Here is a 55,291-nt window from a genome sequence, read left to right as displayed (position 1 = left end):
TGGCCGGGCCGGGCACCTGCTGGGCGGTGAGCACGCCGCGGCGCTTGACGATGCGGCTGTGCACGGTGCGGGGCAGCGCCAGCGCGGGGTCGTGCGTGGCCACCGCCTCGTAGGTCTTGCTCACCTCGCGGCGGTCGAACAACCCTTGGTAGGCCCCGCGCACCTCGCGCCGAGTGGTCAGCACCAGCACCCCGGCGGTGAGCCGGTCCAGGCGGTGCACCGGGCTCAGCTCCGGCAGGTCCAGCTCGCGCCGCAGCCGCACCAGCGCCGACTCCACCACGTGCACCCCACGCGGGGTGCTGGCCAGGAAGTGCGGCTTGTCCACCACCAGCAGGTTCTCGTCCCGGTGCAGCACCTCGATCTCGAAGGGCACCCGCACCTCGGTGGTGGGCGGGTCCCGGTAGAGGTAGACGAACCCACCGGGCTGCAGCGGCGACGTCGCGGTCACCGGGGTGCCGGCGGCGTCGAGCACCTCGGCCCCGGCCACCTTCTCCCGCAGCCGCACCGCGTCGTCGGGGAAGCGGTGCAGCAGGTAGTCGAGCACGGTGGCCCAGGCCCCGTCGTCGGGCAGGCGCAGCCGGGTGGGGTTGAGCCCGGCGCGCACCGGCAGCGGCGCGGTGGCGCGACCGCGGGCGCTGCGGCTCACGTCGGCCCGATGCCGAGCACGCCGGCCAGCAGGTCCACCAGCGCGGCGAAGAGGACCTCGGGCTGGGCGAAGGTGTCCTTGCCGTACTGGCCGAACACCTCGAAGCTGACCGCCCCGAACAGGGCGACCCAGACCAGCACGGTGGCGGTGAGCATCGCGTCGGACACGTCCACCTCCAGCTCGGCCCGGACGCGCTCGGCATCGGCGTGCAGCGACGGCTCGACCGGTCCCGCCGAGCTGGCGGGACGGCAGCCGGCGGCCTCCGCGTCCGCGGCCAGCTGCAGCAGCAGCGCGACCACCCGGGTGCCCGGCACGGTGGTCTGCTCGGCCGGTGCGTGGTAGCCGGGCACCGGGGTGCCGAACACCAGTCCGTACCGGCTCGGCTCGGCCAGCGCCCAGCCCCGGACGGCCCCGGCGAGCGCCCGCCAGCGGGCCTGGAGGTCGGTGCGCGGTGCGTCCGACTCGGCGCGGGTGACGGCCTCGCCCAGCTCGGCGTAGGCGTCCACCACCAGCAGGGTGAGCAGGTCGTCGCGGCTGGGCACGTAGCGGTAGACGGCTGAGGACACCACGCCCAGGTCGCGAGCGATCGCGCGCAGGCTCAGCCCGGCGGCACCGTGCTCGGCCAGGTGCTCGCGGCCCAGCCGGGTGATGTCGGCGATGGTCCGGGTGCGGGCCTGTTCTCGCGGGGTGGGCACGGCGGCCAGTCTGCCAGACCCGAGAGCACCGTCAACTTTCGAGAGCACTGCTCTTGACCATGAGGTCGACGCAGACCACACTCGAGGGAGTTCAGAGAGCACTGCTCTCTCACCCTGGAAGGGAGCGCCTCATGAGCGCACTGCACGTGATCACCGGCGCCGGCCCGGTCGGCCGCACCGTCGCCACCCAGCTGGCCCACGCCGGCCACCACGTCCGCCTGCTCACCCGCTCCGGCTCCGGTCCGCGGCACGAGAACATCGAGCGGCGCGCGGTGGACGTCCACGAGGAGTCGGCGCTGCGCGCGGCCGTCGACGGAGCCACCGCCGTGTACCACTGCGCGCACGCCGCCTACTCCGCCGCAGCGTGGGCCACCGCGCTGCCTGCGATGGAGCAGGCGGTGCTGCGCGCGGCGGCCGACAGCGTGGTGGTGTTCCCGGAGAGCCTGTACTCCTACTCCGAGCCCTCCCGGCCGATGACCGAGGACAGCCCGCGGGCGGCCACCGGCGGCAAGCGCGGCATGCGCACCGAGCTCCTGCGCGCCCGGCAGGCCTCCGCCACGCCGACGGTGAGCGTGGTGGCCTCGGACTTCTTCGGCCCGCACGTGCACACCGCGCACGCGGGCGACCGGATGGTCGGGGCGGTGCTGGCCGGTCGCACGGTCCGGGTGATGGGCAGCGCCGACCAGCCGCACTCCTTCACCTACGTGCCCGACTACGCCGGCGCCATGGTGGCCGCGGCGGCCCGGCCGCAGGTGTGGGGCTCGGTGCTGCACGCCCCGACCGGTCCCGCGCTCACCCAGCGCCAGCTGGTGCATGCCCTGGCTGAGGCCGCCGGCGTGCCCGCCACGGTCAGGACGTTGCCGTCGTGGGTGCTGCGAGCGGGCGCCCTGGTGCCGGGCAGCCTGCGCGAGCTGGCCGAGATGCTCTACCAGTTCGAGCAGCCGTTCGTGCTCGACTCCCGCCGCAGCGAGGAGCTGCTCGGGCTGGCACCCACCCCGCTGACGCAGGCGGTGCGCGAGACGGTGGCGTGGTGGCGCACCGAGCAGCCGAACGCCACGGGCCGGCGCTGAACCAGCGGCCGGCCGGTCAGGGAGCGCCGCTCTGCCCGGTGCCTCCGGGCACGGAGCTGCCCGTCCCGGTCGAGGTCAGCGGGGCCACGCCGCCGGTACCGGGCTCCCCCTCGGTGGGCGGCGGGGTGACGGTCTCGACGGGCGTGGTGGGGGCGGGCGGCGGTGGTGTCGTCTGCACCGGCGGGGTGGTCTGCACCGGTGGTGTCGTCTGCACCGGCGGCGGGGTGGTCTGCACCGGCGGCGGCGTGGTCTGCACCGGCGGCGGCGTCGTGCGCGGCGGCGTCGTGCGCGGCGGGACGGTCGGGGCCGGCGGCGGCTGGGTGGGCTGCGCAGGCACGGTCGGCCGACCAGGTCCGGTCTGGCTGGACGTCGGCGGACGCGACGGCGCCGGGGGGACGACCGCCGGAGGCTGGGGAGCGGCGGACGGCGGCTGCACACCGGGAAGCTGCGGCACGGGCGCCGGCGTGCCCGGCCGGGACCCGGAGGACGAGGGCGCCCCGGTCGAGCCTACGGGGGGCGCGGGCGGTCCGGCGGTGGGCTGCTCGGGGGCGAGGACGGGGTTCACCGGCGGCGAGGTGGTGGTCTCCGTGGGTTGTGCGCCGGGGGCCGGGGCGCCGGGGGCCGGACTGGTGGTACCGGCGGGCTCGAGGTTGGGCGAGAGCGCGATGCCGGAGCCGAAGAGCAGCACACCCACTGCCACCAGCACGCCCGGCGTGCCAGGGTTGGCCCGCAACCAGGTGAAGCGGCCGGGAATGAGCGCCGCCGCGCCGACGCAGACGACGACCAGCCCGAGCACGCAGATCACTACAGTCACACCAGACCCCCTTGGTGCTGGTCGTCCTGACGAGCCCGCCACCCGTTTCCCGAGTGTGCGCTGGCGCGAGGCGCGCACGCCACTGCTGGCCTGTGCGTCCCCCGCTCCCCCCGTCATCGCGCGACCGAGCCGCTCGGCCACAGATGACCGGGGATTGTCGGGGCAAACCGCACAACTGTTACCGGCATGTTCTGCGGGTAGAGCTGCGCTCACGCGCCGTCACAACGCGCACCGTCACAACGCCAGGGCCACCCGCTCACCCTCGAGCACCGCGGCGTGCAACCGGCGCGGGGTGAGGCAGTCACCCACCCGGTGCACCGGCAGCCCGGAGCCCGCCAGCGCGCGCCACAGCTCGTCCTCCGGCTCCTGGTGCACCGCGCACACCACCCAGTCGACGACGCACACGGACTCCGCACCGGTGGGGTGGTGCAGCAGGGTGACCGCGAGCCGGCCGTCCCGCTCGGCGACCCCCCGCGGCACCAGGTCGGTGCGCTGGTCGATGCCGGCGGCGTGCGCGCGGCGCTGCCAGCCCTCGGTGTCCAGGGTGAGCCCGAGGTCCTGCGCCACCACCATGGCGCTGGTGCTCACCGTCACCGCGCAGCCGCGGGCCGCCAGCACCTCGGCCGCCGAGGTCGCCTGGTGAAAGCCCAGCTCGTCGTGCACCAGCACGGTGCCGGTGGGCCGCACCCGCCCCGCGAGCACGTCGCGCACGTGCACCACCCGGGGGCAGTCCCCCGCCCACGCCGGGCGCACCGGGCGGGCTCCGGTGGCCAGCACCACCACGTCAGGCGCCTCGGCGATCAGCTGCGCGGCGCTCACCGGCGAACCGGTGTGCACCTGCACCCCTCGCCGCGCGCACTCCGCGGCGAGGTCGGCGGTCACCGCGCCCAGCTGGGCCCGGCCCGGGGCGCTCGCCGCCAGCAGCACCTGGCCGCCGAGGCGGTCGGCGCGCTCGTGCAGCGTCACCCGGTGGCCGCGCTCGGCTGCGGTGGCCGCGGTCCGCAGACCACCCGGCCCACCCCCGACCACCACCACGCGGCGGGCTCGGCGCACCGGCGCGGGCAGCGGGACCGACTCCCGGCCCGCGTGCGGGTTGACCACGCAGCCCAGCCACCGGTTGAGCCCCACCCGGCCCACGCACTCCTGGTTGCAGGACAGGCAGCTGCGGATCTCCGCAGCCCGCCCGGTGCGGGCCTTGGTGGCGAAGTCCGGGTCGGCCACCTGCGCCCGGACCACGCCCACCAGGTCGCAGACCCCGTCGGCCAGCGCCTGCTCGGCCTGCTCGGGGCGGGTGAACCGGCCGACCCCGATCACCGGCAGGGCAACGGCGGCCTTGATGGCCCGCGCCACGGGGTGGGCGTGGTCGGCGGGGGTGCGCATGCTCGAGGTGATCAGGTGCTGGGTGGCGGTGGCCACCCCCAGGGTGGTGTTCAGGTAGTCCACCGACCCGGACGCCTCCACCAGCCGCGCCACCGCGACGGCGTCGGCCAGCGTCACGCCGTGCTCGATGCCGTCGTGCCCGCTCAGCCGCACCCCCAGCGCCTTGTCCGGGCCGAGCACCTCGCGCACCGCGTCGACCACCTCCAGCAACAACCGGGCCCGCGCGGGCAGGTCACCGCCGTAGCCGTCGGTGCGGGTGTTGGTGGCCGGGGCCAGGAAGCAGCGCAGCAGCGAGGACTGGCTGGCCTGCAGCTCCACCCCGTCGAAGCCGCCGGCCACGCAGCGGGCGGCTACGTCGGCGTAGCCGGCCACGAGCGCGGCGATCTGCCGGTGGGTCAGCGCGGTGGGCACCTCGCGGAACAGCGGGTCGGGCACCGGGCTGGGGGCGAGCACCGGGGTGCGGGTGTACAGCGACGACGCCTGGCCGCCGTTGTGGTTGAGCTGGGCCAGCACCGGCACCCCGTGGGCGTGCACCGCGTCGGTGATCAGCCGGTACCCGGGCAGCACCGCCGGGTCGTGGCCGCGGATCAGCTTCTCGTAGGCCCCGTCGGAGGGGTGCACCGAGTGCTCCTCGGTGATCACCAGCCCGGCGCCACCGGCAGCACGGGCGGCGTAGTACGCGGCGTGCTGGGCGGTGGGCAGCCCGTCCACGGCGGCGTTGGTGAGGTGCGCGGTGAACACCACCCGGTTGGCCAGCGCCAGTGGCCCTACCCGCAGCGGGGTGAACAGCCTCATGCCGCGACCACCGCCTGCGCGGCCCGGCGGCCCTCTCGCACGGCCTCGGCCACGGTGCGCGGCGCCACGCAGTCGCCCACCCGCACCGCGCCGGGCACGTCCAGGGTGTGGTCGGGCAGCCGGTGCCCGCAGTCCACCACCGCAGCGCACGCCACCTCACGGCGCTGCCCGGTGTAGCGGTTCTCCAGCACCGCCACCCCGCCACCGGCCAAGCGCAGCAGGGTGCTCAGCTCACGGCGCACCCAGGCCTGCTGCAGCCGGGTGTTGGCGGCGGCGAGGTCGCCGGTGCGGCCCAGCTGGGCACCCACCACCGGGTCCGCGGTCACCACCGCCACCGGACGGCCGGCGGCGGCGAGGTGCTCGGCCACCGCCACGCCCACCGGCCCGCCCACCGGGTCGTGCACCAGCACCGGCCCGGCCACGGGCGCCCCCGCGAGCACCTCGGCGGCGGTGAACCACGGTGCGTCGCCGGCCACCCGCCGCGGGGCGGGCACGCTGCCGGTGGCCAGCACCACCGGCGCCCCGACCAGCTCCCCCGGCCCCACCTCGCAGCCGGTCACCAGCTCCACCCCGAGCCGGCGGCACTGCTGCTCCAGCCAGTCCACCAGCGGGGCGAAGCCCACGGCCACCCGGGCGAGACCCCCGAGCTGCGGTGCGCGCTCCAGCAGCCGCACCTGCACGCCGCCGTCGGCGAGCACCCGTGCGGCCTCCAGCCCGGCCGGGCCACCGCCCACCACCACGGCGTTGCGGGCCCTGGTCGCCCTTGTCGGGTCCGAGAACGGGCGACGAGGGACCTGAACGCCGGAGAGGGGGGCAGCCACCGGGTCGCCCACGCAGCTCACCACCGGGTTGCGCGGGTCCCGCACCCGGCACTCCTGGTTGCACAGCACGCACGGCCGCGGCGCCCCGCCCGCCCGCAGCGTGGCCACCAGCTCGGCGTCGGCGATCAGCGCCCGGGTCATCTCCACCGCGTCGCACACCCCGTCGGCCAGCGCGGCTTCGGCCATCACCGGGTCCACCACGCTGCCCTGCAGCACCACCGGCGCCACGCTCACCGCCCGCACCGCCGCGCACAGCTCCCGGTTGAACCCGGGCGTGGTGTGCCGGTCGGGCCGGTAGGCGTCCACGGAGTACGGGCCGCCGCGCACCACCACCAGCAGGTCCACCAGCGGCGACAGCTCCGCCACCTGCTCCAGCGCCTCCTCCGGGGTGATCCCGCCCCACGGGGCCAGCTCGTCGCAGCTCAGCCGCAGGCCCAGCACCCGGCCCGGCCCCAGCTCGTCGCGCACGGCCGCCAGCACCTGCCGGGTGAGCAGCAACCGGTCGTCGCCGTAGGTGTCGTCGCGCAGGTTGGTCAGCCCGGAGTGCGCCTGCCGCAGCAGGCTGATCGCACCGGCGTCGACCTCCACCCCGTCCACGTCGGACTGCACGGCCAGCGCGGCGGCGGCCCGGAAGCCCGCCACCACCGCATCCAGCTCGGCCTGCTCCATCGCCATGGGCAGCTCGCGGGAGACCACGTCGGCCACCCGGGACGGCGCCCAGAGCACGGTCTGGCTGTGGGCGCTGCAACCCTGCGCCCCGGCGTGGCCCAGCCCGGCCAGCACCAGGGTTCCGTGCGGTCGGCAGGCGGCGACCACGTCGGCCCAGCCCGGTCCGCACTCGGCGGCCAGCGGGGCCCGCTCGTAGGGCCAGTCGCCCGGGTGCACCGACGCGGTCTCGGTGACCACCACGCCGGCGCCGCCCGCGGCGCGCCGGGCGTAGTGGGCGACGTGCGCGGGCGAGAGCGCCCGGCCCGCGCCCAGGTTGGTCTCGTGCGGGCCGAAGAGCACCCGCGAGGACGCCGTCCGGCCCGCCAGCGTGACGGGCCGGAGCAGCCGTCCGGCCATCAGCTCCGGGTGGCGGCGGGCTCGTGCGCGCCGAGGTCCCGGACGAAGCCCGGCGGCACGTAGACGTCGTCACGGGTGAGGTCGTGGATGGAGGAGCGGCCCACGCCCAGCACGGCGGAGTCGATGCCGCCGCGCAGGATGTCCAGCACGTTCTCCACCCCGGCCTGCCCGTTGGCCGCGAGGCCCCACAGGTAGGCGCGGCCGATCATCACCGCGCGCGCCCCCAGGGCCACGGCCTTGACCACGTCGCTGCCGCGGCGGATGCCACCGTCGAGCACCACCTCGATGTCCTCGCCGACGGCGTCCACGATGGGCGCCAGCGCCCGGATGGGCGCCGGGGTGCCGTCCAGGTTGTTGCCCCCGTGGTTGGACACGGAGATGGCGGTGACGCCGGCCTGCACGGCCCGCTTGGCGTCGTCCACCCGCATCACACCCTTGAGCATGAACGGTCCGCCCCACTGCTCGCGCAGCCAGGCCACGTCCTCCCAGGTGGGCAGCGGGGTGTTCATCCACTCGCCGTAGGCGCCGAAGAAGGTGGGCGCCTCGCCGCCGGGCGGCGTGAGGTTGGGGGTGGTCAGGTCGGGGACCCGGCCGGTCTTGGCGAACTCGTAGAGCCACTTCGGGCGGGTGATGCCCTCCGGGGCGAAGCGGGCCATCGCCTTGAGGTCCATCTTCTCCGGGATGGTGGGGCTGCCCCAGTCGCGTCCGTTGGAGAACGACCAGTCCAGGGTCATGATGAGCCCGACGGCGCCGGCCGCGCGGGCCCGCTCCATCCGCTGCACCAGCACCTCGCGGCTGCCCACCCAGTACATCTGGAAGAACGTCTGCGGGTTGACCGCGGCGACCTCCTCGACGGACTTGCTGGCGAAGGACGACAGGCCGACCGCGACGCCGCGGTTGGCGGCGGCCCGGGCCACGGCCACCTCACCCTCGGGGTGCACCGCCTGCACCCCGGTCGGCGAGATGAGCACCGGCATGGAGATGGGCTGGCCCATGACCGTGGTGGCCAGCTCGCGCGAGCCCGACAGCCCGGCCACCCGGGGGGCGAAGCCGAGCTCAGCGAACGCCGCGGTGTTGTCCTCGACGGTGATGCCCTTCTCGGAGCCGGCGACCAGCGCGCCGTAGACCGACCTGGGCAGCCGCTTCTTGGCGCGGCGCTGCGCCTCGGCGACGGTCTCGAACCATGCGTTCTTGCTCATTCAGCTCATCCCTGCCAGTGGGTTCTCGTTGCAGAAGCTCACCGGTGGCTTGACCATCAGCGTGAGCGGGACAGGCTTGGGCGCCTGGCCTCGTACGGGTCCGGAGTGCGAGTGGTCGCCGGTGGGCTTGGGGACGTCGCCGGCCACGTCGGCCAGCGCCACCTCGCCGTAGCCCTGCACGCACTCCGGGTCCGGCCCGTCCAGCGGCAGGCCGGTGAAGAACTTGGCCGCCATGCAGCCGCCGCGGCAGGCGTCGAAGTGCTGGCACTTGCTGCACGCGCCGCCGGTCTGCGGGGAGCGCAGGTCGGTGAACAGCTCCGAGCGCTGCCACACCTCCTGGAAGCCACCGGGGTTGAGCAGGTTGCCAGCCAGGAAGGCGTCGTGGATGGCGAACGGGCAGGCGTAGACGTCGCCGATCGGGTCGATCAGGCAGACCACGCGCCCGGCGCCGCACAGGTTGAGCCCGGGCAGGGCGTCACCGAAGGCGGCCAGGTGGAAGAAGGAGTCGCCGGTGAGCACGCCCTCGCCGTTGCGCACCAGCCAGTCGTAGAGCTCGCGCTGCTGGGCCATGGTGGGGTGCAGCTCGTTCCACACGTCCGCGCCGCGGCCGGCCGGTCGCAGGCGGGTGATGCGCAGGGTGGCGCCGTAGCGGTCGGCCAGCGCCTTGAACTCGTCCAGCTGGCCGACGTTCTGCCGGGTGACCACGACGGAGATCTTGGCGTCGGCGAAGCCGGCGTCGGCCAGGTGCTGCAGCGCGCGGCAGGCCATGTCGAACGAGCCCGTGCCACGCACGGCGTCGTTGACCTCGGCGGTGGCCCCGTCCAGGGAGATCTGCACGTCCACGTAGTCGCTGGCGGCCAGGCGCTCGGCGACGGCGCGGTCGATGCGCACGCCGTTGGTGGAGAACTTCACGCCCACCTGGTGCGCGGTGGCGTAGTCCACCAGCTCCCAGAAGTCCGAGCGCACGGTGGGCTCGCCACCGCCGATGTTCACGTAGAACACCTGCATGCGCTGCAGCTCGTCGATGACGGCCTTGCACTGCTCGGTGCTGAGCTCGCGCGGGTCGCGCTTGCCCGAGGAGGACAGGCAGTGCACGCACGCCAGGTTGCAGGCGTAGGTGAGCTCCCAGGTGAGGCAGATGGGTGCGTCGAGGCCGAGCTCGAACTGGTCGATCAACCGTCCCACCTTGGGCGGTGCCGTGGTGGTGGGGGGCTCGAGCACGGCAGCTGGATCCAGCACTGCGGTCATGCGGCATCTCTCCTGATGATCATCGTGGACTCGACGAGCGTGGCCAGGGCGGCGGCGTAGGACGGCAGTGCCGCCTCGCCGACCCCGGCGGCCAGGCAGGCCGACCGCGCGTCGGGGTGGTTGGCCAGCGACTGCACGATGCCGACCACGGTGTGGTTCTTCAGGAAGGACAGCCGCCGCGTGCCGAAGTGGTACAGCAGCGCGCCGAAGGGCTCCGGGCGGACGGCCACCTTGGGGTGCACCTGCCAGGCACCGTCCAGCACGGCGGTCTGCTGCTCGGCCTCGAGCACAGGCATGCTCAGTACACGCCGCACATGCCGTCGATGGAGACCTCCTCGACGAGGGTCTCCTCGACCATCGGCTCGTCGGTGGACTGGGGGGCGGTCTGCTCGGCCATGGGACTCTCCAGAGTGTTGGCGGGATCACCGTTGCGGTGTGACAGGCACCATAATGGCACTCAGTGCCGAAGGAAAGCCAGGAGGTACCTGGACCAGCACGGAAGGCAGGTGGACACCGCTGTGGAAGGTCCCGTGCGCGTCGACGACCTGGCCGCCCGCGCCGGACGCCGCCCCTCCACCACCCGGGCGTCCATCAGCCGGATCGCACTACCCCTGTTCGCGCGCAACGGGTTTGACGAGACCAGCGTGGACGAGATCGCCGAGGCGGCGCACATCTCCCGGCGCACGCTGTTCCGCTACTTCGCCTCCAAGAACGACATTCCCTGGGGCGACTTCGACGCCGAGCTGGCCCGCATGCGGGCCTTCCTGGTCGCGCTGCCCCCGGGCACCCCACTGGCCGAGGAGCTGGGCGGGGCGCTGGTGGACTTCAACACCTTCCCCGCCGTGGAGGCCCCCTGGCACCGGCAGCGCATGCGGCTGGTGTTCGGCGTCCCGGCGCTGCAGGCGCACTCCGCCCTGATGTACGCCGGCTGGCGACAGGTGGTGGCCGAGCACGTCGCCCGCCGGCTGGGCGTGGCCGACGACGACCACCTGGCTCGCTCGGTGGCGTGGATGTTCCTGGGCGTGGCCATCGCCGCCTACGAGCAGTGGCTGGACGACGAGACGCTGGAGCTGGTCGACCTGCTGCGGGAGGGCGCGTCGGTGCTCGCCGCCGGCCTGCGCACGTTGACGCCTCCGTCCTGACAGGATCGCCGCATGAGAGCCCCCCGCACGAGAGCCGCCCGAGTGCTGACCAACGCCCTGCCCGCGGCCGCCCTGGTCCGCGCGACCCGGTTGCTGCGCAACCCCGAGCACCGTCGGGTGGCGCTGCTCGCCGGTGGGCTCGGCGGGTCGTCGGTGGTGCACGCGGTGCGCCCGCAGGTGTTCGAGCCGATCATCCCGCCGGGCATCGGCGACGCCCGGCGCTGGGTGTACGTCAGCGGCGTTGCCGAGGCGGCGTGCGCGGCGCTGCTGCTCGTCCCTGCCACTCGACGCCTGGGCGGCTGGGTGAGCGCCGCGGTGCTGGTCGGCGTCTTCCCCGCCAACGTGTACTCGGTGAAGGTGGTGTCCCGGTCCAAGCCGCTGCAGGCCGTGGCCCTGGCTCGCCTGCCCCTGCAGGTCCCCATGATCACTGCCGCGCTGCGCGTCGCCAAGGGCTGAGCCGCCACCGGCGGTGGTGGCGCCCGGCGCGGTGTGCCCAGAATCACTTTTTTGCATCCGCCGCAACATTGCCCTGGCGGACAGGTGAATACACGCTTGGTCGACTGCTGCCGCGCTCACGCTGGCGGAGCGGGTCCTGACCATCGGACGCGCCGGGAGAGGGCGCCGTCGTGCCCAGCACTGCCCCGCCTCACCCCTGGAGTCCTGATGGCGAACTACCTCTACCGGCTGGGAAAGCTGGCCTACCGGCGCAAGGGCCGCGTCATCGGGGCGTGGGTGTTCCTGCTGGTGCTGCTCGGTGTGACCGCCTCCACGCTGTCCGGACCGACGGTGGACACCTTCTCCATCCCCGGCACCCCGGCCACGGAGGCCCAGGAGCTGCTCAAGGAGCGCTTTCCCTCGGCCGGCGCCGACGACCTGATCAACACCCCCACCGAGCGGTTCATCTTCGCCGCGCCGGCGGGCCAGACGCTGAGCTCCCCGCAGAACCAGGCGGCGATGGACAAGGTCGTCGCCGATCTCAAGACGATCTCCCAGGCCAAGAGTCCGGACACCCTGGTCAACCCGGTGGTGGCCGCCGCTGCGCTGGTGAAGGCCGCCGAGGGGGCGGGCAAGTCGCCGGAGGACGCCGCGGCGCTGTCGCCGCTGAGCCCGGACGGCACGGTCGGCTACCTCTCCATGAGCTTCACCGGCGCGATCACCGACATCACCCCGGAGACCCGCGACCAGCTGAAGGCCGCCGCCGAGCTCGGCCGCAGCGAGGGGCTGACGGTGGAGATGACCGGCACCGCCGCCGCGGAGCAGGCCGGCGGCCAGGCCGCCGAGCTGATCGGCCTGGCCGTGGCCGCCGTGGTCCTCACCATCACCTTCGGCTCGCTGGTGGCGGCCGGGCTGCCGCTGCTGATGGCCATCATCGGCATCGCGGTGGGCAGCCTGGCCATCACCACCGCCAGCGGCTTCTTCGACCTCAACTCCGCCACCCCGACGCTGGCCATCATGATCGGGCTGGCGGTGGCGGTCGACTACTCGCTGTTCATCCTCTCGCGCTACCGCAACGAGGTGGGCAAGGTCAGCGACCGCGAGGAGGCGGCCGGGCGCGCGGTGGGCACCGCAGGGTCTGCGGTGGTGTTCGCCGGACTCACCGTGATCATCGCCCTGGTGGCGCTGCGGGTGGTGAACATCCCGTTCATGGCCACCATGGGCTACGCCGCCGCGTTCACCGTGGCCATCGCCGTGGTGCTCGCCCTCACCCTGCTGCCGGCCATCCTCGGCCTGCTCGGCGAGAAGGCCTTCGCCGGCCGGATCAAGGGCATCACCGACCACGACGCCGAGGAGAACAAGGACCTGGTCACCAACGGCCTGCGCTGGGCGCGGCTGGTCCGCCGCGTCCCGGTGCTCACCCTGGTGGCCGGCGTGGTGCTGCTGGGCGTGCTGGCCATCCCCGCCGCCAACCTCGAGCTGGCCCTGCCCAACGACTCCACCGCCGACCCCGACACCACCGAGCGCAAGGCCAGCGACCTGGTCACCGGCGCGTTCGGAGCCGGCGTGAACGGCCCGTTGATCGTGGTGGTGGACGCCTCCCAGGCCACCGTGCCCAAGGCCGAGGCCTTCGCCCGGGTGGTCGCCACCATCAAGGCCCAGGGCGACGTGGCCAACGCCCAGGTGCTGGCGGTCAACCCGGCCGGCGACACCGCGCAGCTGACGGTGATCCCCTCCAGCTCACCCAGCAGCACCGCCACCCACGACCTGGTCAGCCACATCCGCGACGCCGAGGGCGAGCTCAACCGCACCACGGGAGTGAGCATCGGGGTCACCGGCCAGACCGCCATCGAGGGCGACGTCTCCGAGCGGCTGTCCAGCTCGCTGGTGCCCTACCTGGCCGTGGTGATCGGGCTGGCGTTCCTGCTGCTGATGCTGGTGTTCCGCTCGATCCTGGTGCCGCTGACGGCGACGCTCGGCTTCCTGCTCAGCGTGCTGGCCACGTTCGGGGCCACCGTGGCGATCTTCCAGGAGGGCGCCCTCGGGCTGATCGCCAACCCGCAGCCGATCGTCAGCATGATGCCGATCTTCCTGATCGGCGTGGTGTTCGGCCTGGCCATGGACTACCAGGTGTTCCTGGTGACGCGGATGCGCGAGGAGTACGTGCACGGCGCGACGCCCAAGGACGCCGTCACCTCAGGGTTCCACCACGGTGCTCGGGTGGTCACCGCCGCCGCGATCATCATGATGTCGGTGTTCGGCTCGTTCATGCTGGGCGACAACGCCTTCATCAAGTCGATCGGGTTCGCCCTCGCCGCTGCCGTGCTGTTCGACGCCTTCGTGGTGCGGATGGTGATCATCCCGGCGGTGATGACTCTGCTCGGCTCGGCCGCGTGGTGGCTGCCGAGGTGGCTGGACCGGATCCTGCCCAACGTGGACGTGGAGGGCGAGCAGATCCTCAAGCAGCTCGACGCCAGGGACACCCGCCAGCACAGCGACCCCGAGGAGCCGGTCGCGGTGTCCTGACCGGCCGCGTAGCGTCTTCTCCCAGCCATTCGTCGCCCTGGCCGCGAGGGATGCGCAGCGCTGGGGGGTGGCGCTGCACCAAGCCAGGGTCGCGGGTGGTGCTAGCTCTTCTCGGCGTACATCAGCCGCAGCATCCGAGCCAGCGCCTGCGTGGCTGCCGACGCCGGCGCCACTCCCTCGGCGATGTCGAAGAACGCCACCCCGTCCACCACGGCCAGGGTGAGCCGGGCGGTCGCTGGGTCGGCGGGCAGCCCACCCTTGGCCAGCACCACGCTCACCAGCCGCAGCAGCTCGGCGTTGTAGTCGTGCACCAGCGGACGCATGCGCGGGTGCCGACCGGCCTCCAGGTAGCGCTCGTACATGGCCATCACCCCCGTCGGAGTGGCCGAGGACGCCTCCGCCGGGCGGGCGGTGGCGATCTCCAGCACGGCGGCGGCCAGGGCGTCGGGCGTCTCCAGGCGCTCGGGCAACCGACCGACCAGCTCGTGGGTGGCAATGGTCCAGCGCTGGATCACTGCGGCGAGCGCCTCGTGCTTGAGGTCCTCGAGGTCCGGGAAGTAGTGGGTGGCCGCGGACACCGGCAGGTCGGCTCGTCGGGCGGCGGAGCGGTGGCTGATCGCGGTGATCCCGCGCTCCAGCAGCAGCCCGGCGGCGGCGTGGACCAGCGCAGCCGTGCGGTGCTGACCTCGGGTGGAGCGCGCGGGGGCGGACATGGGCGAACCGTCGCACGCCGTCGGCGCGCTGGTCAACGGTGAGTGATGCGATCGGCCGGGATCACGCCAGCTCGGCGGTGAGCGCCGGCCAGACCTCCGGGTCGTGGCCGGGCACCAGGCGGTAGCCGGTGCGCCGGGCGATCTCCTTCAGCCGCAGGATCGGGCCCAGGGTGTCCTCGGCCGGCACGTGCACCGTGCCGCCGACGGGCCGCTCCTCGTCCAGGTTGACCTGCAGGTCGGCGGCGTCGAAGGCGAACACGTAGCCGCTGCCGTCCTCGAGGTCCACCACGAAGCTCTGGTGTCCGGGGGTGTGCCCGGCGGTGAGCACCGCCGACACCCCGGGCACGATCTCGGCGTCGCCCTGCGCGCGCACCCACTGCAGCCCCGGGTTGTCGAAGTCCGCCCGGAAGATGCCGTATTCCACGGCGTCGTCGGCGCTGAGGCCGTAGGTCAGCTCCGCGTCCTGCACGTGCACCGGGACGTCGCTCCCGGCGAAGTGGTGCAGCCCGCCGCAGTGGTCGTTGTGCAGGTGCGACACCGCCACCACCGCGATGTCGGCCACGGTGAGGCCGTGCCGGGCCAGGCCCTGCTCCAGCGGGGCGTCCTCGCCCGGCGGCAGCGACGGCTGGATGGAGGACTCCCGCGGGTGGTACCGCTCGCGCAGCACCGGGTTGGTGAGCAGCTCGGTGTTGAAGCCGGTGTCCAGCAGCACCCAGCCGTCGGTGGTGTCCAGCAGGACGGCGGGCACGGGCTCGCGGATGCGCTCACCCGCCGGTGCGCCGAGCAGCGAGTAGGCCAGCGGCAGGTCCTCGTAGCCCAGCGTCAGCGGGACCACCTTGCGCACGCTCATCGGGTGATCCTGGGGTCGGCGGCCGCCTGCAGCAAGTCGACGACGGAGTTGACCACCACGTAGATGGCTCCGAGGACCAGCGTCACCCCGGCGATGGCCGGGAAGTCCGCGCGGGGGATGGCCTGCACCACGTACAGCCCGATGCCCGGCCAGGCGAACACCGACTCCAGCACCACCACGCCGGCGAACATCAGCCCCACCTGCACGCCGGCCATGGACAGCGCCGGGCCCGCCGAGTTGCGCAGCCCGTGGCGCAGCAGCACCTGCACCTCGCGCAGGCCCTTGGCCCGGGCGGTGCGCGCGTGGTCGCCCTGCAAGTTGGTCAGCAGCGAGCTGCGCAGCGTGCGGGCGATCGCCACTGCCGGGCCCAGCGCCAGGCAGACGGCCGGCATCACCAGGTGGCGGATCGCGTCGCTGAGGACGTCCATCCGCCCGTGCACCAGCGAGTCGACGACGAGCAGCCCGGTGGGCCCGTCGGGGGCGTCGTAGAAGGACGACCTGCCGGTGGCGGGCAGCCAACCGAGGGTGCGGTAGAAGAGCAGGATCCCCAGCACCGCCAGCAGGAACACCGGTGCCGAGGCCCCGGCGACCAGCCCGACCCTGAGCACCCCTGCGCCGCGCCAGCGCGAGGCGGCGGCGATGCCCAGCCCGGTGCCCAGCACCACCGCCAGGACCAGCGCCGCCAGGATCAGCTCCACGGTGGCGGGCAGGTAGGTGGCCAGGTCGGCGGAGACCGGCTGGCGGGTGCGCAGCGAGTCCTGGAAGTCGCCGTGCAGCAGGCCGCCGACGTAGTCGACGTACTGCACCACCAGCGGACGGTCCAGCCCGAGCCGAGCGGTCTCGGCATCCACCAGCTGCTGGGACGCGTTGGCCCCCAGCTTGGCCCGGACGCTGTCGATGGGGGTGTTCTTCTGCAGCAGGAAGACCACCGCGGTGAGGAACAGCAGCACCGCGACGGCGCCAGCCACTCTCGTGAGCACGAAGCGCAGCACGTCGGTCTCCTATCGGTCGGCGAGCAGGTTGCGGAGCGCGTCACCGGCGAGGTTGGCGACCAGGGCGAGCAGCAGCACCGCGACGCCGGGCATCACCGGCACCCACCAGTGCTCGAGCAGGTTGGACATGCCTCGTGCCGCCATCCCGCCCAGCTCGGGCGCGGGGGCGGGGGCACCGAGGCCGAGGAAGGACAGCGCCGCCAGGGTGATGATCAGGTTGCCCATGTCCAGGCTGGCCGCCACCAGCGTGGAGACCAGCGCCCCGGGCAGCAGGTGCTTCAGCGCGATGCGCACCGGACCCACCCCGGAGAGCCGGGCGGCCTCCACGTGCGGGCGGGCGGCCTGGGCCCGGACCTCGCCACGCACGATGCGGGCGTAGAACGGCCACCACACGATCATCACGGCGAGCAGGGTGTGGGTCAGCGAGGGACCGAGGGCGGCCACCACGCAGATCGCCAGGAGCGGCCCGGGCAGCGCCAGGAACGCGTCCGTCAGGCGCATCAGCAGCGAGTCCACCCAGCCACCCACAGCGCCGGCCACCACACCCACCAGTCCGCCCACCACCACACCCGAGGCGATCACCAGCAGCGCCGACAGCCACGAGGAGCGGATGCCCTCCAGGACCCGCGAGAGGATGTCGCGGCCCACCTCGTCGGTGCCCAGCAGGTGCCCGCCGCCCGGGGCGAGGAAGGCCTCGCCGGCCGGCACCGACGTGGAGTGCGGGGCCAGCAGCGGGGCGAGCAGGGCCACCGCGAACACCACCGCCAGCGCAGCCAGGGCCGCTGTGTCGCTGATGCCCAGCCGGCGCAGCACGTGGTGGGCCCCGGCCGTCCGGCCCCTGCCCCACCGCTGCAGTGCCGGTCTCGTGCGATCCGCTGTCGTCACCATCACGCGGCTCCTGTCTTGGTGGTGGGCAGGGTGCCCGTGCGGCGGCGGCCGGGCCGCGGGGCGGCGTCCAGGAGCGCGCGGGTGTACGGGTGCGAGGGAGCGTCCACGACCTGTTCGGCGTCGCCCTCCTCCACGATGCGGCCCTTGGTCATCACCGCGATCCGGTCGGCGGCCACCCGGGCGGCAGCCAGGTCGTGGGTCACGAACAGCACCGCCATGTCCAGCTCGCGGCGCAGCCGACCCAGCAGGTTGAGCACGGTGGCCACCAGCGAGACGTCCAGCGCGGAGGTCGGCTCGTCGCACAGCAGCACCCGGGGCGGCACGATCACCGCTCGCGCCAGCGACGCCCGCTGGCGCTGCCCCCCGGAGAGCTGACGAGCCCGTGCGGACGCCACCTCGGCGGGCAGACCCACCAGGGCGAGCGCGCTGCGCACCGCCGCGGCCCGCTCCCGCCGGGGCACTCCCTCGGCCCGCAGCCGGTCGGTGAGCAGGTCACCGATGGTCGACCACGGCGTCATGGACGAGCCCGCGTCCTGGAACACCATCTGTGGGCGCCCCCCGCGGCCCAGCTCGACGTCGCCGGAGTCGGGCGTGACCAGCCCGGCCACCACCCGCAGCAGGGTGGACTTGCCGCAGCCGCTCTCCCCCACCAGGGCCAGGCACTCCCCGGGCTGCACCGACAGGTCCACCCCGTCCAGCGCCTGCAGGGTGCCACCACCGGCGAGCGGGAACGCCTTGCGCACCTCGGTGAGCACCACGCCGGGGTACTCCTTCTGCACCTGGCGGAACACCGGCCCGGCGGGCCACTGCGCGGTGGAGGCCAGTGCGCGGGCCAGCTCGTCCAGCCGCTCGGGCTGGGTGCAGGCCACCAGGTGCCCGGGGGCCGCAGCCTCCAGCGGCACCGGTTCGTCGCAGGCCGCCACGTGCAGCTCGCAGCGGGGGCCGAACGGGCACCCGGGCGGGTGGTCCTTGGGGCTCGGCGGCTCCCCGCTCAGGGTGGGCAGCGGGTGCGCGCGGTCCGACGTCGGAGTGAGCCGGGTCTGCAGCAGCCCCAGCGTGTAGGGCTGGCGGGGCGCCTCCAGCACCGCGGCGGTGGGGCCCACCTCGAGCAGCTTCCCGCCGTAGAGCACCGCGATGCGGTCGGCGATCTCCGAGGCGACCCCGAGGTCGTGGGTGATGAACACGAAGGAGCAACCCAGCTCCGCGCGCAGGCTCACCACCAGCTCCAGGATCTGTGCCTGCACGCTGACGTCCAGGGCGGTGGTGGGTTCGTCGGCCACCACCAGCGAGGGACTGCCGGCCACGGCCATCGCGATCATCACCCGTTGGCGCAGTCCACCAGAGAGCTCGTGCGGGTAGGCCCGCAGGCGCGACTTGGCCTGCGGCACCCCGACGGCGTCGAGCAGCCGCAGCGCCTCCTGGGCGGAACCCGCCTTCTCCTCGACCTGCCTGCCCACCCGCATCGTGGGGTTCAGCGAGGTCATCGGGTCCTGGAACACCGCACCGAGGTGGTCGCGGCGAAGCAGCCGGCGCTGCTCCGCGGTGGCGGTCAGCACGTCGGTGCCGGCCACCACCACCTGCCCCGACGTCCGGGGGGCCGGGCTGGTCGGCAGCAGGCCGAGCAGGGAGAGTCCGAGGACGCTCTTGCCCGATCCTGACTCGCCGACCAGCCCGATGATCTCTCCGCGGCCGATCTCCAGGGACACGCCCCGGAGCGAGGGCACCTCGCTGCCGTTGCGCTGAAACGTGACGTGCAGGTCCTGCACCGAGACCAGGGCCTCGGCAGCAGTGGAGACGGGGGTGTGGCCCGGGGCCGCAGAGAGGGTCATGTCACTCCTTCACGAGGTCGCCGAGACGCACGGTGTTGAGGGTCGGCAGCTGGTGGACGAGGTTGCCGATGCCCTTGCGGGCGATCACCGTCTCCTTGACGTCGGCGATGTCCAGCCACAGCCCGGAGGCGGCGATGGCGTCACCGGCCGCGGCGTAGGCCTTGCTGACCTCGGCGGGATCGGTGGCGTTGAGCCCGCGGTCCATGGCCGCGTCGGCGGCGGGCACCGAGGACTGCAGCCAGTTCAGCGAGCCCGCGGTGCTCATGAAGATGCGGGCGTAGGTGTCCGGGTGCACCGCGTCGGGGTTGAGGGTGGACAGCACCATGTCCGGCCGAGCGCTCTCCGGCTGGTTGGGCAGGTCGAAGGCCTGGGCCATGGGGATCGGCCGGGTGGTCACCTGCAGGCCGGCGGCGGAGAGCTTGGTCTGGATGAGCTCGGCCATCCGCTGGTTGGTGGAGTCATCGTTGACGTAGGCCAGGTCGACCTTCTTGTTGCCCAGCCCGCTCACCAGGTTCTTCAGCACCGACGGGTCCACGGGTGCGGTGGTGGAGCCGCCGGTCACCTGCTGCGCCGCCGGGTACACCTGGGTGCTCGGGGTGGCCCGGTCGCCGTAGACCGTCCGCACCAGCTCCTCGCGGTCCAGGGCCTGGCGCACCGCCAGGCGGACCTTCTGGTCGGTGAAGACCCCCTTGTTCTCGTCCAGGAACAGGAAGCTCTTGAACACCGCCGGGAAGTCGGTGACGGTGAATCCGGGGTTGCTGCGGAACGAGCTGATGTCGTCGGTGGTGTAGCCGTGCAGGCTCATGTCCAGCTGCCCGCCCTCCAGCTGCAGCCGCTGGGTGGAGGTGTCCGGGACGATCGAGAAGACCACCTTGCCGTAGGCGGCCTTGGTCCCCCAGTACCCGTCGTAGCGGCTGAGCACGTAGCGCTGGCCGTTGATGAACTCGGTGAGCGTGAACGGACCCGTGCCGGCGTCGTGGTCCTTGAGGTAGCTCTGGGCGTGGTCGGAGCCGGCGTGGTCGGCGAGCACCTTGGGACTGACCATCTTGGGTCCGTAGGGCGCAGCGAGGTAGTCCAGGAACGCGCTCACCGGCTTGCCCAGGGTGACCACGAAGGTCATCGGGGCCGGGGTGGTCATGTCCACCACCTCGCTGAGCATGTACGCCGGGGCGCTGTTGACGTCCAGCCGGCGCTGGAAGCTGGCCTTGGCCGCGGCGGAGTCCAGCGGGGTGCCGTCGTGGAAGGTCACGCCCGGACGGATGGCGAAGGTGTAGGTCTTGCCGTCCGGGGACACCGTGTAGGACGAGGCGAGGGCCGGCTCGACCTCGGTGGAGTCCGGCTTGTAGCGGACCAGGCCCTCGTAGACCGAGGTGGTGAGGGCGTTGCCCTCGATCTCGTAGAAGATGTCCGGGTCGGGCACCTGCATGTCGGCGTTGAAGGCCAGCCGCAAGGTGTCGCCGCCGGCACCTCCGCCGGAGGCCCCGCCGCCACAGGCCGAGAGGACGAGCGCGGCCGTGGTGGCCAGACCGGCCAGCACCGCCATCCGGGACTTTCGGGTTCGCTTCATGGGAGACCTTTCTCGGGTGCAGCGGGGGCGAGGAGGTGGGACGAGGCGCTGGTGCAGGACGGGGCTGGGGCAGGACTGGGCTGGTGCAGGACGGGGCTAGTGCAGGACGGATCCGCCGTTGACGCAGAGGGACTGGCCGGTGACGTAGCCGGCCGCGGGGCTGGCGAGGTAGCTGACGGCGGCACCCACGTCGGCGGGGGTGCAGAAGCGGCCGGCCGGGATGGCGGCCAGGTACCCGGCGCGGACGGTGTCGGGGCTGGCGCCGGTGTGCACGGCCTGGCTGTGCCACTCGGCGTCGACCATGTCGGTCTCGCAGGTGCCGGGGCACACCGCGTTGACCGTGACCCCGGTGGCGGCCAGCTCCAGCGCGGTGGACTGGGTGAGCCCGACGACGGCGAACTTGCTGGCGGCGTAGGCGCCCAGCAGGGCTCCACCCTGCACGCCGAGGTCGCTGGCCAGGTTGACGATCCGGCCGGACCCGCGTGCCACCAGCACCGGGGTGGCCGCCTGGATGCCGTGCAGCGTGCCCAGCACGTTCACCGCGAGCATCCGCTCCAGCTCGGCGGCGGGGGTGTCCTGCACCGGTGCCAGCAGCGACACCCCCGCGTTGTTCACCCACACCGCCAGGTCGCCGAGCTCGGCAGCGGCGGCCACCAGGGCGGCGGCGGTGGCGGCCTCGCGGACGTCGCCGGCCACGGTCACCGCCCGCACCCCGCACAACCGCACCGCCTGCGCGGTGGCCTCCGCTCCGGCGGCGTCCGAGCAGTAGCCGAGCACCAGGTGGTGGCCGGCGTCGGCGAGGGACTCCGCGATGCCCCGGCCCAGGCCGCGGCTGGCACCGGTGACCACCGCTACGGGAGCCACCTCACAGCCCCAGCAGGTAGCGGTCGCGCTCCCAGGGAGTGACCTGGGCGTGGTACTCGTCCCACTCGGCGTGCTTCATGTTCACGTAGTCCTCGACGAACCCGCCGGGGAACACCTCGTGCACCAGCTCGTCGCGCTCGAACGCCTCCGTCGCCTCCAGCAGGGTGCGCGGCAGCCGGGTGCTGTTGGTGCCCAGCTGCTGGCGGCCGTCGGTGAGGGCGCTGTCCACCGGCTCGCCCGGGTCCATGCCCTTGGCGATGCCGTCCAGGCCGGCGGCGAGCAGGAACGCCGCCGCCAGGTAGGTGTTGGCCGCGGAGTCCACCACCCGGTTCTCCACCGCGGGCCGGTTCTTGGGCAGCCGCAGCATGCAGGAGCGGTTCTGCTCGCCGTAGGCGGAGTACACCGGCGCCCACGAGGCGCTGCCGTCGGCCAGCCGCGGGTTGAGCCGCTTGTAGGAGTTCACCGTGGGCGTGGTGATGGCCGACAGCGCGCCGGCGTGCTTCATGATCCCCGCGGTGAAGCAGTAGGCGATCTTGCTCCAGCCCTTGCCGCGCACGTCACCGGCGTCGCGCATCAGGTTCTCCCCCGTGCCCACGTCCTCCAGGCTCATGTTGAAGTGGTGGCCGCTGCCCCAGGACTCGGTGTAGGGCTTGGGCATGAAGGTGGCCAGCAGGCCGTGCTGCTTGGCCACCTGACGAGCCATCAGCCGGAAGAAGGAGATGCGGTCGGCCATCACCAGCGCCGGGGCGTAGTCGAAGTCGAACTCGAACTGAGCGTCGCCACCCTCGTGGTCGAAGCTGTAGACACCGAAGTCCGACTCCTGCATGGCCGAGACCATGGCGTCCAGGAACGGCATCGCGTCCAGCGTCGGCTCCAGGTCGTAGGCAGGGGTGGGCCGCATGGAGCCGCTGCGCGCCGTCGGCAGCAGGTAGCCGTCGGCGCGCTCCAGCGAGGCCGGGTCGAAGGCGAAGAACTCCGTCTCCACTCCGAGGTTCATGGCGAAACCCGCGTCCGCCGCGGCAGCGACCTGGCGCTTGAGGATGGAACGAGGGCAGTGCACGAAGGGCTGGTCTCCGTCGAAGAGCAGGTCGGCGGCCATCCACGCGATGCTGCGGTCCCAGGGCAGCACCCGCAGCGTCGCCGGGTCGGGCATGGCCACCGACTCGTCCTCGTTGGGGGTCATCGTGCCGAGACCGCTGATGCCGCGTGGGGTGTAGCGCTCGGAGCCAGCCAGCAGGTTGGGCAGGTGGTCGATCGGCACGACCTTGGACTTGCTGCGCCCGTGCACGTCGATCCAGCCACCCACGGCGTACTTGACGCCGTCGGCGGCCAGCTCGGCAGCGAGCTGGGTGTGGGCAGGGTTGATCCCGTGCGTGGTGTCCATCAGGGTCTCCTTGGTCAGCAGGCAGTGAAGGTCGGGGTGGGGGCGGGACCGAGCGGTGGCTCCTCGGTGCGGCCCCGGGTGACGCGGTCGGCGATAGCGTCGGCGACTCGGTCGAGCAGGGAGTGGCCGAGCTCGGTGGTGGCCTCGGAGGGCCGTCCGGTGACGCCGTTGGTGGACAGCGCCGGTGCGGTGTAGCGGAAGACCAGGTCAGCGGTGCGGTCCGGGTCGTCGCCGTCGGCACAGCGGTCGAGGTGCACCAGGTGCGGCGCGACGGCCATCACCATGGCGGTCTCGCCTCGGTTGGCATGGATGTCCTCCCCGTCGCTGGTCAGCTCGACCCGGACGGTGGGATCGGCGTCCCACCAGTCCAGGAAACCCACCCGCAGGTCGGGGCGGAACAGCCTCAGGTGGTCGGTGGCGATGCCCAGCGCGGCGGCGTTGCCCATGTGCGCGTTGACGAACAGCAACCGGCGCAAGCCCGATGCTGCGGCCCACTCGGCGTAGGAGCGCACCACCTGGGCCAGCAGCTCCGGGCTCACCGACAGCGTTCCCGGCAGCACCGTGCCGTGGCCGTAGCTGCAGCCCACCGGGATGGGCGGCAGCACGATCGCCCCGCACCGTGCCGCCGCCGCCTCGCACACCGCGGCGGCGACGAGGGTGTCGGTGCCGGTGGGCAGGTGCGGACCGTGCTGCTCGACGGCGCCGACGGGAACCAGGCCCACGTCGTGACCGCCGTCGGGGCGCGCGCCCAGGCCCTGCAGCTCCGGCCACGCCTGCTCGGCCCACTGCAGCGCGCTCACGAGGCCTGTTCCTGCCGCGCGCCCTGGCCGAAGGTGCCCCGGCCCAGGGCGCCGTCGGGCAGCACCAGCTCGCCGCGGGCCATCCGCTGCTGCAGGTAGGTGAAGGTCTGCGCGGTCTGCGCCAGCAGGTGGTCGCCGGCCACGACGCCCGGGCCCGGTTCCTGGCCCTCGGCGAGGAACTGCGGCAGCGGGGCCACCACTGTGTCGTAGTCGACGTTGAAGAACAGCGGGAACGACCAGCGCTCCTCGGCCACCTTGCGCACCCGGTGGGTGGTGGCCACCAGCTGGCCGTTGGTCCACACCTCCAGCAGGTCCCCGACGTTCACCACGTAGGCGTCCGGACGGGGCGGGGCGTCGATCCACACCCCGTCGCCGTTGAGCACCTCCAGCCCGGGGGCGGTGGAGCGCAGCAGGGTGAAGCACTCGTAGTCGGTGTGGGCACCGATGCCTTGCACGTCGTGGGCGTCGGGTTCGTAGGGGTAGTGGATCAGCCTCAGCTGGCTGGGAGGGGTGGTGACGTGGCTGTCGAACAGCGCCGGGTCCTCGCCCAGCGCCATGGCAAAGCCGCGCAGCAGCACTCGGCCCAGCGCCATGGCCGCGTCGTAGTACGCCCCGACCTGCTCCCGAAATCCCGGCAGGTCCGGCCACTGGTTGGGTCCGAGCAGCCCGGGTCCGACGGCCACCGCGGGGTGATCGGCGGGCAGGTCCAGGGAGAGGTCGTAAGCCTCCTTCAGGTCGCGACTCTGCCCGCCCAGCACCTCCTCGCCGACCGGCACGTAACCGCGGTGGTTGCTCGACCGTCCGATGTAGACACTCATCTTGCGCTCGTCGGGCTGGTCGAAGAACCGCTGGGCGGCGGCGACCAGGTCGTCGTAGAGCGCGGGGTCGAGACCGGTGCCGGTGACGTAGAGGAAGCCGACGTCGCGCGCGGCCGCGCCCAGCTGGGCGGCAACCGCAGCCTGGTCGGCCGGGTCGTCGCTGAACAACCCCGAGACGTCGACCTCAGGAATCTCGGTGAAGGCCGGGGTGCTCACGAGGCACCACCGGTGTTGCGGGCGCAGCGAAAAGAGGGGGCCAAGGACATGACTGCTCCTGCGGAGGCTCAGGGTGGGCGCAGGCAGAGCACGCCGTCTGAAGGTCTCCCGGGCTTTTGTCCCGCCGTGGACGCCGGCCGCTCGGCCGCCGCTGCACCCCTCGGTCCAGTCCCGGCGAGCCGGCGGAACCCTAGGTGCGCCTCGCCCCTGCGGGCGAGTCAGGAGTCATGCAACACGGGCAGCGTTCCGTCCTCGCGTCCATGCTGTTTCCAGTTCGTGAACCGCGCGCCGGTCAGCGTCAGGCGTCGACGCCCTGGCGGCGGGGGGTGAACACCCAGCCGCGCAGCGCCACGAAGCGCAGCACCCCGACCACCGCGCTGACCGCGATCACCAGCAGCACCTGGGTGAGCGGTGCCGCCCCGGGGAACCACACGTGCAGCACCCCGAGGGTGAGCGAGCTCATCACCAGCCCGATGAGCCCGAGCGCGCCACCCTCCCACTGCGCCGACCACCAGCTCACCCGCTCGGCGGCGTTGAAGGTGAGCCGGCGGTGCAGCTCGTTGGCCAGGGCGGTGCTGAGCACCACGCCGACCACGTTGGCCACCAGGTAGCCCCAGGCCGCCAGCGCGGTGAAGGTGCCGGCGTAGACGATGTTGCTGGACCCGCCCACCAGCGCGAAGCGGATGAACTGGCGCACCACGTGGTCGGGGCGCATCCGGGTGGGACGCACCCGGCCACGCAGCCACGACGGCGCCCAGTAGGGCAGTGCCGCCGGTTCCGCGGGCTGGGCGGGCTCGTCCTCCTCCTGCGCCGAGGCCGCCTGTGTCACGGGCGCAGTCTGCCAGGGCTCACGCCGCGCAGCTCCGCAGGCTCACGCGGGAACACCCATGTCGCTGACCTCGGCGAGCAGCTCGTAGGAGCGCAGCCAGCTGTTGCGGTCGTTGGCCGAGGCCACGATCAGCTCGTCGGCCTGGGCGTGGACGGCGAACTTGTCCAGGTACTCCCGCGCCTCGGCGGGGGTGCCGACCGCGGAGTAGTGCGTCATCTGCCGGATCTGCTGGCCGGCGGGGGCCTCCAGGATCATGTCGGCCTCCTCGTCGGTGAAGGTGCGCCCACGGCCCAGCAGCAGCGACACCCGCGCCCGCCGGGCAGCGAGCAGCTGCAGCTCGGCCTCCTCGGTGGTGTCGGCCACCACGATGTTCACCCCGGCGATGACGTAGGGCTCGGACAGCTGCGCCGACGGGCGGAACTCACGCCGGTAGATGGTCACCGCGTCCTGCAGGGCGCCAGGGGCGAAGTGCGAGGCGAAGGCGTAGGGCAGGCCCAGCGCCGCGGCCAGCCGGGCGCCGAACAGCGAGGACCCCAGGATGTAGAGCGGGACGTGGGTGCCGCGACCGGGGGTGGCGTTGACGCCGGGGATCAGCGACTCCTCCCCCAGGTAGCCCTGCAGCTCCTGCACGTCCTGCGGGAAGCTCTCCGCCGACGCGGGGTCGCGCCGCATGGCGCGCATGGTCTGCTGGTCGCTGCCCGGCGCGCGGCCCAGCCCGAGGTCGATGCGCCCGGGGTGCAGCGTCTCCAGGGTGCCGAACTGCTCGGCGATGGTCAGCGGTGCGTGGTTGGGCAGCATCACGCCGCCCGCGCCCAGCCGGATGCGCTCGGTGTTGGCGGCCACGTGCGCGATGAGCACGGCGGTGGCGGAGGAGGCGATGGTGCCCATGTTGTGGTGCTCGGCGTACCAGACGCGGCGGTAGCCCAGCTGCTCCGCGCGCTGCGCCAGCGCCACGCTGCGGTCAAAGCTCTCGCGCACGGTCTCGCCCTCACCGATGTGGGCAAGGTCCAGGATGGAGAGTGGGACGGTCACAGCGATCAGCCTTTCCTCGAGCAGAGCTCTCCCGGGTGACTCCCCGGGTGCACAGTTACCAACCGTGACGACGCCCGATTGCTTCCCGAGGCGTCTCAGCCGGGCCGGTGGATGGCACCCTCGGTCCGCGTCAGCGGCACCCCGTCGCCGCCCCAGCGCGCGGCGATGATCTCCGCGGCGATGGACACCGCGGTCTCCTCGGGCGTGCGGGCACCCAGGTTCAGCCCGATCGGGCTGTGCAGCCGGGCCAGCTGGGCGTCGGTCACCCCCCGCTCGCGCAGCCGCGCCTCGCGGTCGTCGTGGGTGCGCCGTGACCCCATCGCCCCCACGTAGGCCGGGCGCACCTTCCAGTCCTCGTCGCCCAGCGCCAGCTCCAGCAGCGGCACGTCGAACTTGGGGTCGTGGGTGAGCACGGCCAGCACCGTGCGCCCGTCCAGGCGTCCGGCGTCGCGCTCGGCCCGCAGGTAGCGGTGCGGCCACTCCACCACCACCTCGTCGGCGTCCGGGAACCGCTGGGGGGTGGCGAACACCGCACGGGCGTCGCACACGGTCACCCGGTAGCCGAGGAAGGCCCCGATCTTCGCGGCAGCAGCGGCGAAGTCGATGGCACCGAAGACCAGCATCCGGGCGCGCGGGGCGTAGGAGGAGACGAACACCTCCATGCCGTCGCCCAGCCGCTCCCCGTCCGGGCCGTACTCCAGGATGGCGTTGCGCCCGGCCGCCAGCAGGCCGCGGCCGTCGTCGGTGACGGCGGCGTCGCTGCGCGCCGAGCCCAGGGTGCCGCTGGTGGAGTCGGCGAACAGCACCAGCCGCTGCCCCACCCGCGCGGGGTCGGGGTGCCGGGTGGTGGTGGCCACCGCCACCGGGACCCCGGCGCGGATCGCCTCGGCCACCTCACCCAGCTCGGGGAAGCTGGTGGGGTCGATGCGCTCCACGAAGACGTCCAGGATGCCGCCGCAGGTGAGGCCCACGGTGAACGCGTCGTCGTCGGAGACGCCGTAGCGCTGCAGCTGCGGCACCCCGTCGGTCACCACCTGCTGGGCCAGCTCGTACACCGCACCCTCCACGCAGCCGCCGGAGACGCTGCCCACCACGGCGCCGTCGCCGCCGAGCATCATCGACGCCCCGGCCTGCCGCGGCGAGGACTTCCAGGTGCCCACCACGGTGGCCAGCGCGATGGGCTCGCCCCGCCGCCACCAGTGCTCGGCCTCGTCCAGCACGTCACGCACCTGCCACCACCTCCAACAGCTCGTCCAGGGCTTCCAGCGAGTGTCCGGACACCAGCTCGTGCAGGTGCGGCAGCGCCGCCACGATGCCCGACTGCACGGGCTCGTACCCTGCTCGACCCACGTGCGGGTTGACCCACACCACCGCGCGCGACAGCCGGGCGAGGCGGCCCACCTGCTCGCCCAGCAGCTCAGCGCCGCCGCGCTCCCAGCCGTCGCTGAACACCACCACCACCGCGCCACGAGCCATCCCCCGCTGCCCCCAGCGGTCGGTGAAGACCTTGAGGGTCTCCCCCAGCCGGGTGCCGCCTGCGTAGTCGGGCACCGCGGCCGCGGACAGGCGCAGGGCCATCTCCGCGTCGCGGTGGCGCAGCGCGCGGGTGAGCCGGGTGAGGCGGGTGCCCAGGGTGAAGGTCTCCACCGTGGCCGGCGCGGCCGTGGTGAGCACGTGCGCGAAGCGGAGCAGGGCGTCGGCGTAGGGCGTCATGGAGCCAGAGACGTCCACCAGCAGCACCAGCCGGCGCGGTCGACGGCTGCGGCGGTGCATAGACGGCCGCGCCACCTCGCCCCCGGCCTGCAGCATGGAGCGCACGGTGGCGCGGGGATCGACACTCCCGCGGCGGGCCGGACGCCGGCGCACCGCCCGCCGGGTGGCCGGGCGGTAGCGCAGGGCCGTGAGCAGGCTGCGCAGGTGCTCGCGCTCGGCGGCGCTCAGCTCGCTGAAGTCCTTGTGCCGCAGCCGCTCCTCAGCACTGGCCGCGGTGCTCAGCTGCTCGGCCTCCTCGGTGTCCGCACCCGTCTGCGGGTGGGGGCCGGTGAGGGAGGCGCTGACGCTGGGCAGCGAGACCAGCTCCTCGCTGGTCGCCGAGCGGGCGGTGGTGGCGCCGAACCAGGCCAGGAACGCGGCGTCGTAGCGGGGCAGGTCGTCGGGCTGCGAGCACAGGGTGATGCGCCCGGCCCAGTAGACCTGGTCCGGGCTGGCGGCACTGAGCTCGGAGACGGCGGCGACGAACGCCAGTCCGCGACCGGCGTCGGCGGCCACCCCCGCCGCACGCAGCACCCGGACGAAGCCCAGCAGCCCCAGCACCGGCTGGGCCGGCTGCTCGGACGTCTGGCGCGGGGCGGGCGCGGCCTGGGGAGCGGTCATGGCGGCACCGCTCACCCGAACAGCAGGGCGTCGAGGCCGGACTTGATCACCTTGTCGTTGTCCTCCCGGTACTTCAGCACCGCGCCCAGCGTGGCGGCAGCGCTCTGCACGTCCAGGGAGGTGCGGCCGAGCGCGGTGAGCGCGGCGGTCCAGTCCAGGGTCTCGGCCACCCCGGGCGGCTTGAGCAGGTCCAGGGTGCGCAGGGTGCGGCTGGCCTGGGCGACCTGGGCGACCAGCGTCTCCGGCGCCTCCGGGAGGTGCTCGTGCACGATGGCCACCTCCCGCTCGAGGTCGGGGTGCTCCAGCCAGTGGTAGAGGCAGCGCCGCTTGAGCGCGTCGTGCACCTCGCGGGTGCGGTTGGAGGTGAGCACCACCAGCGGCGGCACCTCCGCGCGGATCTCGCCCAGCTCGGGGATGCTCACCTTGTTCTCGGCCAGCACCTCCAGCAGGAACGCCTCGAACTCGTCGTCGGCGCGGTCGATCTCGTCCACCAGCAGCACGCACGGCGCCTGCCGCAGCGCCTGCAGCAGCGGGCGGGCGATGAGGAAGCGCTCGGAGTACAGCTCGGTGTCGTCCACCGGTCCGCCACCGCTCTCCAGCGCCCGCAGGTGCAGCAGCTGGCGGGGGAAGTCCCAGTCGTAGAGGGCCTGGCTGGCGTCGATGCCCTCGTGGCACTGCAGCCGCACCAGCGGCACGTCCAGCGCCCGGGCCAGTGCCATGGCCAGCGCCGTCTTGCCGGTGCCCGGCTCGCCCTCGCAGAACAGCGGGCGCTGCATCTTCAGCGCCAGGAACGCCGCGGTGGCGATGCCCTCGTCCGGCAGGTATCCGACGTCGCGCAGGGCGGCGGCGAGGTCAACGGGAGAGGTGATGTCCACCCTCGCACCCTAGACGGGTTCCGTTCGGCCACGAGCTCAGCCAGCGGGCAGGATCAGCCGGTGCTGTTTCCTGACTTCGCCACCGACCACCTCGACACCGGCGACGCCACCATCGCCGTCCGCCACGCCGGGTCGGGCCCGCCGGTGCTGCTGCTGCACGGCTTCCCGCAGACCTCGGCGATGTGGCACCAGGTGGCACCGGCGCTCGCCCGCGAGCACACCGTGGTGGTGCCCGACCTGCGCGGCTACGGCAGCTCCAGCAAGCCCGCCGCGAGCGACGACCACGCCGCGCACAGCTTCCGGGCGATGGCCGCCGACCAGGTGGCGGTGATGCGGGCGCTGGGCCACGACCGCTTCGCCGTGGTGGGCCACGACCGCGGCGCGCGGGTGACCCACCGGATGGCGCTGGACCACCCCGAGCGGGTGGAGCGGCTGGCGGTGCTGGACATCGTGCCCACCGTGCACGTGCTGGCCACCGCCGACCTCACCCTCGCCCAGCGCTACTACCACTGGTTCTTCCTGAGCCGGCCCGAGCCGCTGCCGGAGACCCTGATCGGCGGCGACCCGGTGTTCTTCCTGCACGCCAACCTCGGGGCGCTGGGCGGGAGCCTGGACGACTACGACGCCGAGGCGCTGGCGGAGTACGAGCACTGCGCCCGGGACCCGGGCACCGTGCGCGGCTGGTGCGAGGACTACCGGGCGGCGCTGTCCATCGACGCCGCCCACGACCGCGCCGACGCCGACCGGCTGCTCACCCAGCCGCTGCTCGCGCTGTGGGGCGCACGCGGCGCGGTGGCCGAGCTCTACGACCCGCTCGCCGTGTGGCGCGGGTACGGCTCTGACGTGCGTGGCCAGGCGGTGGACGCCGGGCACTTCCTGGTGGAGCAGCGACCCCAGGAGTGCACCACGCTGCTGCAGCAGTTCCTCAGCTGACGTCGCGGCGCACTGCCTGGAGGACGAGGGGTGTTTCCGTCTCGCCTCGATGCCACAATGACGCGGTGACTCATGAGGAGCTCAGCTGGTGGCGGGTGCGCCGGGCTGACGGAGACCAAGACGCTCTCGTCGGCGGGTAACAGCTCTCGCCGGGCGTCTTCTCCGAGGAGCCTGCATGTCTGCTCACCACCGGGTCCACGACCCTGACCCCCGTCCGAACCGCACCGACGCCACCCCGTGCTGCGAGGCCACCGACCCTGACGGCTGGGGCTTCATCTGCACGATGGAGCCGGACCACGACGGTGACCACGTCGCGGGCAACGGCATCTCGATCTCCGAGGTCTGGCCGCAGTAGCACTCCGACGGACGCAGCAGGTTCCCCCTTCCGTGCGACGGGGGAACCTGCTGTTGGCCAGCCAGCTGCCGCGCGCCGGCGGACCAGTCAGGCTGGCTCCGGAGTGTCGTGGTCGGCCCCGGTGGCCAGGTCACCGCACTCCACCAGCACCACGTCGGGGCGCCCGCGCAGGAAGTCCCGCGCACCCGCGTCGCCGGTGGCGGTGTCGATCACCGCACCGAGGTGGTGGCGCCCGAACAGCACCGGGTGCCGCGGCGCACCGTGGAAGCTCGCCCGCGCCAGCGCGGTGTCCAGCGAACCGGCGGCCACCCCCAGCACCCGCGCCACCACGTCCGCGCCCACGTCCGGGGTGTCCACCAGCTGCACCAGCGCCGCACCGGCGTCGCGCTCGCGCGCCGCCCGCAGCCCCGCCCGCAGCGACGCCGCCATCCCGCTCTGCCAGTCCGCGGCCACCACCACCTCGACACCCTCGGGCACCAGGGCACGGGCCTGCTCTGCCGCCGCGCCCAGCACCACCACCACCTGGTCGCAACCGCCGGCACGCAGCGCCGTCACCGCCCCGCGCAGCCAGGACCCGTCGTGCGCCAGCGCCTTGGGGCTGCCGTACCGGGTGCCGGCTCCGGCGGCCAGCAGCACTCCCACGACGCTCACGCGCCCATGGTGCCTGATACAACTTGAGACCCAGACCACAACCCAGCCACCCCGCAACCCGAGGAGCCACCATGGCCATCACCGCGCACCTGGACCTGCTGTTCAAGCCCGAGTCGGTGGAGCAGGCCCGCGAGCTGTTCCACCAGGTGCTCACCGACACCCGGGCGTTCGAGGGCTGCCTGGGTGTGGAGGTGCTGGTGGACGAGTCCAACGAGGCGCACTGGCTGGTGAGCGAGCAGTGGGCGTCGGCCGAGGCCGACGCCGCCTACCGCGAGTTCCGGGCCGGGCCGGGCGCGATCACCGAGCTGGGACCGTTGCTGGCCGGGGCGCCCTCGCTGACCAAGTTCACCGTGGACGACCGCGTCTGACGCTAGAGCCCGAGCTCGCGGGCGATGAGCATCAGCTGCACCTCGGTGGTGCCCTCGCCGATCTCCAGGATCTTGGAGTCGCGGTAGTGCCGGGCGACGAGGTAGTCGTTCATGAAGCCGTACCCGCCGTGCACCTGGGTGGCGTCGCGGGCGTTGTCCATCGCCGCCTCGCCGGCCACCAGCTTGGCGACGGCCGCCTCCTTCTTGAACGGCCGCCCGGCCAGCATCCGGGCGGCGGCGTCGTAGTAGGCGGTGCGGGCGGCGTGTGCGCGGGCCTCCATCCGGGCGATCTTGAAGGCGATGGCCTGGTTGGCCGCGATCGGCCGGCCGAAGGCCTCCCGCTCCCGGGCGTGGCGCACGCTCTCGTCCACGCAGCCCTGCGCGGCGCCCACCGCCAGCGCGGCGATGGCGATGCGCCCCTCGTCCAGGATCCGCAGGAAGTTGGCGTAGCCGCGGCCGCGCTCGCCCAGCAGGTTCTCCTCGGGCACCCGCACGTCGTCCAGCGTCAACGGGTGGGTGTCGGAGGCGTTCCAGCCCACCTTGTTGTAGGCCTTCTCCGCGGTGAAGCCGGCGGTGGGCACCGGCACCAGGATCGTGCTGATCTCCTTGCCCCCACCCGCGCGCTCGCCGGTCACCGCGGTGACGGTGACCACTCGGGTGATGGCGGTGCCGGAGTTGGTGATGAAGGCCTTGCTGCCGTTGATCACCCACTGGCCGCTGTCCAGCCGGGCGGTGGTGCGGGTGCCGCCGGCGTCGCTGCCCGCACCCGGCTCGGTGAGCCCGAAGGCGCCGAGGGCCTGCCCGGCGCACAGCTGCGGCAGCCACTGCTGCTTCTGCTCCTCGGTACCGAAGCGGAAGATCGGCATGGCACCCAGCGAGCAGCCCGCCTCCAGGGTGATGGCCACGCTCTGGTCCACCCGGCCCAGCTCCTCCAGCGCCAGGCAGAGCGTGAAGTAGTCCCCGCCCATGCCGCCGCAGGACTCGGGGAAGGGCAGCCCGAACAGGCCCATCTCCCCCATCTGGGCCACCACCTCGTAGGGGAAGCTGTGCTCGGCGTCGTGCCGGGCCGACACCGGGGCCACCACCTCGCGGGCGAAGGCCGCCACGGTCTTGCGCAGCTGCTGCTGCTCGTCGGTGAGCTGGGTGTCGAGCATCTAGGCCTCCTCGGCGGTGGCGGAGCCGGCGAGCGCGGTGACCACCCGGGACGGGCTGGGTCGGCCCAGCTGGGTGGCCATCCAGGCGCTGGTGGCCACCAGCGCCGCCAGGTCGACGCCGGTCTCGATGCCCAGCCCGTGCAGCTGCCACACCAGGTCCTCGGTGGCGAGGTTGCCGGTGGCGGACTTGGCGTAGGGGCAGCCACCCAGACCGCCCGCGCTGGAGTCCACGGTGGTCACCCCGTGCTGCAGCGCCACCAGGGTGTTGGCCAGCGCCTGGCCATAGGTGTCGTGGAAGTGCACGGCGACGGCCTCCCGCGGCACCGTCAGCTCCTCCAGCACCGCCACCACCTGCCCCGGGGTGGCCACGCCGATGGTGTCGCCCAGGGAGATCTCCTGCGCCCCCACGTCCCACAGCGCGTGCACCACCCGGGCCACCTGCGCCGGGTCGACGGCGCCCTCCCAGGGGTCGCCGAAGCACATGGACACGTAGCCGCGCACGGCCAGGCCGGCCGCGCGCGCCGCGGTGACCACCGGCTCGAACACGTCCAGGGACTCCGCCAGCCCCCGGTTGAGGTTCTTGCGCGCGAAGGTCTCGGTGGCCGAGGCGAACACGGCGATCTCGCGCACCCCGGCAGCCAGCGCCCGGTCCAGCCCGCGGCGGTTGGGCACCAGCACCGGCATCCGCAGCCCCGCCGGGGTGGGACCGAGCTCGGCCAGCAGCTCCTCGGCGTCGGCCAGCTGCGGCACCCACTCCGGGCGCACCAGGCTGGTGGTCTCCACCGCCGTCAGCCCGGCGGCGAGCAGCCGGCGCACGAAGTCGGCCTTCACCGCCACCGGCACCAGGGCGCTCTCGTTCTGCAGCCCGTCGCGGGCACCCACCTCGTAGATGCTCACCCGCCCCGGCAGCCCCGCCAGCGGCGCCGTTGCCTGCTCAGGCATCCGGGTCCCCCTCCACCGTGGCCAGGTGCTCCGCCACGGCCACCTGCTGGCCGGCCCGCACCGCCAGCGTGGTGACCGTGCCCGCGTGCGGCGCGCGGATCGTGTGCTCCATCTTCATCGCCTCCACCACCAGCAGCGCCGCCCCGGCCGCCACCTGCTCCCCCTGCGTCACGTGCACCGCGATCACCGCGCCGGGCATGGGGCTGCGCAGCTCGGCGTCCCCGGCTGCGGCGGCGCGGACCCGGTCGACGGCCAGCTCGGCCACCGGCCACGCCGACCCGCCGCGGCCCAGCCACAGCGTGGCACCGTCGCGGGCGCACAGCCAGCGCTCGGTGCACCCGTCCAGGGTGAGCACCAGCTCGTCGCCCTCGAGCACCGCCGCAGCGGTCACCGCCTCGCCGCCGTCCACCCGCGCCTGGTCGCCGAGCAGCGACACCTCCCCCGCCGTGGTCTGCCACACCAGCGGTGCGGGCGCCCCGATCCGCCACCCCGTGCGCGCCGCCCACGGGTCGGGCGGTGGCGGCTGGGCCAGCGCGTGCAGGGCGAACCCGATGGGCACTGCCGCGGGGACCTCCTCGTGCACCAGGGTGGCCAGCTCGCGCTCCACCAGCCCGGTGTCCAGCCGTCCGGCCCGCACGTCCGGGTGGGCCAGCAGCTCCCGGAGGAAGCCGAGGTTGGTGGGCACCCCCAGCACCGTGGTGCGCCCCAGCGCAGCGCCCAGCCGGGCCAGCGCGGTGGCCCGGTCCGGGCCGTGGGCCACCACCTTGGCCAGCATGGGGTCGTAGGTGCTGCCCACCACCGTCCCCACGCGCAGCCCGGAGTCCACCCGGACACCAGCGCCGGTCGGCTCGCGCAGCAGCAGCACGGTGCCGCCGGTGGGGAGGAAGTCCCGGGCGGGGTCCTCGGCGTAGACGCGAGCCTCCACGGCGTGTCCGGTGAGCACCACGTCGTCCTGGCTCAGGGCCAGCTTCTCCCCCGCGGCCACGGCCAGCTGCTGGGCCACCAGGTCGATGCCGGTGACCAGCTCGGTGACGGGGTGCTCCACCTGCAGGCGGGTGTTCATCTCCAGGAAGAAGAACGTCTCGGGCGCCTCGGCGCTGACGATGAACTCCACCGTGCCCGCCCCGGTGTAGCCGCAGGCCCGCGCCGTCTCGCAGGCCGCCTCCCCGATGCGGGCCCGGGTGGCGGCGTCCAGCAGCGGCGACGGCGCCTCCTCGACGATCTTCTGGTGCCGCCGCTGCAGGCTGCACTCCCGCTCGCCCAGGTGGATGACACCGCCGTGGGTGTCGGCCAGCACCTGCACCTCCACGTGCCGCGGCGCCGTCACGAAGCGCTCCAGGAACAGCGTGTCGTCCCCGAAGCTGGCGGCGGCCTCTCGGCGGGCGCTGACCAGCGCCTCGGGCAGGGCGGCGGCGGCGCGCACCAGGCGCATGCCCTTGCCGCCCCCGCCGGCGGAGGGCTTCACCAGCACCGGATAGCCGACCTCCTCGGCGGCGGCGAGCAGGTCGGCGTCGCTCATGCCCGGCTGGTTGCGGCCGGGCACCACGGGCACTCCGGCGGCGCTGACGGCGCGCTTGGCGCGGATCTTGTCGCCCATCACCTCGATGGCCGACGGGGGTGGGCCGATGAACACGACGCCGGCGTCCGCGCACGCCTGGGCGAAGGCGGCGTTCTCGGCCAGGAAGCCGTAGCCGGGGTGGATGGCCTGCGCCCCGGTGGCGCGCGCGGCCGCCAGCACGCGGTCGCCGACGAGGTAGCTCTGGTGCGCGGGGGCGGGCCCGAGCCGGACGGCGACGTCGGCCTCCCGCACGTGCCGAGCAGTGGTGTCCGCGTCGGAGCACACGGCCACCGCGGTGATGCCGAGCTCGCGCAGGGTGCGGATGACGCGGACGGCGATCTCCCCGCGGTTGGCCACCAGGACGGTGCTGAACATGGCGCTCACATCCGGAAGACGCCGTTGCGGACGGGCTCCAGCGGGGCGTTGGCCGCGGCTCCCAGGGCGAGGCCGAGCACGGTGCGGGTGTCGGCGGGATCGATGACGCCGTCGTCCCACAGCCGTGCGGTGGAGTAGTAGGGGTGGCCCTGGTGCTCGTACTGCGCGCGCACCGCGGCGTCGGCGGCCTCGTCGGGCTCGCCGCGCACCGTGGCCAGCACCGCCGCGGCCTGGTCGCCGCCCATCACCGAGATGCGGGCGTTGGGCCACATCCACAGGAAGCGCGGCGAGTACGCCCGCCCGCACATCGAGTAGTTGCCGGCGCCGAACGACCCGCCGATCACCACGGTGAGCTTGGGGACCCGGGCACAGGCCACCGCGGTGACCATCTTGGCGCCGTGCTTGGCGATGCCGCCCGCCTCGTACTCCCGCCCCACCATGAAGCCAGTGATGTTCTGCAGGAACACCAGCGGGATCTTGCGCTGGTCGCAGAGCTCGACGAAGTGCGCGCCCTTGAGGGCGGACTCGCTGAAGAGCACGCCGTTGTTGGCCACCACGCCCACCGGGTGGCCGTGCACGTGCGCGAAGCCGGTGACCAGGGTGGTCCCGTAGTCCGCCTTGAACTCGTGGAACCGGCTGCCGTCCACCACGCGGGCGATCACCTCGCGCACGTCGTAGGGGGTGCGGGCGTCGGCGGGGACCACCGCGGGGATCTCCGCGGGGTCGTGGCGCGGCGGCTCGGGCTCGCGCACGTCCCACGGCACCGGCTCGCGCGGGCCGAGGGTGGCCACGATGGAGCGGACCACCTGCAGGGCGTGGGTGTCGTCGTCGGCCAGGTGGTCCACCACGCCGGAGACCCGGGCGTGCAGCGCCCCGCCGCCGAGGTCCTCCGCGGTGACCACCTCGCCGGTGGCCGCCTTCACCAGGGGTGGTCCGGCCAGGAAGATGGTGCCCTGGTCGCGGACGATCACCGCCTCGTCGCTCATCGCCGGCACGTAGGCGCCGCCGGCCGTGCACGAGCCGAGCACCGCGGCCACCTGGGCGATGCCGCGGGCGCTCATGGTGGCCTGGTTGAAGAAGATCCGCCCGAAGTGCTCGCGGTCGGGGAACACCTCGTCCTGGTGGGGCAGGAAGGCGCCGCCGGAGTCCACCAGGTACAGGCACGGCAGGTTGTTGTGCAGCGCCACCTCCTGGGCGCGCAGGTGCTTCTTCACCGTCATCGGGTAGTAGGTGCCGCCCTTGACGGTGGCGTCGTTGGCCACCACCACGCACTCGCGCCCGCTCACCCGGCCGACGCCGGTGATGATCCCGGCGCCGGGCGCCGCGTCGTCGTACATGCCGTGCGCGGCCAGGGCGGAGAGCTCCAGGAACGGGCTGCCCCGGTCGAGCAGGGTGTCCACCCGCTGGCGCGGGAGCAGCTTGCCGCGCGCCACGTGGCGCTGCCGGGAGCGCTCCGAGCCGCCCAGCGCCGCGGCGGCGACCCGGGCCCGCAGGTCGGCCACCTGCGCCGCCATGGCCGCCGCGTTGGCCTGCCCCTGGGGGCTGGTGGGGTCAGCGCGGGTGGACAGGACCGGTGCCGGGTGTGTCACAGGCCACACGTTAGCAGGTGTTAACGGCCCGATGTTAACGTCCGCTAACACCGGTGGACTACGATGCCGCCCATGAGCACCCCCCGCCGCGACCAGCTGCTGCAGGTGGCCGCCGGGCTGATGGCCGAGCGCGGCTTCCACGGGGTGAGCATCAACGACCTCGGCGCTGCCGCAGGGGTCAGCGGTCCGGCCGTCTACCGGCACTTCGCCAGCAAGCAGGCGGTGCTCGGCGCGATGCTGGTCAGCGTCAGCGAGCGCCTGCTGGACAACGGCCGCCGGCGGGTCGAGGCCGCAGCCACGCCCGCGGCCGCCATCGCCGCGCTCATCGCCGGGCACGTGGACTTCGCGCTCACCGAGCCCGACCTCATCCGGGTGCAGGATCGCGACCTGGCGTCGACCTCCGACGACGACCGCGCCCGGGTGCGCCGGCTGCAGCGCGCCTACACCGAGGTGTGGGTGGGCCAGCTGGTGCTGGTGCTGCCCCAGCTGGACGAGCCGGTGGCCCGCGCCCGGGTGCAGGCGGTGTTCGGGCTGCTCAACTCCACGCCGTACGCAGGCAAGGGACTGGACGAGCACCGCCTGGCCGAGCTGTTGCGGGGTCTCGGCTCGGCCGCCCTGCTGACCGAGGTCGTAACCTCTGCTCCATGACTTCCTCGGACGCCACCGCCGCCAACCCCACCTCCACCACCCCGGCCACGGAGCCGCCCACCACTGGCCGCCCGAGCACCCCCGCAGAGGCATGGGCGGCGCTGCTCGCCGGCAACAAGCGCTTCGTCGACGGAGCGCCCTCGCACCCGCACCAGGACGCCACCCGCCGGGAGTCCCTCGCCCACAACCAGGCTCCGTTCGCCATGGTCTTCGGCTGCAGCGACTCCCGCCTGGCCGCGGAGATCATCTTCGACGTCGGCCTGGGTGACATGTTCGTGGTGCGCACCGCCGGCCACGTCATCGACGAGTCGGTGCTGGGCACCCTGGAGTACGGCGTCACCCCGCTGGGCATCCCGCTGCTGGTGGTGCTCGGCCACGACAACTGCGGCGCGGTCACCGCGGCGTCGAACTCCTACAACACCGGCGAGATGCCGGTGGGCTACATCCGCGACCTGGTGGAGCGCATCGTGCCCTCGGTGATGTCCGCCGAGCGCAAGGACCTCACCGAGGTGGACGACATCGTCGGCGAGCACGTGCTGCAGACCATGCACCGCCTGCCCGAGCGCTCCACCGTGCTCAACAAGGCCGTCGAGGAGGGCAAGGTGGCCATCGTCGGCATCACCTACCGCCTGGCGGACGGCCACGCCGGCGTCGTCGACGTCATCGGCAACCTGTGACCCGGACGCCCCCCAGAGCCCGCGAGATCCGGTGGGGAATCGTCGGCCCCGGCCGGATCGCGGAGAACGTCATGCACGACTTCGCCCTGGTCCCCGGCGCGCGGCCGGTGGCGGTGGGCTCCCGCTCCCTGGAGCGGGCCCAGGCCTTCGCCGAGCGGCACGACCTGGAGCGCGCGCACGGCTCCTACGCCGAGCTGCTGGCCGACGACGAGGTGGACGTGGTCTACATCGCCACCCCGCACCCGCAGCACCACGCCGTGGCCCTCGGGGCCCTGCGGGCGGGCAAGGCGGTGCTGGTGGAGAAGTCGTTCACCGCCACCGCCGAGGGCACGGCCGAGGTGATCGCCGAGGCGCACCGCCGCGGGGTGTTCGCCATGGAGGCGATGTGGACGCGCTTCCAGCCGGCCGTGGTGCGGCTGCGCGACCTGGTCGAGGACGGCGCCATCGGTGAGGTCCGCTCGGTGTCGGCCGACCTGGGCGTGCAGCGCCGCTACGACCCCACCGACCGGCTCTACGACCCGGCGCAGGGTGGCGGGTCGCTGCTGGACCTGGGCGTGTACCCGGTGTCGTTCGCGCAGATGGTGCTGGGCGACCCGGACCGGGTCAGCGCCGTGGGCTCGCTCTTTCCCACCGGCGTGGACGCCGAGGCGGGGCTGCTGCTGGGCTACGACGACGGCCGCAGCGCCGCCCTGGCGTGCTCGCTGCGCTGCGCGCTGCCCGGCGACGCCCGGGTGTACGGCACCAAGGGCTGGATCGACGTGCTGCCGCGCTTCCACCACCCGCAGACCATCGTGCTGCACCGCAACCACGCCGAGCCGGCCACCATCACGCTGCCGCAGCGCGGCACCGGCTACGCCCACGAGCTGGCCGAGGTGACCCGCTGCCTGCAGGAGGGCCGCACCGAGAGCGACGTGATGCCGCTGCGCGACACCCAGGCCGTGATGGACGTGCTCGAGGCCGCCGCCGACCAGCTGGGCGTGCCGCTGGCCGAGGACCCGAACGTGCTCTAGGGCAGCCGGCCCAGGACAGGGTCCACACACGCCGCCAGGGGCGGTCCCGCGTGGTGCGGGACCGCCCCTGGCGGTTGTGGTGCGGGGTCTAGCAAGTGGCAGGACCCAGAGCTGCAGGACTCAGAAGTCCATGCCGCCCATGCCCATGTCTCCGCCACCGGCCGGCGCAGCGCCGGCCTTCTCGGGCTTGTCGGCGACGACAGCCTCGGTGGTGAGGAACAGGGCCGCGATGGAGGCCGCGTTCTGCAGGGCAGAGCGGGTGACCTTCACCGGGTCGTTGATGCCGGCCTGCAGCATGTCGACGTACTCGCCGGTGGCCGCGTTCAGGCCGTGACCGGTCTGCAGGTTGCGGACCTTCTCCGCGACGACGCCACCCTCGAGGCCGGCGTTGACGGCGATCTGCTTGAGCGGGGCCTCGAGCGCGACGCGCACGATGTTGGCACCGGTGGCCTCGTCACCCTCGAGCTTGAGGGAGTCGAAGGCGGTACCGGCCTGGGCCAGGGCCACGCCACCACCGGCGACGATGCCCTCCTCGACGGCCGCCTTGGCGTTGCGCACGGCGTCCTCGATGCGGTGCTTGCGCTCCTTGAGCTCAACCTCGGTGGCGGCACCGGCCTTGATCACCGCGACACCGCCGGCCAGCTTGGCCAGGCGCTCCTGCAGCTTCTCGCGGTCGTAGTCGGAGTCGGAGTTCTCGATCTCGGCGCGGATCTGGTTGACCCGACCGGCGATCGCGTCCGGGTCGCCAGCGCCCTCGACGATGGTGGTCTCGTCCTTGGTGACGACGACCTTGCGGGCGCGGCCCAGCAGGGAGATGTCGGCGGTCTCGAGCTTGAGGCCGACCTCCTCGCTGATGACCTCGCCGCCGGTGAGGATGGCCATGTCGGCCAGCATCGCCTTGCGACGGTCACCGAAGCCGGGGGCCTTGACGGCGACCGACTTGAAGGTGCCACGGATCTTGTTGACCACCAGGGTCGCCAGGGCCTCGCCCTCGACGTCCTCGGCGATGATCGCCAGGGACTTGCCCGACTGCATGACCTTCTCCAGCAGCGGCAGCAGGTCCTTGACGGTGGAGATCTTGGAGCTCATGAGCAGGATGTACGGGTCGTCCAGGGACGACTCCATCCGCTCGGTGTCGGTGGCGAAGTAGGGCGAGATGTAGCCCTTGTCGAAGCGCATGCCCTCGGTGAGCTCGAGCTCGAGCCCGAAGGTGTTGCTCTCCTCGACGGTGATGACACCTTCCTTGCCGACCTTGTCCATCGCCTCGGCGATGAGCTCGCCGATGGCGGGGTCGCCGGCGGAGATGCCCGCGGTGGCAGCGATCTGCTCCTTGGTCTCCACCTCCTTGGCGGTCTCCATGAGCTTGGCCGTGACGGCCTCGACGGCCTTCTCGATGCCCTTCTTCAGGGCCATCGGGTTGGCGCCGGCCGCGACGTTGCGCAGGCCCTCGCGAACCAGGGCCTGAGCCAGGACGGTCGCGGTGGTGGTGCCGTCGCCGGCGACGTCGTCAGTCTTCTTGGCGACCTCCTTGACGAGCTCGGCCCCGATCTTCTCCCAGGGGTCCTCGAGCTCGATCTCCTTGGCGATGGAGACACCGTCGTTGGTGATGGTGGGGGCGCCCCACTTCTTCTCCAGCACGACGTTGCGACCCTTCGGGCCGAGCGTCACCTTTACTGCGTCAGCGAGGACGTTCATGCCCCGCTCGAGGCCGCGACGGGCCTCTTCGTCGAACGCGATCATCTTGGCCATTGCGAAGTGATCCTCCAGATTGGGGGGTGACACGCTGCTGGCCAGGAGGTGCCCGCGACGGACGACCTGGGCTCACCGGGGCCCACGCCTCACCGTCCCGACCTGGCACTCACGTGTCGCGAGTGCCAGCCCCATGTTTAGCACTCTCGCCCCTCGACTGCAACGTGGCCCACACCGACTTGCGGTGTTGCACGGGCCGGTCAGGGGGCGGGCTGGGGTCAGGTGGCGAGAGCAACGAGCCCGATCACCAGCAGCACCAGCCCGGCCAGCGCCACGGCGACCAGGCTGGGGATCACCCACCGCTTCTCCGTGACCGGCTCGGCCACCAGCGGCGAGCCGGCGCGGGTGGGCGAGGGGTCGCGCAGCCGCAGCGTGCTGATGTGCGCCGGCGGCTGCGCGGCGCCCTGCGGCGCGGACGTGCCGCGCGGCGGGACCGACGGGTGGGCCGGCGCGGCTGCCCCAGCACCGACCACCCGACGGGCGGGCGGGGACTCCGGCTGCACCACGTGCGCCAGCGCCTGCTGGGCCAGCACCATCAGCTCGCCACAGGTGTCCGGCCGCGCGGACGGCTCGGCGGCCATCCCGCGCCACACCACCTCGTCGAGCTGGCGGGGCAGCACCGCCTCGGCGGAGACCGGGGGCACCGCGCCGGAGAGGTGCCCGGCGATCACCTCGTCCACCGACCCGCGGAAGGGTGCGCTGCCGGTGAGGCAGGCGAACAGCACGCAGGCCAGCGAGTACACGTCGGTGCGGCCGTCCACGTGCTCGCCGCGCAGGTGCTCGGGCGCGGCGTAGGTGGGTGAGCCGAGGAAGTCGCCGTTGCTGGTGCGGTGCCCGGCCGCGCCGCGGCGGGTGAGGCCGAAGTCGGCGAGGTAGACGTGCTCGCGCCCCGCGCTCTCCCGCTTGGTCACCAGCACGTTGGCCGGCTTGACGTCCAGGTGCACCAGCTTGCGGGCGTGCAGCACGTCCAGCGCCTCGGCCACCTGGCTGAGCAGGTTCACCGTGCGGCGCGGCGCCAGCGGACCGCCGGCGAGCACCGCGGCCAGGTCCTGGCCCTCCACGTAGCGCATGGCCAGGAACAGCGAGCCGTCCAGGTCGCCGAAGTCGTACAGCGGGACGATGTGGGAGTGGTCGATCGCCGAGGTGTTGCGGGCCTCGTCGACGAAGCGCTCCCGGAACTCCGCGTCGCCGGCCAGCTCCTCGGCCATCACCTTCAGCGCGACGGTGCGGCCCAGCCGGACGTCGGTGGCGCGGTACATCGTGCTCATCCCGCCCCGCCCGATCACGCCGTCCACGCGGTAGTGCCCGAGGCGACGACCCACGAGGTCGGTGGTCTCTTGGCCGGGCACGCCTCCGACTCTAGCCCGGTGCCCGCCCCTGCGGTGGCGCACTGCGCAATCCACCGTTACGCCCCGTAGTGCCCCAACCCGGGCGGAGGGGGAGGATGGCAGGCGTGCGCACCGTCTCCGAACACCAGAAGGTCGTCGCCGGGCTGCTGACCCGCCCCGCCCCGGTGCAGGTTCCGCTCGAGCAGGCGGCCGGCCGAGCGCTGGCCGCCGACCTGCTGGCGGCCCGGCCGCTGCCCGCCTTCGACAACTCCGCGATGGACGGCTACGCCGTGCGCGCCGAGGACGTCGCCGGCGCCGGGGCCGAGCACCCGGTGGTCCTGCCGGTGGCCGAGGACGTGCCCGCCGGCCGGGTGGACGGCCCGCCGCTGGCCCCCGGCACCGCTCACCGCATCATGACCGGCGCCCCGATGCCCGCGGGCGCCGACGCGGTGGTGCAGGTGGAGGCCACCGACGGTGGCACCACCACCGTGACCATCCGGGAGAGCCGGGAGCCGGGCAAGCACGTCCGCTCCGCCGGGGAGGACGTGCGCGCCGGCGACACGGCGCTGCCCGCGGGCGTGGTGCTCGGCTCGGCCCAGCTGGGCCTGGTCGCCGCGCTCGGCGAGCCCACCGTCGCGGTGGTGCCGCCGCTGCGGGTGCTGGTGCTGTCCACCGGTTCGGAGCTGGTGGAGCCCGGGCAGCCGCTGCAGCACGGCCAGATCCACGAGTCCAACGGCATCATGCTGGCCAGCGCGGTGCGCGCAGCCGGCGCCGACGCCGAGCAGCTGCACTTCGTCGCCGACGACGTCACCGCCTTCCACGCGGCGCTGCAGCCGCGGCTGGCCGAGGTGGACCTGGTGATCACCTCCGGGGGCGTGAGCGCCGGCGCCTACGAGGTGGTCAAGGACGCGCTCACCGGCCAGGGCGTGGAGTTCGTGAAGGTGGCCATGCAGCCGGGCATGCCGCAGGGCGCTGGCCGCCTCGACGGGGTGCCGGTGGTGACCCTGCCCGGCAACCCGGTGAGCTCGCTGGTGTCCTTCGAGGTGTTCCTGCGGCCGGCCATCCGGTCCGCCATGGGGCTGCCGCCCGGCCGGCACGTGGTCCGGGCGCGGCTGAGCGAGCCGCTGGACTCCCCCGCCGGCAGGCGCCAGTTCCGCCGGGGCGTGCTCGACCGGGCCACCGGGACCGTGCACGCGATGGGTCCGCCGGCGTCGCACTTCCTGCGCTGGATGGCGACGTCGAACTGCCTGCTCGACCTGCCCGAGGACGCCGTGCACCTGGCGGAGGGCACCGAGGTCGACGCCTGGCTGATCGACTAGCGGGCGCCGGAAGTCCACAGTTGTCCGCAGGACCGCGAACGGTCCGACCAACCACGAACAAGGAGCAACGTCATGACCGAGGAACTCTTGGCCGCCGGCATCGGCGCCGGCCAGACCAGCGTCGGCGTCATCGCCTACATCATCATCGGCGGCCTGGCGGGGTGGATCGCCAGCAAGTTCATGGGCACCGACGCCCAGCAGGGCATCATCCTGAACGTCGTGGTCGGCGTCGTCGGCGCCATCATCGGCGGCCTCATCCTGCAGATCTTCGGCGTCGACGTCGACGGTGGCGGATGGTGGTTCACCTTCTTCATCGCCCTGTTCGGCGCGGTCATCCTGCTCTGGCTGGTCAAGCTGGTGACCGGTCGGCGCTGAGCACGACCGCGCGTCGCTGAGCAGCAGCGACGCCGCGACGATGGGCGGGTCACGTAGCGTGTGACCCGCCCATCGCTGTGCTCGCTCCTCTGCCGGAGGGGCACGACCGGGCGCCCCGACCTCGAGGAGATGCTCACCCAGATGGCCCGCAGACCGAAGCCCGTCGACCCCGGCGAGCAGCTGCCGACCACCAGCGTGCACGGCCTGCTGGAGCTGGCGCGCCAGAGCATCCCTCCGCTGCACCCCGCCGGTCGCCCGTTCGTGCTGGCCCCGGCCGCCCTGGCGGTGCTGGGCCGACGGTCTCGGCTGCTGCGGCGCACCGGCACCGTCGCCGCCCTGACCTGCGCGGCGTTCTTCCGCGAGCCCACGCGCGTCCCGCCGCAGCGGCCCGGCCTGGTGGTGGCCGCCGCGGACGGCACCATCGCGCTGGTGGACACCGCGCTGCCCCCCGCCGAGCTGGGGATGAGCGAGGTGTGGGGCGAGGAGCCGGTCCCCCGCGTCAGCGTCTTCCTGTCGGTCTTCGACGTGCACGTGCAGCGCATCCCGGTGGCCGGCACCGTGCGCACGGTGGCCTACCGGCCGGGCCGGTTCCTCTCCGCCGAGCTGCCCGGCGCCAGCGAGCACAACGAGCGCTCCTCGCTGTGGCTGCACACCGAGGACGGGCACGACCTGGCCGTGGTGCAGATCGCCGGGCTGATCGCGCGCCGCATCGTCTGCGACGTGGTGGCCGACGAGCAGGTGACCCGCGGGCAGACCTACGGGATGATCCGGTTCGGCTCACGGGTGGACGTGTACCTGCCGCCAGGCAGCCGGGTGCTGGTGGACGTCGGCCAGCGCACCATCGGCGCCGAGACCGTGCTGGCCGAGCTGCCGTGAGCACCCGCCGGACGGCGCTGAACAGCCCGAGTGCGCCCCTGGCCACCGCCGACGAGCGCGGTGGGCGCAACGGCGTGCGCCTGCTGCCCAGCGTGGTGACGGTGCTGGCCCTGTGCGCGGGACTGAGCTCGCTGAAGTTCGCCCTCGACGGGGAGCTGGGTGCGGCGCTGGCCCTGGTCGGCACCGCCGCAGTCCTGGACGCCCTGGACGGTCGCCTCGCCCGCCTGCTGGACGCCACCAGCCGCATCGGCGCCGAGCTGGACTCGCTGGCCGACGCGGTCTCCTTCGGGGTGGCGCCGGCGCTGGTGCTCTACGTGACGGTGCTGCACGGCACCAACGGCGGCTGGGTGGTCTCGCTGCTGTTCGTGGTGAGCGTGGTGCTGCGCCTGGCGCGGTTCAACACGCTGCTCGACGACACCACGGCACCGGTGTACGAGAAGGAGTTCTTCACCGGCGTGCCCTCCCCCGCCGGCGGGCTGCTGGTGCTGCTGCCGGTGGCGCTGCAGCAGCAGTGGGGCGAGGGCTGGTGGTGCGGCACCACGGCGTCGCTGATCTGGATGGTGGTGGTCTCGGCGCTGGTGATCAGCCGGGTGCCCACGCTGTCGCTGAAGACCGCACGGGTGCCGCTGCGCTACGCCAGCTTCCTGCTGATGGCCGTGGGCCTGGCCTTCGCCGGTCTGCTGCTGTTCCCGTACCTGTTCATGGTGGTGGCGCTGGTGCTCTACGCCGCGCACATCCCCTACGCGATGTACCGCTTCCGCTGGCTGGCCTGCAACCCGGAGGCCTGGATCGTGGACACGCCCACGCCCCGTCCGGCCATCCGGCGCTCGCGCTCCACCCGCCGCCTGGGGCTGCGTCCGCCGCGTCGGCGTGGCGTGCCCGCCGGCCGGCGACCCGGCGCCGGCCGGCACTGACGACCCGCGCCGAGCCGAGCTGAGCTAGGGCGCCTCGGCGGTCGCCGCGGTGGGCGACGGCGCGGAGGTGGTCGCGGCCGTGGTGGTGGGAGCCACCGAGGAGCGCGGCTGCGTGCTCGTGGGGGCGGTCCCCGGTGCCGTGGTGGTGCTGGGCCGCTCCGTGGTGGTCGTGGCCGGCGGCACGGTGGTGGTCTCCTCCGGTGCCGTCGTGGTGACGGGCGGTGCCGTGGTGGTGGTCGGCGCCCGGGTGGTGGTGCTCGGCACCACCTCGGAGGTGGTGGCGGGGCCGGCTGGCTGCACCGCACGACTGGGACCCTGGGGGGTGGCAGCCGGGTCCGGGCGGACCACCAGGTACAGCGCCAGCACCAGCAGGAACAGCAGCGACAGCAGCAGCGTGGAGGTGCGCACCTTGCCGTGCAGCAGGTAGGGCGGCAGGCGCCGCGGGCTCTGGCTAGGCATCTGCGGTCTCCCCCCGGACGGCGGCGGCGGGGGCCTCCAGCTCGGCGGCGGAGACGTTGATGCCGTGCTGGCGCAGCGCCACGGCCACCCGCACCCGCAGCTGGCGGCCGACCTCGAACTGCCGGCCCGGCAGGGTGCGGGCCACCATGCGCACCGTCGTCTGCTCCACGGTGAAGCTCTCCACCCCCATCACGCTCGGCTCGTCCAGCAGCAGGGGCTGGAAGTCGGGGTCCTGGTACATGTCGGCGCCCACCTGGTGCAGGACCTCGTTGGCCACGGTGATGTCCACCGACGGCGGCAGCGGCACGTCGACCACCGCGCGGGCCCAGTCGCGGGACAGGTTGGTCACCTGCACCACCTGCCCGTTGGGCACGATCACCACCTCGCCGTCGGCGCTGCGCAGCCGGGTGACGCGCAGGGACACGTCCTCCACGGTGCCGGTGACCCCGGTGACCGAGCCGACCGCGGAGATCCGCACCACGTCACCGAAGCCGTACTGGCGCTCGGCGATGATGAAGAAGCCGGCGAGCAGGTCCTGCACCACGCGCTGGGCACCGAAGCCCAGCGCCACGCCGAGCACGGTCGCCGGAGCCACCAGGCCGGTGATGGGGATGCCCAGCGCGTCCAGGACGAGCACGGCGGTGAGGCAGTAGAGCAGCACGATGGCGATCCAGGTGATCACCTGGGCCACGGCGTGCCGGTGCTTGGACTGCTCCGAGCGGACCAGCGCGTCCGAGCTGCCGGAGGTGTCGTCGATGTGGTCGGTGATGCGCTGCCCGACCCAGCTGACGAAGCGGGCCAGCAGGATGGCACCGAGCACGTACAGCACGATGAGCAGGCCGCTGCTGCGCAGCCACGTAGTGATGTCGCCGAGCGGGGCGATGGCCTGGACTCTCACGCGGACCACTATGCCCGGTCGGTGCGGTCGCGGTGACCGTCACCCACCGTGATCAGGACCACGCACGGGGTGAGTAGCGCTCAACCGTCGTAGTCGGAGGCGAGCACCACGATCAGCCCGTCGCCGAAGGTGGCGAAGCCGGAGGGCCGAGGCTGGGCGCTGGCGCCCAGGGTGCCGGCCAGCCTGGTCGCCGCAGCCTGCTCGTCGGTGCCGGGACGGAAGTAGACCACCGTGCTGGGGACGATCCCACCCGGGTAGTTGCCCACCTTGGCCACGTCCCAGCCCGCGCCGCGCAGCTGCTGGGCGGCCCGGTCGGCGAGCCCACGGGTGGTGGTGTTGTTGAGCACCTGCACGCCCACCTGGCTGGAGGCGGGCGTGGCCAAGGGGGTGGTGCTCGGGGGCGGTGTGGTGGTCGCGGGCTCCGGCGTGGTGGTGCTCGGCGGGGCGGGAGTGGTGGCCTCCGGCGAGGTGGTCAGCGCCGGCGCCGACGTGGCAGGGGCCGGGGCGGCGGCGTTGTCCTGCGAGCCACCGCTGATCAGCACGCCGACGCCGACCAGGGCCACCGCCAGGATGACCAGGAACATCCCGAGGACCCGCATCGGCGGGTGCGGGGGCTTGGGGTTGGCGCTCACGTGACCGTGAACCCGAGTCGACGGGCCGCGCGGGCCTTCTGCCGGCTGGCGCGCAGCCGGCGCAGCCGCTTGACCAGCATGGGGTCGGCAGCGAGGGCGGCGGGCGTGTCCACCAGGGCGTTGAGCACCTGGTAGTAGCGGGTGGCGGACATGTCGAAGAGCTCCTTGATGGCGTCTTCCTTGGCGCCGGCGTACTTCCACCACTGGCGCTCGAAGCTGAGGATCTCGTGCTCGCGCCGGGTCAGTCCCGCAGGGACCTCGGCGTCGGGTGCCTCGGCGATGGGGACCTGGTCCCCGTCGGTGGGCAGGCTCGAAGCTGCGACGTCCATGTCACTCCTCGGCTGACGACGATGCTGGGCGGTGACCAGGCCGGACACCAGCCGAATCACACGCGTGTTCTTCGTCGGTCATTCAACCACGGGAGCCGGGCCCGCCCCGGTAGCGGCGCACCGTGGCGACGGCGCGGTGGGCTGTGGCCACCGGCCCCCGCTGCGGGGCCTGACCTGCGTCGTCGTCGCCGCTAGGGCTGCATGCGGGCCATCAGGCCGGTGGCGATGGTGATGGCCAGGTCGCGGTCGTAGGACAGCACGTACTCCAGGACGTGCTCGGCCCCGTCGCGGCCGTCGGGGGTGTCCCGGGCCACCAGCACGCCGGCGAAGTGCGGGCCCACCACGACCACGTCCCACTCCAGGGCGAGGGGGTCGTCGGGGTCGAGGGCGACCCCGCGGACCCCGGGGACGACGTGGTCGGGCATGTCCACCCCGAGCACCCCGATGTAGGCCGCGCCGTCGACGAGCTGGCTGTAGCGCTTCTTGGTGTGCTCGGTGAACCGGTCGGCGGACTGGAAGGCGGCCAGCAGGATGCACGCCTCGCCGACGTCGGCGGCCTGGCGCTCGAGGTGCTTGCAGACCTCCACCAGCAGGTCCTTGGTGGAGGTGCGCACCGGCCGCTCGAGGGCGGCCAGCTCGAAGGAGGTGAGCGAGGTCGGGTCGACCACCGGCCGGCGGCGGACGTGCACGGGCACGCTCGGGGCGGCCGGCAGCTCGGCGGGCAGCGGGCCGGGCCGGCCGAAGTACCAGCCCTGGCCCAGCTGGGCGCCCAGGGCGAGGGCGGCACGCAGGTGCGTCTCGGTCTCGATGCCCTCCGCGAGGACGATGCCGCCGGACCGTTCGGCCTCGGCGGCGACGGCGTTGAAGACGCGGGCGATGCGGGCGGTGGGCTTGCCCTGGATGAGGCTGAGGTCGAGCTTGATGACGTCGGGCTGCACCAGGGGCAGCAGGGCCAGGGTCTCGGTGTTGGCGCCGACGTCGTCGAGGGCGATGCCCCACCCGCGGGCGCGGATGCGGTCGACCAGGCGCAGGACGGCGGCGGGGTCGGCGGCCAGGGCACGCTCGGTCAGCTCGACCACGATGCGGACCGGCTGGGCGTCGTCGCCGACGGCGCTCGCGGTGGGCAGCACCACGTCGTCGGCGACCTCGGGCTCCACGTTGACGAACAACGTCCACGGGGCGGTGAGCCCCGCCTCGGCGGCCCCGGCGCACGCGGCCGCCATGCAGGCGGAGTCCAGCTCGGCCAGGCGCTGCTCGGCCCGGGCGGCGCCGAACAGCTCCGCGGGGTTGGCCAGCTCGGTGCCCACCGGCCCGCGGGCGAGAGCCTCGAAGCCCACCGGCTCGAAGCTGTCCAGCCGGACGAGGGGTTGGTAGACCGGCGCCAGGTGCCCGTCAGCCAGGACCCGTTCCAGGGGCGTCAGGACTCCGGAGCTGTGCATTTCGCCAGCCTAGCCAGGATCACTGCCCTTTCGTGACAGAACGCAATTTCCTTGTGACACAGAGCAATACGTCCCACACGCCACCCGCCGCGGCGAGAGGGGCGGCGGATCGGCCCTGGTGGTGACGAGGTCGTGCGCAGCCTGGTGGACGGCCCGGCCGCGGTCGCCGCCGGCCCGTGGTGGTCGTCGCCGGCGGAGGTGCTGGTGGGCCGCCCGACTAGACTCCGCGCTTGTGTCGATCCTGCCCATCCGCATCGTCGGTGACCCTGTCCTGCACACCCCCACCGCACCCGTCGAGCACTTCGACGACGAGCTGCACACCCTGATCCAGGACATGTTCGACACCATGGACGCGGCCAACGGCGTGGGCCTCGCCGCCAACCAGGTGGGCGTGGGCAAGCGCCTCTTCGTCTACGGCTGCCCGGACGTCGACCCCGACGACCCCGAGCACGTGGTGATGCGCCGCGGCGTGGTGGTCAACCCCACGCTGGAGACCTCGGAGATCCCCGAGACCATGCCCGACCCGGACGAGTCCGACGAGGGCTGCCTCTCGGTGCCCGGCGAGGGCTACCCCACCGGGCGGGCCGACTGGGCGCGCGTCACCGGGGTCGACGGTGACGGCAAGCCGGTGGACGTCGCCGGCCACGGCTTCTTCGCCCGCTGCCTGCAGCACGAGGTGGGCCACCTGGACGGCTTCCTCTACCTGGACGTGCTCGTCGGTCGCAACCAGCGGGCCGCCAAGAAGATGGTGAAGCGCAACGGGTGGGGCGTGCCGGGGCTGAGCTGGATGCCCGGCGAGGTTCCCGACCCCTTCGGCCACTAGTGCCGCCGCTGCCCTCGCTCGGCCAGCGGGTGATGCTGCGCTACCGGCTGCCTGCTGGCGGCAGCCACCCGATGACCGACCGGCTGGGGACCCTCCGGTCGCTGGGCCCCCTGGTGGTGGTGGAGTCCGCCGACGGCCAGCTGACCAGCGTGGCCCCCGAGCAGGTGGTGGCGCTGAAGGCCGTTCCGGCCGCTCCGGTGAGCGCCCGCGCCATCGCCAACCTGGAGGAGGCCGCGGCGCGCGCCTGGCCCGGGCTGGAGCAGCAGTGGCTGGGCCGGTGGTTGCTGCGCGCCGGTGCGGGTTTCAGCAACCGGGCCAACACGGTGCTGGTGGTGGGCCCGCCGGGCGTGGACGACGCCGTGGAGCAGGTGCGTGCCTGGTACGCCGAGCGGGACCTGCCGGTGCGCTTCCAGGTGCCCGACCGGATGCGCTTCGCCGAGCTGGGCTGGCAGCCGGCCGACCCTGTCGTGGTGCTCACCGCACCCCTTGATCCCGGGGCAGCCGCAGCGCCAGACGTGCAGATCGCCAGCGCACCTGACGCGGCCTGGCTGCAGCGCTACCACTACCGCGGACAACCGGTGCCCGACGTCGCCGCGCAGGTGGTCTCCGCGGTGCTCGACGGCGAGCTGGGCTTCGCCAGGATCGGGGGCGAGCACCCGCTCGCGATCGGGCGCGGCGCGCTCACCACCGCCCCGGACGGCACGAGGTGGCTGGGTCTCAACGCCATCGAGGTGGCGGCGGAGCACCGTCGCACCGGGCTCGGCCGTCGGGTGTGCACCGCCCTGCTGCGGTGGGGCCACGAGCGCGGCGCTCAGCGCGCCTACCTGCAGGTGGCGGAGGGCAACGAGGCGGCGCTGGGCCTGTACCGGTCGATGGGCTTCACCGAGCACCACCGCTACCGCTACCTCAGCGACTAGCCCCGGCCGGGTCGTCCCAGGAGAAGGTGCTTTCCAGCGCCCGCAGGCCCTCGATCAGCCCGTCCCGCTGGCTCGGGGAGAGCCGGTCCAGGCGGTCGGCCAGGGCCCGCGTGCGCTCGGAGACCACCCCGGTGATCAGCAGCTCCCCCTGCTCGGTGGCCCCGAAGAGACGGGCGCGGCCGTCCTGCGGGTCGGGGCTGCGCTCGACGTAGCCCTCGGTCTCCAGCATCGCCACGATCCGCGACATGGTCGGCGCGGCCACCTGCTCACGAGCGGCGAGGTCACCGAGGCGGGTGGGCCCGAGGCGCACCAGGGCGTCCAGCGCAGAGATCGCCCCGACGGCGAGCTCGGTGGGGCGACGTGCGCGGCGGAGCTGGCGGGACAGCCGCGCCAGGGTCAGGTGCACCTCCGTCGCGACCACCATCCGACTGTCGGTGCCCGTGTCTGTCATCCCGGCCTCAGCTCTCCGCAGCGTTGATCGTCCGGCACATCATCGCAGGCAGAGCCGTGCTGCACGGTGGGCGGGGGCGCGCCTCACCGCGCGATTCGTGGACCGATCCTGATGGCTCCGCTCTCGTCGGCGCTCACCTGGTAGGCACACACTCCCGTTGCCCCGCTGGACATCTCCTGTCCGGTGGCCAGGTCGTAGGTGTAGCCGTGCAGCGGGCAGACCACCACCCGCTCGTCGGTGAGGCCGTCGGCCAGCGGGCCGCCCCGGTGCGGACAGACCGCGTCCAGCGCCCGCAGCGAGCCGTCCCGCAGCCGGTACACCGCCACCTGGTCACCGGCGACCGCGAAGGCCCGGCCCTCCCCCACCGGGATGTCCTCGAGGTGGCCCACCACCGGGGCGTCCACCTCCTCCAGCGGCTCGGCGCTCACCGGACCGGCACCTGGGGGAGCACGGTCAGCGGCAGCGAGGGGCGGAACTGCCCGGGGGTGGCCGGTTCCCTGCCGTCCGTCCACGGGTCGCGGTAGGCGTCCACCGCCTTCTGCATCTCCGCGTCCAGGCGCTCGGCGATGCCCTCGCTGTCGTCCACCACCACTGCGCGGAGGTGCTCGATACCCATCCGCGGCACCCAGCTGTAGGTGCGCTCCAGCCAGTTGGCGCTCTCCCGGTAGTACTGCAGGAAGCGACCGGTCAGCGTCATCACCTCCGCGGCGCTGGTGACGGTGGCGAGCAGGTCGCCCTTGCGCACGTGTGCACCCGCGGCCCCGCCCACGTAGATCTCCCAGCGGCCGCCCTCCACCGCCACCACCCCGAGGTCCTTGCACAGCGCCTCGGCACAGTTGCGCGGGCACCCGGTGACGGCCAGCTTCATCTTCCCTGGGCCGGCGATGCCCTTGAAGCGCTCCTCGATGGCGATGCCCAGGGCGGTGGAGTCGCCCACCCCGAAGCGGCAGAAGTCGGTGCCCACGCAGGTCTTCACCGTGCGGAAGCTCTTGCCGTAGGCGAAGCCCGAGGGCATGTCCAGGTCGGCCCACACCGCGGGCAGGTCCTCCTTGCGGATGCCGAGCAGGTCGATGCGCTGACCGCCGGTGAGCTTGATCAGCGGCACCTCGTACTTGTCGGCGACGTCGGCAATCTTGCGCAGCTGCTCGGAGCTGGTCACCCCGCCCTTCATCTGCGGAACCACCGAGAAGGTGCCATCGCGCTGGATGTTGGCGTGCACCCGGTCGTTGATGAACCGTGCGTCGTGCTCCTCCACGTACTCCTCGGCCCACATCATCTGCAGCAGCGAGGCCAGGCCCATCTTGGACTGGGCGTCCTCGGCGGCCTCCGGCGCCAGGGCGGCGAACACCGACGACACCGAGTGCAGCTCGAGCTCACGGATCAACCGCATCAGCTCCGGCTTGGCGTAGGGCACGCCGGGCACGTACCAGCTGGCCGAGGCGTCCTCCTCCACCGCGCCGCCGGCCGCCCACTCCACGACCTGGCCGAGCAGTCCCTTGCACGAGCCGCAGCCCTTGCCGGCCCGGGTGGCGGCGGAGACCCCGCTCACCGTCTTCTGCCCGCCCTGCACGCAGCTGACGATGGCCGCCTTGCTCACCCCGTTGCAGTTGCAGACCTGAGCGTCGTCGGCCAGCTCGGCCGCCCCCACCTCCACCGACGGGGTGCCCAGGTCGAACATCAGCGAGATGCGCTCCTCGGGCAGCGGCAGCCCGCGGTCGAACGCCTGCATGAGGAACGCCACCTTGCTCACGTCGCCCACCAGGGTGGCGCCCACCAGCTTGCCGTCGCGCACCACGATCGTCTTGTAGATGCCGTTGCGCGGCTCGGAGAACTGGACGAACTCGTCGTCGGGGTGCTCCGGGTGCTTGAGCCCCATGGCGGCCACGTCCACGCCGGCGACCTTGAGCTTGGTGGCCATCCGGGAGCCCTGGTAGACGGCCTTGGGGTTGGTGCCGGTGAGGTGCTCGGCCAGCACGGTCGCCTGCTCCCACAGCGGTGCGACCAGCCCGTAGACCTGGCCGCGGTGCTGGGCGCACTCCCCCACCACGTAGATGTTCTCGTCGTCCACCGAGCGCAGGTGGTCGTCGACGACGATGGCGCGCTCCACGGTGAGCCCGGCCCGCACGGCAAGTCCCACGTTGGGCCGGATTCCGGCGGAGACCACGAGCATGTCGCAGGGCACCTGGGTGCCGTCGGAGAACTCGATGCCGGTGACGGCGCCGTCGGCGCTGAGCACCTTCTCGGTGCGCTTCTCGGTGTGCACGGTGATGCCCAGGTTCTCCACCGACCGGCGCAGGATGGCGCCGGCGTCGTCGTCGAGCTGGGCGTTCATCAGGGTGGGCGCGGCGTGCACCACCTCCACCTCCAGGCCGCGGTTCTGCAGCCCGCGCGCGGCCTCCAGCCCCAGCAGCCCGCCGCCGATCACCACTGCGCGGGCCTTGCCGGCGGCGTAGTCGATCATCCCGGAGCAGTCGTCCAGGCTGCGGAAGCCGAAGACACCCGCGGTGAGCGTGGTGTTGTCCGCCCACATGCCCTCCATCGGCGGGAAGAAGGAGCGGCTGCCGGTGGCGATGACGAGGCGGTCGTAGTGCAGGGTGCTGCCGTCGTCGGCCAGCACCACCTTGGCGAAGCGGTCGATGCGCACCACGCGGACGCC

The 55,291-nt window shown here is 73.3% G+C and carries 55 protein-coding genes and 1 riboswitch (2 of these 56 only partly in view); of the genes, 16 read left to right on the top strand and 39 right to left on the bottom strand.

Translation table 11 applies throughout. The features are described 5' to 3' along the window. A protein-coding gene (locus AC3YNX_RS07225; protein WP_489995042.1) for a pseudouridine synthase crosses the window boundary here: on the bottom strand, window positions 1-646 show its 5' portion. The gene continues 287 nt to the left of window position 1, outside the view; 646 of the gene's 933 nt are visible here — the first part of the coding sequence; the start codon lies at window positions 644-646; its stop codon lies beyond the left edge, outside the window. Then, complete coding sequence (locus AC3YNX_RS07220) at window positions 643-1,341, bottom strand: TetR/AcrR family transcriptional regulator (RefSeq protein ID WP_127781986.1); 699 nt, start codon at window positions 1,339-1,341, stop codon at window positions 643-645. The genes AC3YNX_RS07225 and AC3YNX_RS07220 overlap by 4 nt, the downstream gene beginning before the upstream one ends. A 131-nt stretch (window positions 1,342-1,472) precedes the next feature. Here AC3YNX_RS07220 and AC3YNX_RS07215 point away from each other — a divergent pair, with 131 nt between their 5' ends. After that, window positions 1,473-2,411, top strand: a complete 939-nt coding sequence (locus AC3YNX_RS07215) for an NAD-dependent epimerase/dehydratase family protein (RefSeq protein WP_489995041.1) — start codon at window positions 1,473-1,475, stop codon at window positions 2,409-2,411. Window positions 2,412-2,427: 16 nt separating this feature from the next. Here the strand turns inward: AC3YNX_RS07215 and AC3YNX_RS07210 are convergent, their stop codons facing one another. From AC3YNX_RS07210 to mftA, 7 genes are all read right to left on the bottom strand, one after another. Next, window positions 2,428-3,225 carry a hypothetical protein gene (locus AC3YNX_RS07210; protein ID WP_489995040.1) on the bottom strand — a complete coding sequence of 266 codons (798 nt, stop codon included), beginning with the start codon at window positions 3,223-3,225 and terminating at the stop codon, window positions 2,428-2,430. A 234-nt stretch (window positions 3,226-3,459) separates the two neighbouring features. Next, complete coding sequence (locus tag AC3YNX_RS07205; RefSeq protein WP_489995039.1) at window positions 3,460-5,400, bottom strand: mycofactocin system FadH/OYE family oxidoreductase 2; 1,941 nt, start codon at window positions 5,398-5,400, stop codon at window positions 3,460-3,462. After that, on the bottom strand, window positions 5,397-7,286 hold the full coding sequence (locus AC3YNX_RS07200; protein WP_489995038.1) for a mycofactocin system FadH/OYE family oxidoreductase 1: 1,890 nt from the start codon (window positions 7,284-7,286) through the stop codon (window positions 5,397-5,399). The genes AC3YNX_RS07205 and AC3YNX_RS07200 overlap by 4 nt, the downstream gene beginning before the upstream one ends. Next, window positions 7,286-8,485, bottom strand: a complete 1,200-nt coding sequence (gene mftD, locus AC3YNX_RS07195) for a pre-mycofactocin synthase MftD (RefSeq protein ID WP_127781981.1) — start codon at window positions 8,483-8,485, stop codon at window positions 7,286-7,288. The genes AC3YNX_RS07200 and mftD overlap by 1 nt, the downstream gene beginning before the upstream one ends. Continuing rightward, window positions 8,486-9,733 carry a mycofactocin radical SAM maturase gene (gene mftC / locus AC3YNX_RS07190; RefSeq protein ID WP_489995037.1) on the bottom strand — a complete coding sequence of 416 codons (1,248 nt, stop codon included), beginning with the start codon at window positions 9,731-9,733 and terminating at the stop codon, window positions 8,486-8,488. It abuts the gene before it with no gap. Continuing rightward, complete coding sequence (mftB, locus tag AC3YNX_RS07185) at window positions 9,730-10,029, bottom strand: mycofactocin biosynthesis chaperone MftB (RefSeq protein ID WP_127781979.1); 300 nt, start codon at window positions 10,027-10,029, stop codon at window positions 9,730-9,732. Before mftB ends, mftC begins: the two co-directional genes overlap by 4 nt. A gap of 2 nt (window positions 10,030-10,031) precedes the next feature. Continuing rightward, the gene (mftA, locus tag AC3YNX_RS07180; protein WP_127781978.1) at window positions 10,032-10,130 is read right to left on the bottom strand and encodes a mycofactocin precursor MftA; all 99 of its coding nucleotides are present in this window, start codon (window positions 10,128-10,130) and stop codon (window positions 10,032-10,034) included. 133 nt (window positions 10,131-10,263) lie between these two features. Between mftA and mftR the strand changes: the two genes are divergently transcribed. The 3 genes from mftR (at window position 10,264) to AC3YNX_RS07165 (ending at window position 13,836) form a co-directional block, all read left to right on the top strand. Beyond that, window positions 10,264-10,875, top strand: coding sequence for a mycofactocin system transcriptional regulator MftR (gene mftR, locus AC3YNX_RS07175; protein ID WP_489995036.1), 612 nt, complete (start codon window positions 10,264-10,266; stop codon window positions 10,873-10,875). A 12-nt stretch (window positions 10,876-10,887) separates the two neighbouring features. Further along, window positions 10,888-11,331, top strand: a complete 444-nt coding sequence (locus tag AC3YNX_RS07170) for a DoxX family protein (protein WP_489995035.1) — start codon at window positions 10,888-10,890, stop codon at window positions 11,329-11,331. A 207-nt stretch (window positions 11,332-11,538) separates the two neighbouring features. Then, on the top strand, window positions 11,539-13,836 hold the full coding sequence (locus tag AC3YNX_RS07165; protein WP_489995034.1) for an MMPL family transporter: 2,298 nt from the start codon (window positions 11,539-11,541) through the stop codon (window positions 13,834-13,836). 101 nt (window positions 13,837-13,937) lie between these two features. Here the strand turns inward: AC3YNX_RS07165 and AC3YNX_RS07160 are convergent, their stop codons facing one another. The 15 genes from AC3YNX_RS07160 to AC3YNX_RS07090 form a co-directional block, all read right to left on the bottom strand. Continuing rightward, window positions 13,938-14,549, bottom strand: a complete 612-nt coding sequence (locus AC3YNX_RS07160; protein ID WP_127781975.1) for a TetR/AcrR family transcriptional regulator — start codon at window positions 14,547-14,549, stop codon at window positions 13,938-13,940. Between the two features lie 61 nt (window positions 14,550-14,610). Beyond that, window positions 14,611-15,399: an N-acyl homoserine lactonase family protein gene (locus AC3YNX_RS07155; protein ID WP_127781974.1), complete on the bottom strand. Its 789-nt coding sequence runs from the start codon at window positions 15,397-15,399 to the stop codon at window positions 14,611-14,613. Beyond that, a complete protein-coding gene (locus AC3YNX_RS07150) occupies window positions 15,396-16,391 on the bottom strand; it encodes an ABC transporter permease (protein WP_127781973.1) in 996 nt (331 codons plus the stop codon). The genes AC3YNX_RS07155 and AC3YNX_RS07150 overlap by 4 nt, the downstream gene beginning before the upstream one ends. A gap of 9 nt (window positions 16,392-16,400) precedes the next feature. After that, complete coding sequence (locus tag AC3YNX_RS07145) at window positions 16,401-17,279, bottom strand: ABC transporter permease (protein ID WP_489995033.1); 879 nt, start codon at window positions 17,277-17,279, stop codon at window positions 16,401-16,403. Continuing rightward, the gene (locus tag AC3YNX_RS07140) at window positions 17,279-19,108 is read right to left on the bottom strand and encodes a dipeptide ABC transporter ATP-binding protein (protein ID WP_489995032.1); all 1,830 of its coding nucleotides are present in this window, start codon (window positions 19,106-19,108) and stop codon (window positions 17,279-17,281) included. Before AC3YNX_RS07140 ends, AC3YNX_RS07145 begins: the two co-directional genes overlap by 1 nt. A 1-nt stretch (window position 19,109) precedes the next feature. After that, window positions 19,110-20,675 (bottom strand): ABC transporter substrate-binding protein, encoded by a 1,566-nt coding sequence (locus AC3YNX_RS07135; protein WP_489995031.1) that lies wholly within the window; start codon window positions 20,673-20,675, stop codon window positions 19,110-19,112. 96 nt (window positions 20,676-20,771) lie between these two features. Then, window positions 20,772-21,539, bottom strand: coding sequence for an SDR family NAD(P)-dependent oxidoreductase (locus AC3YNX_RS07130; RefSeq protein WP_127781969.1), 768 nt, complete (start codon window positions 21,537-21,539; stop codon window positions 20,772-20,774). A 1-nt stretch (window position 21,540) separates the two neighbouring features. Then, window positions 21,541-22,923 carry a glutamate--ammonia ligase gene (locus AC3YNX_RS07125; protein ID WP_127781968.1) on the bottom strand — a complete coding sequence of 461 codons (1,383 nt, stop codon included), beginning with the start codon at window positions 22,921-22,923 and terminating at the stop codon, window positions 21,541-21,543. A gap of 14 nt (window positions 22,924-22,937) precedes the next feature. Beyond that, complete coding sequence (locus AC3YNX_RS07120; RefSeq protein ID WP_489995030.1) at window positions 22,938-23,723, bottom strand: creatininase family protein; 786 nt, start codon at window positions 23,721-23,723, stop codon at window positions 22,938-22,940. After that, window positions 23,720-24,757 (bottom strand): isopenicillin N synthase family dioxygenase, encoded by a 1,038-nt coding sequence (locus AC3YNX_RS07115; RefSeq protein WP_489995029.1) that lies wholly within the window; start codon window positions 24,755-24,757, stop codon window positions 23,720-23,722. Before AC3YNX_RS07115 ends, AC3YNX_RS07120 begins: the two co-directional genes overlap by 4 nt. Before the next feature lie 103 nt (window positions 24,758-24,860). Then, a riboswitch (guanidine-I (ykkC/yxkD leader) is annotated at window positions 24,861-24,962 on the bottom strand. Between the two features lie 93 nt (window positions 24,963-25,055). After that, window positions 25,056-25,472: a GtrA family protein gene (locus AC3YNX_RS07110; protein WP_127784608.1), complete on the bottom strand. Its 417-nt coding sequence runs from the start codon at window positions 25,470-25,472 to the stop codon at window positions 25,056-25,058. Between the two features lie 156 nt (window positions 25,473-25,628). Next, entirely contained in the window at window positions 25,629-26,618 is a 990-nt protein-coding gene (locus AC3YNX_RS07105) for an LLM class flavin-dependent oxidoreductase (RefSeq protein WP_127781966.1), read from the bottom strand. A 95-nt stretch (window positions 26,619-26,713) separates the two neighbouring features. Then, window positions 26,714-27,847 carry an XdhC family protein gene (locus tag AC3YNX_RS07100; RefSeq protein ID WP_489995028.1) on the bottom strand — a complete coding sequence of 378 codons (1,134 nt, stop codon included), beginning with the start codon at window positions 27,845-27,847 and terminating at the stop codon, window positions 26,714-26,716. Further along, the gene (locus AC3YNX_RS07095) at window positions 27,840-28,991 is read right to left on the bottom strand and encodes a vWA domain-containing protein (RefSeq protein WP_489995027.1); all 1,152 of its coding nucleotides are present in this window, start codon (window positions 28,989-28,991) and stop codon (window positions 27,840-27,842) included. The genes AC3YNX_RS07100 and AC3YNX_RS07095 overlap by 8 nt, the downstream gene beginning before the upstream one ends. 11 nt (window positions 28,992-29,002) lie before the next feature. Next, a complete protein-coding gene (locus AC3YNX_RS07090) occupies window positions 29,003-29,866 on the bottom strand; it encodes an AAA family ATPase (protein ID WP_489995026.1) in 864 nt (287 codons plus the stop codon). Window positions 29,867-29,926: 60 nt separating this feature from the next. On the opposite strand from AC3YNX_RS07090, the gene AC3YNX_RS07085 reads away from it, so the two are divergent. Next, entirely contained in the window at window positions 29,927-30,799 is an 873-nt protein-coding gene (locus AC3YNX_RS07085) for an alpha/beta hydrolase (protein ID WP_489995025.1), read from the top strand. 175 nt (window positions 30,800-30,974) lie between these two features. Beyond that, window positions 30,975-31,154 (top strand): hypothetical protein, encoded by a 180-nt coding sequence (locus tag AC3YNX_RS07080; protein WP_127781963.1) that lies wholly within the window; start codon window positions 30,975-30,977, stop codon window positions 31,152-31,154. 87 nt (window positions 31,155-31,241) lie between these two features. Here AC3YNX_RS07080 and AC3YNX_RS07075 read toward each other — a convergent pair whose 3' ends face one another. Continuing rightward, entirely contained in the window at window positions 31,242-31,805 is a 564-nt protein-coding gene (locus AC3YNX_RS07075) for a nucleotidyltransferase family protein (protein WP_127781962.1), read from the bottom strand. 71 nt (window positions 31,806-31,876) lie between these two features. On the opposite strand from AC3YNX_RS07075, the gene AC3YNX_RS07070 reads away from it, so the two are divergent. Continuing rightward, the gene (locus AC3YNX_RS07070; protein ID WP_489983533.1) at window positions 31,877-32,173 is read left to right on the top strand and encodes a putative quinol monooxygenase; all 297 of its coding nucleotides are present in this window, start codon (window positions 31,877-31,879) and stop codon (window positions 32,171-32,173) included. 2 nt (window positions 32,174-32,175) lie between these two features. On the opposite strand, the gene AC3YNX_RS07065 is transcribed toward AC3YNX_RS07070, so the two are convergent. The 4 genes from AC3YNX_RS07065 to AC3YNX_RS07050 are packed head-to-tail and all read right to left on the bottom strand — an operon-like array spanning window position 32,176 to window position 37,716. Further along, a complete protein-coding gene (locus AC3YNX_RS07065) occupies window positions 32,176-33,327 on the bottom strand; it encodes an acyl-CoA dehydrogenase family protein (RefSeq protein WP_489995024.1) in 1,152 nt (383 codons plus the stop codon). Continuing rightward, complete coding sequence (locus AC3YNX_RS07060; RefSeq protein WP_489995023.1) at window positions 33,328-34,269, bottom strand: hydroxymethylglutaryl-CoA lyase; 942 nt, start codon at window positions 34,267-34,269, stop codon at window positions 33,328-33,330. Next, window positions 34,262-36,202, bottom strand: a complete 1,941-nt coding sequence (locus AC3YNX_RS07055; RefSeq protein WP_489995022.1) for an acetyl/propionyl/methylcrotonyl-CoA carboxylase subunit alpha — start codon at window positions 36,200-36,202, stop codon at window positions 34,262-34,264. Before AC3YNX_RS07055 ends, AC3YNX_RS07060 begins: the two co-directional genes overlap by 8 nt. 5 nt (window positions 36,203-36,207) lie before the next feature. Next, on the bottom strand, window positions 36,208-37,716 hold the full coding sequence (locus AC3YNX_RS07050) for a carboxyl transferase domain-containing protein (RefSeq protein ID WP_489995486.1): 1,509 nt from the start codon (window positions 37,714-37,716) through the stop codon (window positions 36,208-36,210). A gap of 147 nt (window positions 37,717-37,863) precedes the next feature. Between AC3YNX_RS07050 and AC3YNX_RS07045 the strand changes: the two genes are divergently transcribed. From AC3YNX_RS07045 to AC3YNX_RS07035, 3 genes are read left to right on the top strand one after another with little or no spacing between them, the layout of a single operon-like run. After that, window positions 37,864-38,439: a TetR/AcrR family transcriptional regulator gene (locus AC3YNX_RS07045; RefSeq protein WP_489995021.1), complete on the top strand. Its 576-nt coding sequence runs from the start codon at window positions 37,864-37,866 to the stop codon at window positions 38,437-38,439. Then, window positions 38,436-39,116, top strand: coding sequence for a carbonic anhydrase (locus AC3YNX_RS07040; protein WP_127781956.1), 681 nt, complete (start codon window positions 38,436-38,438; stop codon window positions 39,114-39,116). Before AC3YNX_RS07045 ends, AC3YNX_RS07040 begins: the two co-directional genes overlap by 4 nt. Before the next feature lie 26 nt (window positions 39,117-39,142). Beyond that, window positions 39,143-40,126 carry a Gfo/Idh/MocA family protein gene (locus AC3YNX_RS07035; RefSeq protein ID WP_489995485.1) on the top strand — a complete coding sequence of 328 codons (984 nt, stop codon included), beginning with the start codon at window positions 39,143-39,145 and terminating at the stop codon, window positions 40,124-40,126. 120 nt (window positions 40,127-40,246) lie between these two features. Here AC3YNX_RS07035 and groL read toward each other — a convergent pair whose 3' ends face one another. Then, window positions 40,247-41,875, bottom strand: a complete 1,629-nt coding sequence (groL, locus tag AC3YNX_RS07030) for a chaperonin GroEL (protein ID WP_127781954.1) — start codon at window positions 41,873-41,875, stop codon at window positions 40,247-40,249. A 218-nt stretch (window positions 41,876-42,093) separates the two neighbouring features. Then, window positions 42,094-43,224, bottom strand: a complete 1,131-nt coding sequence (locus tag AC3YNX_RS07025) for a serine/threonine-protein kinase (RefSeq protein ID WP_206518076.1) — start codon at window positions 43,222-43,224, stop codon at window positions 42,094-42,096. A gap of 104 nt (window positions 43,225-43,328) precedes the next feature. Between AC3YNX_RS07025 and moeA the strand changes: the two genes are divergently transcribed. The 4 genes from moeA to pssA all read left to right on the top strand — a co-directional run bounded on the left by moeA (window position 43,329) and on the right by pssA (window position 46,687). Then, on the top strand, window positions 43,329-44,522 hold the full coding sequence (gene moeA, locus AC3YNX_RS07020; protein WP_489995020.1) for a molybdopterin molybdotransferase MoeA: 1,194 nt from the start codon (window positions 43,329-43,331) through the stop codon (window positions 44,520-44,522). A gap of 72 nt (window positions 44,523-44,594) precedes the next feature. Beyond that, the gene (locus AC3YNX_RS07015; protein WP_127781952.1) at window positions 44,595-44,897 is read left to right on the top strand and encodes a GlsB/YeaQ/YmgE family stress response membrane protein; all 303 of its coding nucleotides are present in this window, start codon (window positions 44,595-44,597) and stop codon (window positions 44,895-44,897) included. Between the two features lie 141 nt (window positions 44,898-45,038). Continuing rightward, entirely contained in the window at window positions 45,039-45,773 is a 735-nt protein-coding gene (locus AC3YNX_RS07010; protein WP_489995019.1) for a phosphatidylserine decarboxylase, read from the top strand. A gap of 17 nt (window positions 45,774-45,790) precedes the next feature. Beyond that, complete coding sequence (gene pssA / locus AC3YNX_RS07005) at window positions 45,791-46,687, top strand: CDP-diacylglycerol--serine O-phosphatidyltransferase (protein WP_489995484.1); 897 nt, start codon at window positions 45,791-45,793, stop codon at window positions 46,685-46,687. A gap of 24 nt (window positions 46,688-46,711) precedes the next feature. Here pssA and AC3YNX_RS07000 read toward each other — a convergent pair whose 3' ends face one another. From AC3YNX_RS07000 to AC3YNX_RS06980, 5 genes are all read right to left on the bottom strand, one after another. After that, entirely contained in the window at window positions 46,712-47,146 is a 435-nt protein-coding gene (locus AC3YNX_RS07000; protein WP_489995018.1) for an Rv3103c transmembrane domain-containing protein, read from the bottom strand. Continuing rightward, entirely contained in the window at window positions 47,139-48,044 is a 906-nt protein-coding gene (locus AC3YNX_RS06995; RefSeq protein WP_206518075.1) for a mechanosensitive ion channel family protein, read from the bottom strand. The genes AC3YNX_RS07000 and AC3YNX_RS06995 overlap by 8 nt, the downstream gene beginning before the upstream one ends. A gap of 80 nt (window positions 48,045-48,124) precedes the next feature. Beyond that, window positions 48,125-48,676, bottom strand: a complete 552-nt coding sequence (locus AC3YNX_RS06990) for a LytR C-terminal domain-containing protein (protein ID WP_127781949.1) — start codon at window positions 48,674-48,676, stop codon at window positions 48,125-48,127. Further along, window positions 48,673-49,005 carry a nucleoid-associated protein NapA gene (gene napA / locus AC3YNX_RS06985; RefSeq protein ID WP_489995017.1) on the bottom strand — a complete coding sequence of 111 codons (333 nt, stop codon included), beginning with the start codon at window positions 49,003-49,005 and terminating at the stop codon, window positions 48,673-48,675. Before napA ends, AC3YNX_RS06990 begins: the two co-directional genes overlap by 4 nt. A 191-nt stretch (window positions 49,006-49,196) precedes the next feature. Continuing rightward, window positions 49,197-50,444, bottom strand: a complete 1,248-nt coding sequence (locus tag AC3YNX_RS06980) for a sensor domain-containing phosphodiesterase (protein ID WP_489995016.1) — start codon at window positions 50,442-50,444, stop codon at window positions 49,197-49,199. Window positions 50,445-50,676: 232 nt separating this feature from the next. Here AC3YNX_RS06980 and AC3YNX_RS06975 point away from each other — a divergent pair, with 232 nt between their 5' ends. Both AC3YNX_RS06975 and AC3YNX_RS06970 read left to right on the top strand, forming a co-directional pair. Beyond that, entirely contained in the window at window positions 50,677-51,267 is a 591-nt protein-coding gene (locus AC3YNX_RS06975; RefSeq protein ID WP_489983523.1) for a peptide deformylase, read from the top strand. Further along, a complete protein-coding gene (locus AC3YNX_RS06970; protein WP_489995015.1) occupies window positions 51,267-52,184 on the top strand; it encodes an N-acetylglutamate synthase, CG3035 family in 918 nt (305 codons plus the stop codon). Before AC3YNX_RS06975 ends, AC3YNX_RS06970 begins: the two co-directional genes overlap by 1 nt. Here AC3YNX_RS06970 and AC3YNX_RS06965 read toward each other — a convergent pair. From AC3YNX_RS06965 to nirB, 3 genes are all read right to left on the bottom strand, one after another. After that, the gene (locus AC3YNX_RS06965) at window positions 52,174-52,608 is read right to left on the bottom strand and encodes a MarR family winged helix-turn-helix transcriptional regulator (RefSeq protein ID WP_127781946.1); all 435 of its coding nucleotides are present in this window, start codon (window positions 52,606-52,608) and stop codon (window positions 52,174-52,176) included. The genes AC3YNX_RS06970 and AC3YNX_RS06965 overlap by 11 nt on opposite strands. Window positions 52,609-52,718: 110 nt before the next feature. Continuing rightward, on the bottom strand, window positions 52,719-53,063 hold the full coding sequence (locus AC3YNX_RS06960; RefSeq protein WP_489983521.1) for a Rieske (2Fe-2S) protein: 345 nt from the start codon (window positions 53,061-53,063) through the stop codon (window positions 52,719-52,721). Then, window positions 53,060-55,291, bottom strand: the 3' portion of a protein-coding gene (nirB, locus tag AC3YNX_RS06955) for a nitrite reductase large subunit NirB (protein ID WP_489995014.1). It continues 282 nt past the right edge of the window; 2,232 of the gene's 2,514 nt are visible here — the last part of the coding sequence; the start codon falls outside the window, past its right edge; its stop codon occupies window positions 53,060-53,062. Before nirB ends, AC3YNX_RS06960 begins: the two co-directional genes overlap by 4 nt.

Source organism: Rhodococcus sp. Z13_19A, assembly GCF_058133575.1.
This window is presented reverse-complemented; position numbering and strand designations above follow the sequence as displayed.

Bases quoted from the DNA above. Each gene is read 5' to 3' on its own strand.
- AC3YNX_RS07215 (WP_489995041.1), top strand. From the start codon at position 1,473: ATGAGCGCACTGCACGTGATCACCGGCGCCGGCCCGGTCGGCCGCACC.
- AC3YNX_RS07205 (WP_489995039.1), bottom strand. From the start codon at position 5,400: ATGAGGCTGTTCACCCCGCTGCGGGTAGGGCCACTGGCGCTGGCCAAC.
- AC3YNX_RS07200 (WP_489995038.1), bottom strand. From the start codon at position 7,286: ATGGCCGGACGGCTGCTCCGGCCCGTCACGCTGGCGGGCCGGACGGCG.
- mftD (WP_127781981.1), bottom strand. From the start codon at position 8,485: ATGAGCAAGAACGCATGGTTCGAGACCGTCGCCGAGGCGCAGCGCCGC.
- mftC (WP_489995037.1), bottom strand. From the start codon at position 9,733: ATGACCGCAGTGCTGGATCCAGCTGCCGTGCTCGAGCCCCCCACCACC.
- mftB (WP_127781979.1), bottom strand. From the start codon at position 10,029: ATGCCTGTGCTCGAGGCCGAGCAGCAGACCGCCGTGCTGGACGGTGCC.
- mftA (WP_127781978.1), bottom strand. From the start codon at position 10,130: ATGGCCGAGCAGACCGCCCCCCAGTCCACCGACGAGCCGATGGTCGAG.
- AC3YNX_RS07170 (WP_489995035.1), top strand. From the start codon at position 10,888: ATGAGAGCCCCCCGCACGAGAGCCGCCCGAGTGCTGACCAACGCCCTG.
- AC3YNX_RS07165 (WP_489995034.1), top strand. From the start codon at position 11,539: ATGGCGAACTACCTCTACCGGCTGGGAAAGCTGGCCTACCGGCGCAAG.
- AC3YNX_RS07160 (WP_127781975.1), bottom strand. From the start codon at position 14,549: ATGTCCGCCCCCGCGCGCTCCACCCGAGGTCAGCACCGCACGGCTGCG.
- AC3YNX_RS07155 (WP_127781974.1), bottom strand. From the start codon at position 15,399: ATGAGCGTGCGCAAGGTGGTCCCGCTGACGCTGGGCTACGAGGACCTG.
- AC3YNX_RS07145 (WP_489995033.1), bottom strand. From the start codon at position 17,279: ATGGTGACGACAGCGGATCGCACGAGACCGGCACTGCAGCGGTGGGGC.
- AC3YNX_RS07140 (WP_489995032.1), bottom strand. From the start codon at position 19,108: ATGACCCTCTCTGCGGCCCCGGGCCACACCCCCGTCTCCACTGCTGCC.
- AC3YNX_RS07135 (WP_489995031.1), bottom strand. From the start codon at position 20,675: ATGAAGCGAACCCGAAAGTCCCGGATGGCGGTGCTGGCCGGTCTGGCC.
- AC3YNX_RS07125 (WP_127781968.1), bottom strand. From the start codon at position 22,923: ATGGACACCACGCACGGGATCAACCCTGCCCACACCCAGCTCGCTGCC.
- AC3YNX_RS07110 (WP_127784608.1), bottom strand. From the start codon at position 25,472: ATGCGCCCCGACCACGTGGTGCGCCAGTTCATCCGCTTCGCGCTGGTG.
- AC3YNX_RS07095 (WP_489995027.1), bottom strand. From the start codon at position 28,991: ATGACCGCTCCCCAGGCCGCGCCCGCCCCGCGCCAGACGTCCGAGCAG.
- AC3YNX_RS07080 (WP_127781963.1), top strand. From the start codon at position 30,975: ATGTCTGCTCACCACCGGGTCCACGACCCTGACCCCCGTCCGAACCGC.
- AC3YNX_RS07070 (WP_489983533.1), top strand. From the start codon at position 31,877: ATGGCCATCACCGCGCACCTGGACCTGCTGTTCAAGCCCGAGTCGGTG.
- AC3YNX_RS07065 (WP_489995024.1), bottom strand. From the start codon at position 33,327: ATGCTCGACACCCAGCTCACCGACGAGCAGCAGCAGCTGCGCAAGACC.
- AC3YNX_RS07060 (WP_489995023.1), bottom strand. From the start codon at position 34,269: ATGCCTGAGCAGGCAACGGCGCCGCTGGCGGGGCTGCCGGGGCGGGTG.
- AC3YNX_RS07055 (WP_489995022.1), bottom strand. From the start codon at position 36,202: ATGTTCAGCACCGTCCTGGTGGCCAACCGCGGGGAGATCGCCGTCCGC.
- AC3YNX_RS07050 (WP_489995486.1), bottom strand. From the start codon at position 37,716: ATGGCGGCGCAGGTGGCCGACCTGCGGGCCCGGGTCGCCGCCGCGGCG.
- AC3YNX_RS07045 (WP_489995021.1), top strand. From the start codon at position 37,864: ATGAGCACCCCCCGCCGCGACCAGCTGCTGCAGGTGGCCGCCGGGCTG.
- AC3YNX_RS07040 (WP_127781956.1), top strand. From the start codon at position 38,436: ATGACTTCCTCGGACGCCACCGCCGCCAACCCCACCTCCACCACCCCG.
- groL (WP_127781954.1), bottom strand. From the start codon at position 41,875: ATGGCCAAGATGATCGCGTTCGACGAAGAGGCCCGTCGCGGCCTCGAG.
- AC3YNX_RS07015 (WP_127781952.1), top strand. From the start codon at position 44,595: ATGACCGAGGAACTCTTGGCCGCCGGCATCGGCGCCGGCCAGACCAGC.
- AC3YNX_RS07010 (WP_489995019.1), top strand. From the start codon at position 45,039: ATGGCCCGCAGACCGAAGCCCGTCGACCCCGGCGAGCAGCTGCCGACC.
- AC3YNX_RS07000 (WP_489995018.1), bottom strand. From the start codon at position 47,146: ATGCCTAGCCAGAGCCCGCGGCGCCTGCCGCCCTACCTGCTGCACGGC.
- napA (WP_489995017.1), bottom strand. From the start codon at position 49,005: ATGGACGTCGCAGCTTCGAGCCTGCCCACCGACGGGGACCAGGTCCCC.
- AC3YNX_RS06980 (WP_489995016.1), bottom strand. From the start codon at position 50,444: ATGCACAGCTCCGGAGTCCTGACGCCCCTGGAACGGGTCCTGGCTGAC.
- AC3YNX_RS06965 (WP_127781946.1), bottom strand. From the start codon at position 52,608: ATGGTGGTCGCGACGGAGGTGCACCTGACCCTGGCGCGGCTGTCCCGC.